At 71.8% G+C, this 57,245-nt stretch carries 50 protein-coding genes (2 of these 50 running past the window's edge); 29 read left to right on the top strand and 21 right to left on the bottom strand.

What is annotated here, in order from left to right:
- Positions 1 to 94 carry the 3' end of a hypothetical protein gene (locus tag QIY60_RS20795; RefSeq protein WP_283143777.1) on the top strand. 323 nt of this gene lie to the left of the window's left edge, so the window shows 94 of its 417 coding nt (coding positions 324-417); its start codon lies beyond the left edge, outside the window; the stop codon is at positions 92 to 94.
- Positions 95 to 109: 15 nt separating this feature from the next.
- Here the strand turns inward: QIY60_RS20795 and QIY60_RS20790 are convergent, their stop codons facing one another.
- The 4 genes from QIY60_RS20790 to coxB all read right to left on the bottom strand — a co-directional run bounded on the left by QIY60_RS20790 (position 110) and on the right by coxB (position 4,625).
- Complete coding sequence (locus QIY60_RS20790; RefSeq protein WP_283143776.1) at positions 110 to 1,363, bottom strand: Ig-like domain-containing protein; 1,254 nt, start codon at positions 1,361 to 1,363, stop codon at positions 110 to 112.
- A gap of 162 nt (positions 1,364 to 1,525) precedes the next feature.
- Positions 1,526 to 1,924, bottom strand: a complete 399-nt coding sequence (locus QIY60_RS20785) for a cytochrome c oxidase subunit 4 (protein ID WP_101387988.1) — start codon at positions 1,922 to 1,924, stop codon at positions 1,526 to 1,528.
- The gene (gene ctaD, locus QIY60_RS20780; protein ID WP_283143775.1) at positions 1,921 to 3,657 is read right to left on the bottom strand and encodes a cytochrome c oxidase subunit I; all 1,737 of its coding nucleotides are present in this window, start codon (positions 3,655 to 3,657) and stop codon (positions 1,921 to 1,923) included. Before ctaD ends, QIY60_RS20785 begins: the two co-directional genes overlap by 4 nt.
- Positions 3,654 to 4,625 carry a cytochrome c oxidase subunit II gene (coxB, locus tag QIY60_RS20775; RefSeq protein WP_101387990.1) on the bottom strand — a complete coding sequence of 324 codons (972 nt, stop codon included), beginning with the start codon at positions 4,623 to 4,625 and terminating at the stop codon, positions 3,654 to 3,656. The genes ctaD and coxB overlap by 4 nt, the downstream gene beginning before the upstream one ends.
- A 418-nt stretch (positions 4,626 to 5,043) precedes the next feature.
- On the opposite strand from coxB, the gene QIY60_RS20770 reads away from it, so the two are divergent.
- Positions 5,044 to 6,426, top strand: a complete 1,383-nt coding sequence (locus QIY60_RS20770) for a cysteine desulfurase/sulfurtransferase TusA family protein (RefSeq protein ID WP_283143774.1) — start codon at positions 5,044 to 5,046, stop codon at positions 6,424 to 6,426.
- Positions 6,427 to 7,045: 619 nt separating this feature from the next.
- Here QIY60_RS20770 and QIY60_RS20765 read toward each other — a convergent pair.
- Entirely contained in the window at positions 7,046 to 8,020 is a 975-nt protein-coding gene (locus QIY60_RS20765; RefSeq protein WP_283143773.1) for a carbohydrate kinase family protein, read from the bottom strand.
- Positions 8,021 to 8,151: 131 nt separating this feature from the next.
- Between QIY60_RS20765 and QIY60_RS20760 the strand changes: the two genes are divergently transcribed.
- Complete coding sequence (locus QIY60_RS20760; protein WP_283143772.1) at positions 8,152 to 8,358, top strand: hypothetical protein; 207 nt, start codon at positions 8,152 to 8,154, stop codon at positions 8,356 to 8,358.
- 139 nt (positions 8,359 to 8,497) lie between these two features.
- Positions 8,498 to 10,051 (top strand): hypothetical protein, encoded by a 1,554-nt coding sequence (locus tag QIY60_RS20755; protein ID WP_283143771.1) that lies wholly within the window; start codon positions 8,498 to 8,500, stop codon positions 10,049 to 10,051.
- Positions 10,052 to 10,129: 78 nt separating this feature from the next.
- Here QIY60_RS20755 and QIY60_RS20750 read toward each other — a convergent pair whose 3' ends face one another.
- The gene (locus QIY60_RS20750) at positions 10,130 to 10,486 is read right to left on the bottom strand and encodes an iron-sulfur cluster assembly accessory protein (RefSeq protein ID WP_101387995.1); all 357 of its coding nucleotides are present in this window, start codon (positions 10,484 to 10,486) and stop codon (positions 10,130 to 10,132) included.
- 298 nt (positions 10,487 to 10,784) lie between these two features.
- Here QIY60_RS20750 and nadA point away from each other — a divergent pair, with 298 nt between their 5' ends.
- Positions 10,785 to 11,972: a quinolinate synthase NadA gene (gene nadA, locus QIY60_RS20745; RefSeq protein ID WP_283143770.1), complete on the top strand. Its 1,188-nt coding sequence runs from the start codon at positions 10,785 to 10,787 to the stop codon at positions 11,970 to 11,972.
- A gap of 310 nt (positions 11,973 to 12,282) precedes the next feature.
- Here the strand turns inward: nadA and QIY60_RS20740 are convergent, their stop codons facing one another.
- The 4 genes from QIY60_RS20740 to QIY60_RS20725 all read right to left on the bottom strand — a co-directional run bounded on the left by QIY60_RS20740 (position 12,283) and on the right by QIY60_RS20725 (position 15,541).
- Positions 12,283 to 12,972, bottom strand: coding sequence for a response regulator transcription factor (locus tag QIY60_RS20740; protein WP_283143769.1), 690 nt, complete (start codon positions 12,970 to 12,972; stop codon positions 12,283 to 12,285).
- Positions 12,969 to 14,249, bottom strand: a complete 1,281-nt coding sequence (locus QIY60_RS20735) for a histidine kinase (protein ID WP_283143768.1) — start codon at positions 14,247 to 14,249, stop codon at positions 12,969 to 12,971. Before QIY60_RS20735 ends, QIY60_RS20740 begins: the two co-directional genes overlap by 4 nt.
- A gap of 125 nt (positions 14,250 to 14,374) precedes the next feature.
- On the bottom strand, positions 14,375 to 14,653 hold the full coding sequence (locus tag QIY60_RS20730; RefSeq protein ID WP_283143767.1) for a hypothetical protein: 279 nt from the start codon (positions 14,651 to 14,653) through the stop codon (positions 14,375 to 14,377).
- An 18-nt stretch (positions 14,654 to 14,671) separates the two neighbouring features.
- On the bottom strand, positions 14,672 to 15,541 hold the full coding sequence (locus QIY60_RS20725; protein WP_283143766.1) for a PspA/IM30 family protein: 870 nt from the start codon (positions 15,539 to 15,541) through the stop codon (positions 14,672 to 14,674).
- Positions 15,542 to 15,747: 206 nt separating this feature from the next.
- Here QIY60_RS20725 and QIY60_RS20720 point away from each other — a divergent pair, with 206 nt between their 5' ends.
- The 4 genes from QIY60_RS20720 (at position 15,748) to QIY60_RS20705 (ending at position 20,235) form a co-directional block, all read left to right on the top strand.
- Complete coding sequence (locus QIY60_RS20720; protein WP_283143765.1) at positions 15,748 to 16,347, top strand: DUF3043 domain-containing protein; 600 nt, start codon at positions 15,748 to 15,750, stop codon at positions 16,345 to 16,347.
- A gap of 86 nt (positions 16,348 to 16,433) precedes the next feature.
- Complete coding sequence (locus QIY60_RS20715) at positions 16,434 to 17,141, top strand: methyltransferase domain-containing protein (protein ID WP_283143764.1); 708 nt, start codon at positions 16,434 to 16,436, stop codon at positions 17,139 to 17,141.
- 159 nt (positions 17,142 to 17,300) lie between these two features.
- A complete protein-coding gene (locus QIY60_RS20710; protein WP_283143763.1) occupies positions 17,301 to 19,034 on the top strand; it encodes an ABC transporter ATP-binding protein in 1,734 nt (577 codons plus the stop codon).
- A 91-nt stretch (positions 19,035 to 19,125) separates the two neighbouring features.
- Positions 19,126 to 20,235 (top strand): trypsin-like peptidase domain-containing protein, encoded by a 1,110-nt coding sequence (locus QIY60_RS20705; protein ID WP_283143762.1) that lies wholly within the window; start codon positions 19,126 to 19,128, stop codon positions 20,233 to 20,235.
- Positions 20,236 to 20,319: 84 nt separating this feature from the next.
- Here the strand turns inward: QIY60_RS20705 and QIY60_RS20700 are convergent, their stop codons facing one another.
- Positions 20,320 to 20,529: a hypothetical protein gene (locus tag QIY60_RS20700; RefSeq protein WP_283146018.1), complete on the bottom strand. Its 210-nt coding sequence runs from the start codon at positions 20,527 to 20,529 to the stop codon at positions 20,320 to 20,322.
- Positions 20,530 to 20,608: 79 nt separating this feature from the next.
- Here QIY60_RS20700 and QIY60_RS20695 point away from each other — a divergent pair, with 79 nt between their 5' ends.
- The 4 genes from QIY60_RS20695 (at position 20,609) to QIY60_RS20680 (ending at position 25,524) form a co-directional block, all read left to right on the top strand.
- On the top strand, positions 20,609 to 21,796 hold the full coding sequence (locus tag QIY60_RS20695) for a bifunctional adenosylcobinamide kinase/adenosylcobinamide-phosphate guanylyltransferase (RefSeq protein WP_283143761.1): 1,188 nt from the start codon (positions 20,609 to 20,611) through the stop codon (positions 21,794 to 21,796).
- 64 nt (positions 21,797 to 21,860) lie between these two features.
- The gene (cobT, locus tag QIY60_RS20690; protein ID WP_283143760.1) at positions 21,861 to 22,934 is read left to right on the top strand and encodes a nicotinate-nucleotide--dimethylbenzimidazole phosphoribosyltransferase; all 1,074 of its coding nucleotides are present in this window, start codon (positions 21,861 to 21,863) and stop codon (positions 22,932 to 22,934) included.
- A gap of 83 nt (positions 22,935 to 23,017) precedes the next feature.
- Complete coding sequence (locus tag QIY60_RS20685; RefSeq protein WP_283146017.1) at positions 23,018 to 24,784, top strand: phosphatidylglycerol lysyltransferase domain-containing protein; 1,767 nt, start codon at positions 23,018 to 23,020, stop codon at positions 24,782 to 24,784.
- On the top strand, positions 24,781 to 25,524 hold the full coding sequence (locus QIY60_RS20680; protein WP_283143759.1) for a hypothetical protein: 744 nt from the start codon (positions 24,781 to 24,783) through the stop codon (positions 25,522 to 25,524). Before QIY60_RS20685 ends, QIY60_RS20680 begins: the two co-directional genes overlap by 4 nt.
- On the opposite strand, the gene QIY60_RS20675 is transcribed toward QIY60_RS20680, so the two are convergent.
- Positions 25,473 to 26,225 carry a hypothetical protein gene (locus tag QIY60_RS20675; RefSeq protein ID WP_283143758.1) on the bottom strand — a complete coding sequence of 251 codons (753 nt, stop codon included), beginning with the start codon at positions 26,223 to 26,225 and terminating at the stop codon, positions 25,473 to 25,475. The genes QIY60_RS20680 and QIY60_RS20675 overlap by 52 nt on opposite strands.
- Before the next feature lie 90 nt (positions 26,226 to 26,315).
- Here QIY60_RS20675 and QIY60_RS20670 point away from each other — a divergent pair, with 90 nt between their 5' ends.
- Complete coding sequence (locus tag QIY60_RS20670; protein WP_283143757.1) at positions 26,316 to 27,098, top strand: adenosylcobinamide-GDP ribazoletransferase; 783 nt, start codon at positions 26,316 to 26,318, stop codon at positions 27,096 to 27,098.
- Between the two features lie 321 nt (positions 27,099 to 27,419).
- Here the strand turns inward: QIY60_RS20670 and QIY60_RS20665 are convergent, their stop codons facing one another.
- From QIY60_RS20665 to QIY60_RS20645, 5 genes are all read right to left on the bottom strand, one after another.
- A complete protein-coding gene (locus QIY60_RS20665; RefSeq protein WP_283143756.1) occupies positions 27,420 to 28,286 on the bottom strand; it encodes an endo alpha-1,4 polygalactosaminidase in 867 nt (288 codons plus the stop codon).
- Positions 28,283 to 28,945, bottom strand: coding sequence for a spherulation-specific family 4 protein (locus tag QIY60_RS20660; protein ID WP_283143755.1), 663 nt, complete (start codon positions 28,943 to 28,945; stop codon positions 28,283 to 28,285). The genes QIY60_RS20665 and QIY60_RS20660 overlap by 4 nt, the downstream gene beginning before the upstream one ends.
- An 89-nt stretch (positions 28,946 to 29,034) precedes the next feature.
- On the bottom strand, positions 29,035 to 30,486 hold the full coding sequence (locus QIY60_RS20655) for a hypothetical protein (RefSeq protein WP_283143754.1): 1,452 nt from the start codon (positions 30,484 to 30,486) through the stop codon (positions 29,035 to 29,037).
- Entirely contained in the window at positions 30,483 to 32,033 is a 1,551-nt protein-coding gene (pelF, locus tag QIY60_RS20650; protein ID WP_283143753.1) for a GT4 family glycosyltransferase PelF, read from the bottom strand. The genes QIY60_RS20655 and pelF overlap by 4 nt, the downstream gene beginning before the upstream one ends.
- A 37-nt stretch (positions 32,034 to 32,070) precedes the next feature.
- Complete coding sequence (locus tag QIY60_RS20645; RefSeq protein WP_283143752.1) at positions 32,071 to 34,101, bottom strand: hypothetical protein; 2,031 nt, start codon at positions 34,099 to 34,101, stop codon at positions 32,071 to 32,073.
- Positions 34,102 to 34,533: 432 nt separating this feature from the next.
- Between QIY60_RS20645 and QIY60_RS20640 the strand changes: the two genes are divergently transcribed.
- The 7 genes from QIY60_RS20640 to QIY60_RS20610 all read left to right on the top strand — a co-directional run bounded on the left by QIY60_RS20640 (position 34,534) and on the right by QIY60_RS20610 (position 45,474).
- On the top strand, positions 34,534 to 36,054 hold the full coding sequence (locus QIY60_RS20640; protein ID WP_283143751.1) for a leucyl aminopeptidase: 1,521 nt from the start codon (positions 34,534 to 34,536) through the stop codon (positions 36,052 to 36,054).
- 309 nt (positions 36,055 to 36,363) lie between these two features.
- Positions 36,364 to 37,752 (top strand): dihydrolipoyl dehydrogenase, encoded by a 1,389-nt coding sequence (gene lpdA / locus QIY60_RS20635; RefSeq protein WP_190088689.1) that lies wholly within the window; start codon positions 36,364 to 36,366, stop codon positions 37,750 to 37,752.
- Positions 37,753 to 37,806: 54 nt separating this feature from the next.
- Positions 37,807 to 39,552: a 2-oxoglutarate dehydrogenase, E2 component, dihydrolipoamide succinyltransferase gene (sucB, locus tag QIY60_RS20630; protein ID WP_283143750.1), complete on the top strand. Its 1,746-nt coding sequence runs from the start codon at positions 37,807 to 37,809 to the stop codon at positions 39,550 to 39,552.
- Between the two features lie 107 nt (positions 39,553 to 39,659).
- Complete coding sequence (locus tag QIY60_RS20625) at positions 39,660 to 40,283, top strand: GntR family transcriptional regulator (protein ID WP_101388017.1); 624 nt, start codon at positions 39,660 to 39,662, stop codon at positions 40,281 to 40,283.
- A 481-nt stretch (positions 40,284 to 40,764) separates the two neighbouring features.
- Positions 40,765 to 43,464, top strand: a complete 2,700-nt coding sequence (gene aceE / locus QIY60_RS20620) for a pyruvate dehydrogenase (acetyl-transferring), homodimeric type (RefSeq protein ID WP_283143749.1) — start codon at positions 40,765 to 40,767, stop codon at positions 43,462 to 43,464.
- 406 nt (positions 43,465 to 43,870) lie between these two features.
- Positions 43,871 to 44,869 carry a WYL domain-containing protein gene (locus QIY60_RS20615; RefSeq protein WP_283143748.1) on the top strand — a complete coding sequence of 333 codons (999 nt, stop codon included), beginning with the start codon at positions 43,871 to 43,873 and terminating at the stop codon, positions 44,867 to 44,869.
- An 80-nt stretch (positions 44,870 to 44,949) separates the two neighbouring features.
- A complete protein-coding gene (locus tag QIY60_RS20610; protein ID WP_283143747.1) occupies positions 44,950 to 45,474 on the top strand; it encodes a DUF4240 domain-containing protein in 525 nt (174 codons plus the stop codon).
- 14 nt (positions 45,475 to 45,488) lie between these two features.
- On the opposite strand, the gene QIY60_RS20605 is transcribed toward QIY60_RS20610, so the two are convergent.
- Entirely contained in the window at positions 45,489 to 46,577 is a 1,089-nt protein-coding gene (locus QIY60_RS20605) for a PP2C family protein-serine/threonine phosphatase (protein WP_283143746.1), read from the bottom strand.
- Between the two features lie 49 nt (positions 46,578 to 46,626).
- A complete protein-coding gene (locus QIY60_RS20600) occupies positions 46,627 to 47,121 on the bottom strand; it encodes a GNAT family N-acetyltransferase (RefSeq protein WP_283143745.1) in 495 nt (164 codons plus the stop codon).
- A gap of 86 nt (positions 47,122 to 47,207) precedes the next feature.
- Between QIY60_RS20600 and QIY60_RS20595 the strand changes: the two genes are divergently transcribed.
- Together QIY60_RS20595 and QIY60_RS20590 are read left to right on the top strand one after the other, a co-directional pair.
- Positions 47,208 to 48,101: a TIGR01777 family oxidoreductase gene (locus QIY60_RS20595; protein ID WP_283143744.1), complete on the top strand. Its 894-nt coding sequence runs from the start codon at positions 47,208 to 47,210 to the stop codon at positions 48,099 to 48,101.
- 194 nt (positions 48,102 to 48,295) lie between these two features.
- Positions 48,296 to 49,660, top strand: coding sequence for an NAD(P)/FAD-dependent oxidoreductase (locus QIY60_RS20590; RefSeq protein ID WP_283143743.1), 1,365 nt, complete (start codon positions 48,296 to 48,298; stop codon positions 49,658 to 49,660).
- Positions 49,661 to 49,820: 160 nt separating this feature from the next.
- Here the strand turns inward: QIY60_RS20590 and QIY60_RS20585 are convergent, their stop codons facing one another.
- Positions 49,821 to 51,290 (bottom strand): regulator, encoded by a 1,470-nt coding sequence (locus QIY60_RS20585; RefSeq protein WP_283143742.1) that lies wholly within the window; start codon positions 51,288 to 51,290, stop codon positions 49,821 to 49,823.
- 208 nt (positions 51,291 to 51,498) lie between these two features.
- Here QIY60_RS20585 and lipB point away from each other — a divergent pair, with 208 nt between their 5' ends.
- From lipB to QIY60_RS20565, 4 genes are all read left to right on the top strand, one after another.
- Complete coding sequence (gene lipB / locus QIY60_RS20580) at positions 51,499 to 52,296, top strand: lipoyl(octanoyl) transferase LipB (protein WP_283143741.1); 798 nt, start codon at positions 51,499 to 51,501, stop codon at positions 52,294 to 52,296.
- Positions 52,297 to 52,421: 125 nt separating this feature from the next.
- Positions 52,422 to 53,411, top strand: a complete 990-nt coding sequence (gene lipA / locus QIY60_RS20575) for a lipoyl synthase (RefSeq protein ID WP_283143740.1) — start codon at positions 52,422 to 52,424, stop codon at positions 53,409 to 53,411.
- Between the two features lie 262 nt (positions 53,412 to 53,673).
- A complete protein-coding gene (locus tag QIY60_RS20570; protein WP_190088677.1) occupies positions 53,674 to 53,877 on the top strand; it encodes a hypothetical protein in 204 nt (67 codons plus the stop codon).
- Between the two features lie 19 nt (positions 53,878 to 53,896).
- Entirely contained in the window at positions 53,897 to 54,595 is a 699-nt protein-coding gene (locus QIY60_RS20565; protein WP_283143739.1) for a DUF4191 domain-containing protein, read from the top strand.
- 197 nt (positions 54,596 to 54,792) lie between these two features.
- Here the strand turns inward: QIY60_RS20565 and QIY60_RS20560 are convergent, their stop codons facing one another.
- The gene (locus QIY60_RS20560) at positions 54,793 to 55,260 is read right to left on the bottom strand and encodes an RDD family protein (RefSeq protein WP_283143738.1); all 468 of its coding nucleotides are present in this window, start codon (positions 55,258 to 55,260) and stop codon (positions 54,793 to 54,795) included.
- 242 nt (positions 55,261 to 55,502) lie between these two features.
- Here QIY60_RS20560 and glnA point away from each other — a divergent pair, with 242 nt between their 5' ends.
- Positions 55,503 to 56,912 carry a type I glutamate--ammonia ligase gene (gene glnA, locus QIY60_RS20555; RefSeq protein WP_283143737.1) on the top strand — a complete coding sequence of 470 codons (1,410 nt, stop codon included), beginning with the start codon at positions 55,503 to 55,505 and terminating at the stop codon, positions 56,910 to 56,912.
- Between the two features lie 211 nt (positions 56,913 to 57,123).
- On the top strand, positions 57,124 to 57,245 hold the start of the coding sequence (locus tag QIY60_RS20550) for a phospholipase D-like domain-containing protein (RefSeq protein ID WP_283143736.1). It continues 1,153 nt past the right edge of the window; the window shows 122 of its 1,275 coding nt (coding positions 1-122); its start codon is at positions 57,124 to 57,126; its stop codon lies off the right edge, out of view.

The raw sequence follows: 57,245 nt of genomic DNA, 5'->3' as shown, positions 1-57,245 counted from the left end.
GACCCTCCCGGTCGAGCCGGTCGAGTTCGCGGCCGCACTGGCCGCCCTGATCCGTTCGCGGCGCTCCAATGGCGCCCTGGCCGCTCAGGCCTGATCCCCCCACCGGGTCTCAGACCTGCGGCCGCAGCCGGGCGGAGTTCAGCTTGCTCTGCCCGGCCTTCAGGTCGGCCTGGAGCACGCTGCCCTTGCGCCACTTGTCCCAGTCCACGTTCCAGTCGCCGAAGCCGTTGTCGAAGGGCGTCATGTCCTCGCCGATGCTGTTGACGACCTTGACGATGTCGCCCTCGGTCACGTTCTCGTAGAACCACGCGGCGTTCCCGGTGGACATGCCCGTACAGCCGTGGCTGACGTTCTCGGAGCCCTGCGAGCCCACCGACCAGGGCGCGGCGTGCACGTACTCGCCGCTCCAGGTGACCCGGGTCGCGTAGTAGACCGGCAGGTCGTACGCGTCGGCGCTGCTGGACGAGATGCCGACCGTCTCCCCGCGCATCCGTACGAAGTACTGCTTGCCCAGCACCACCTTGACGCCGTTTCGGGTGGAAAAGCCCGGCTTTCCGGTGGTCACCGGGATGGTATTGATCACTTCTCCGTTGCGTTTGACCGTCATGTAGTGCGAGGACGCGTCCGTGATGGCCTCGATGCGGTCGCCGGTGGTGATCTTCAGGGGGTGCGCGGGGCCGCCGTACAGCTTGTCCGCGATCTTGACGCCCTCCAGGCGCGAGGTGGCCTTGATGGTCGCGTCGGTGGGCCAGTACTCCTTGGGCCGGTAGTGCAGGGTCTTGTCGTCGACCCAGTACCAGGCGCCCTCCACCGAGGGCGTGGACTCGACCTTCAGGGCGCGCTCGACGACCGCCCGGGCCGCCTTGTCCTTGACCGGCTTGCTCAGCTCCGCGGTGATGGGCTGTCCGACGCCGTACTTGCCCGCGTCCGGGCCGAATTCGACCTTCACGACGTCTTTGGGCGCGGTCGTGTCGAACGTCAGCGTACGGCGCCCAGGAGCCCCGTCCGAGTCCTCCGTGGAGACCACCACCGTGTAGTGGGTGCCCGCGACCAGCGGGGCCGTGGAGTGCCAGCGGTTCCCGTCGCCGTCCAGCTCGCCCGCCAAGTAGTGCCCCGACGCGTCCGTGGCCATCACGTCCGTGATGCGCCCGCGGCCGCCCTTGGCGGTGATCTCCAGAGGCCTGTCCGGATCCGCCTTCGCGCTGCCCGCCGGACCGTTGTACGCGATCTGGCCCGCCGCGTCGTACGGCTTGGCCGAGAGCGGGTTGCTGTCGGAGCGGCCACACGCGCCGGCGCCCGCCCCGAGGGCAATGACCAGCAGCGTGCAGCTCAGGACGGTACGGGTACGCGGTGCGTGACTCATGACCACACGTTATGAAGCGCAGTCAAGTTCGGCGCGCCGGAGGACTGCAAACGGGCGGCACTCCCCCAACGGCCCAACAGAGCCCACACGGGCCCCGGGTACGCGAAAGGGCCCCGCGGCTCGGTTGAGCCGCGGGGCCCTTTCACAGGTGCGTACGAGGACCTACTGGTTCTGGTTCTCGCCGCGGTAGTACTCGAACACCCAGCCGTAGATGCCGATCAGGATCAGCGGCGCCGAGAAGTACAGCAGCCACCAGCCCATCGCGATGGCCAGGAACGCGAGCGCGCCACCGACCGCCAGCGAGAGCGGCTGCCAGCTGTGCGGGGAGAAGAATCCCAGCTCACCGGCGTCGTCCGCGACATCGGCCTCCTTGTCGTCCTGCGCGCCCGCGTCGACCCGCCGGGCCGTGAAGGCCAGGTAGAAGCCGATCATCACGCTCAGGCCGAAGGCCATCACGAGAGCGGTCGCACCGGCCGGCTCCTTCGACCACACGCCGTACACGACGGCCATGATCAGGATGAAGACGGAGAGCCAGAGGAACATCTTGCCCTGGATCTTCACTTGCCCGCCTCCTTGCCGCCGGCGAGGGCCTTGCCACCGTGACCGTGGTTCTCGAGCTGGTCGAGGGCCGCGATCTCAGGGTGGTGCAGATCGAACGCCGGGGATTCGGAGCGAATACGCGGCAGGGTGAGGAAGTTGTGCCGCGGCGGCGGGCACGACGTCGCCCATTCGAGCGAACGGCCGTAGCCCCACGGGTCGTCGACCTCGATCTTCTTGCCGTACTTCGCCGTCTTCCAGACGTTGTACATGAACGGCAGTATCGACAGACCGAGCAGGAACGAGCTGATGGTCGAGATCGTGTTCAGCGCGGTGAAGCCGTCGGCCGCGAGGTAGTCCGCGTAACGACGCGGCATGCCCTCGGCACCGAGCCAGTGCTGCACCAGGAACGTGCCGTGGAAGCCCACGAACAGCGTCCAGAAGGTGATCTTGCCCAGGCGCTCGTCCAGCATCTTGCCGGTGAACTTCGGCCACCAGAAGTGGAAGCCGGAGAACATCGCGAAGACCACGGTGCCGAAGATGACGTAGTGGAAGTGCGCGACGACGAAGTACGAGTCGGAGACGTGGAAGTCCATCGGCGGCGAGGCCAGGATGACGCCGGTCAGACCACCGAAGGTGAAGGTGATCAGGAAGCCGACGGCCCAGAGCATCGGTGTCTCGAAGGACAGCGAGCCCTTCCACATCGTGCCGATCCAGTTGAAGAACTTCACACCGGTTGGCACCGCGATGAGGAACGTCATGAACGAGAAGAACGGGAGCAGTACGCCGCCGGTGACGTACATGTGGTGGGCCCACACGGTCACGGACAGACCGGCGATGGCGATCGTCGCGCCCACCAGGCCCATGTAGCCGAACATCGGCTTTCTGGAGAACACTGGGATGACTTCGGAAATGATGCCGAAGAAGGGCAAGGCGATGATGTACACCTCTGGATGGCCGAAGAACCAGAAGAGGTGTTGCCACAGCAGTGCGCCGCCGTTTTGGGCGTCGAAGATATGGGCACCGAACTTGCGGTCCGCCTCCAGGGCGAACAGCGCGGCGGCCAGCACCGGGAAGGCCAGCAGGACCAGCACACCGGTCAGCAGGACGTTCCACACGAAGATCGGCATACGGAACATCGTCATGCCCGGAGCGCGCATGCAGATGATCGTGGTGATGAAGTTGACCGAGCCGAGGATCGTGCCGAAGCCGGAGAAGGCCAGACCCATGATCCACATGTCGGCGCCGACGCCCGGCGAGCGGACCGCGTCCGACAGCGGGGAGTAGGCGAACCAGCCGAAGTCGGCCGCGCCCTGCGGGGTGAGGAAACCACCGACCGCGATGAGCGAGCCGAACAGGTAGAGCCAGTAGGCGAACATGTTCAGCCGCGGGAACGCCACGTCGGGCGCGCCGATCTGCAGCGGCATGATCCAGTTCGCGAATCCGGCGAACAGCGGCGTCGCGAACATCAGCAGCATGATCGTGCCGTGCATCGTGAACGCCTGGTTGAACTGCTCGTTCGACATGATCTGCGTGCCGGGACGGGCCAGCTCGGCGCGCATGAAGAGCGCCATCAGGCCGCCGATGCAGAAGAACGCGAACGACGTGACCAGATACATCGTGCCGATCGTCTTGTGGTCAGTGGTGGTCAACCACTTCACGACGACGTTCCCCGGCTGCTTGCGCCGGACCGGCAGCTCGTTCTCGTACGAGTCGTCTGCTGCCGCGGCACCCTGAGATTCGTTGAGGATGCTCACAGTTTGTTCGTCTCCGCGTTCTTGGCGGGGTCGGTCTGAGCGATGCCCGCCGGCACGTAGCCGGTGTTGCCCTTCGCCGCCAGCTCCTTGAGGTGCTGCTGGTAGCGCTCCGGGGAGACGACCTTCACGTTGAAGAGCATCCGGGAGTGGTCGACACCGCACAGCTCGGCGCACTTGCCGAGGAAGGTGCCCTCCTGGGTCGGGGTCACCTCGAAGGAGTTGGTGTGCCCCGGGATGACGTCCTGCTTCATCAGGAAGGGGACCACCCAGAAGGAGTGGATGACGTCACGGGACGTCAGCACGAAGCGGACCTTCTCGCCCTTGGGCAGCCACAGCGTGGGCCCGGGGTTTCCGGTCTGCGGGTTCCGCGTGCCGGGGATGCCGACGTCGTAGACGCCGTCGGCGCCGGCCGGGAAGTCCTTGGTGAAGCGGTCCGGAATGGCGGACAGCTCCTTGGACTTCACGGCGTCGCCCGTGGCCGGGTTGCCGTCCACGTCCTCGACGTAGTTGAAGCCCCAGCTCCACTGGTAGCCGACCACGTTGACGGTGTGGGCCGGCTTCGGGGAGAGCTCGAGGAGCTTCGACTCATCGCGCGCGGTGAAGTAGAAGAGCACCGAGACGATGATGAGGGGGACGACCGTGTACAGCGCCTCGATGGGCATGTTGTACCGGGTCTGCGGAGGTACCTCGACCTTGGTGCGGCTGCGCCGGTGGAAGATGACGCTCCACAGGATCAGGCCCCAGACCAGCACGCCCGTGGCGAGCGCGGCCGCCCACGAACCCTGCCAGAGGGAGAGGATCCGCGGAGCCTCTTCCGTCACCGGGGTGGGCATACCGAGGCGAGGGAAGTCTTTCCAGTTGTACGAGCAACCGGAGGCGGTAGCCAGGACCAGGCCCGCGGTCAGCACCTGCAGCAGCTTCCGCCGCATCGGGCGCCGCGACGAGCGGTCGGAGCCGTTGGGACTCACGTAGCGCCTTCCCGAGAGTCTCGCCCGCGCCGGCCGGCTACGGCCGTCCGTCTCGCTGGTCGGTCGCCGCCCTGGCCGCGGGCAGGGGTTTGGATGTTTATGCGGACCAAACCCTACTGGACGCTATTTGGGGTCGCGCGGGGAGGGTGCCCAACGCGCCGCCCGAGCCCCCAAAGGGATGGAATCCCCGCTTCCGGGGGGTATCTGACGGGGCTTCCTGTAGGTGTACGGGGAGAGCGGTTCGGCATGGGGCGCGCCCTGGGGGGCGCGGGGAACTGCGCGACCAGCCCGAGACGACCCGCAGACGGCGGACGGCACCGCTTTGAGGGGCGCGGGGAACTGCGCGACCAGCCACGCACGGCCCGCAGCCGAAGAACCGCACCTCCAACAGGGCCCCCCACCGCGTTAGCGTGGCGCCGTGCCCTACTTCGACGCCGCCTCCTCCGCCCCCCTGCACCCCGTGGCCCGCCAGGCCCTCCAGGCCTCGCTCGACGAGGGCTGGGCCGACCCGGCCCGGCTCTACCGCGAGGGCCGGCGGGCCCGGCTGCTGCTCGACGCGGCCCGGGAGGCCGCGGCCGAGGCCGTCGGCTGCCGTCCGGACGAGCTCGTGTTCACCTCTTCGGGGACGCGGGCGGTGCACTCCGGGATTTACGGTTCGCTCTCCGGGCGTCGGCGTGTCGGCCGCCATCTGGTGGTGTCGGCCGTGGAGCACTCCTCCGTGCTGCACGCGGGCGCGGCCCTGGAGGCGGACGGCGGCACGGTGACGGAGGTCCCGGTCGACCGGACCGGGGCGGTCTCCCCCGCCGCGTACGCCGCCGCGCTGCGCCCCGACACGGCGCTGGCCTGCCTCCAGTCCGCCAACCACGAGGTCGGCACGGTGCAGCCGGTGGGCGAGGTGGCCGAGGCGTGCCGGGCGGCCGGGGTGCCGCTCCTTGTGGACGCGGCCCAGTCGCTGGCGTGGGGCCCGGTCGAGGGCGGCTGGTCGCTGCTGGCCGCGAGCGCGCACAAATGGGGCGGCCCGGCGGGTGTGGGCCTGCTCGCGGTCCGCAAGGGCGTCCGCTTCGCCCCGCAAGGCCCCGCCGACGAGCGGGAGTCGGGCCGGGCCCCCGGCTTCGAGAACATCCCGGCGATCGTGGCGGCGGCCGCGTCGCTGCGGGCGGTACGGGCGGAGGCGGAGGCCGAGGCGGAGCGGCTGCGGGTCCTGGTCGACCGGGTGCGGGTGCGGGTGGCGGAGCTGGTGCCGGACGTGGAGGTGGTCGGCGACCCGGTGCGGCGGCTCCCCCACCTGGTCACGTTCTCCTGTCTCTATGTCGACGGAGAGACGCTCCTCCACGAGCTGGACCGCGAAGGCTTCTCCGTCTCGTCGGGCTCCTCCTGCACGAGCAGCACGCTCACGCCGAGCCATGTGCTGCGGGCGATGGGTGTCCTGAGCGAGGGCAACGTCCGGGTGTCGCTGCCGGTGGGCACGGCGGCGTCCGACGTCGACCGCTTCCTGACGGTGCTCCCCGGGGTCGTCTCCTCGGTCCGCGAGAAACTCGGCGCGCCGGTGTCGCCCCCCGCCCCCGCCTCCGGTGGCGGCGACCTGACGATCGACGCCCTCGGCAAGCGGTGCCCCATCCCGGTGATCGAACTCGCGAAGGTGATCGCGGACGTTCCGGTGGGCGGGACGGTGACGGTGCTGGCCGATGACGAGGCGGCGCGGCTCGATATCCCGGCGTGGTGTGAGATGCGGGGGCAGGAGTACGTGGGGGAGACGCGGCGGGAGCGGGGGTCGGCGTATGTGGTGCGGCGGGTGGGGTGAGGCGGTGGCCCGGGGTGCGGCTCCGGCGGGGTGCAGAGCCCGGCGGCGTGCGGGCGCGGGCAGGGGGGTGCGCAGCCCGGCGGAACGGGGGTGCCGTGTGCCCACCCTCCCCCAAGCTCTTAAGGAGCAGGGGGACCCCCAGCCCTTAGCGGCACGATTGCCCACAGCGGCGGGGGGTAGCGGCACGCATGCCCGCGGCGGCGCGAGGTAGCGGCGCGCGGGCCCACGGCGGCAGCGAGATAAGGGGCGCGGGGAACTGCGCGACCAGCCCACGACGGCCCGCAGGCGCACAACGGTGGCGGGGGTTTAGGGGCGCGGGGAACTGCGCGAGCAACCCCCACCGGCCTGTAGTCGCGTAACGAGCCGCAAGGGCCCGGGCGGAGCGCTGCCCGCCGCGGAGCGGCTGGGCGAAGGTGCCCCCACCGCGCAGCGGGCCTCGGGCGGCACGCAGCCCCGCCGCGGAGCGGTCGGGGCTACGGGTGTGGGGGGGTACGAAGTACCCCCCCACACCTGTGAGGGCGGGCCGGGTGGGGCAAAGGTGCAGGCCCGCCGCGCAGCGGTGGGGCTACCGGAGTGGGGGGTACGGAGTACCCCCCACCGGAAGGGCGGGCGGGTGGGGCTAAGCCAGGTACGCCCGCACCTCGGCTGCCGCTTCGTCCCCGTACGCCTTCGTGAACCGATCCATGAAGTGCGCACGCCGCAACTGGTACTCCTGCGTACCCAGCGTCTCGATCACCAGCGTCGCCAGCATGCAGCCCACCTGCGCGGCGCGCTCGTGGCCGACGCCCCACGACAGGCCGGACAGGAAGCCGGCGCGGAACGCGTCGCCGACGCCGGTCGGGTCGACCTTCGCCTCCTCCTCCGCGCAGCCGACCTCGATCGGGTCCTCGCCGACCCTCTCGATGCGCACGCCGCGCGAGCCGAGGGTGGTGACCCGGTAGTCGACCTTCCCCAGGATCTCCGCGTCGCTCCAGCCGGTCTTGGACTCGATGAGCCCCTTCTCGTACTCGTTGGAGAAGAGGTACTTCGCGCCCTCCAGCAACGTACGGATGTCGTCGCCGGACATCCGCGCGATCTGCTGCGAGAAGTCCGCCGCGAACGGGATCCCGCGCGTCTTGCACTCCTCGGTGTGGCGGAGCATCGCCTCGGGGTCGTCGGCGCCGATCAGGACGAGGTCGAGGCCGCCCACCCGCTCGGCCACCGACTGGAGCTCGATCTGGCGGGCCTCGCTCATCGCGCCCGTGTAGAACGAGCCGATCTGGTTGTGGTCGGCGTCGGTGGTGCACACGAAGCGGGCGGTGTGCAGGACCTCGGAGATGCGGACCGAGTCCGTGTCCACCCCGTGCCGGTCCAGCCAGGCCCGGTACTCGTCGAAGTCGGAGCCGGCGGCCCCGACGAGGATCGGCCGGGTGCCGAGCTGCCCCATTCCGAAGCAGATGTTCGCGCCGACACCTCCCCGGCGCACGTCGAGGTTGTCGACGAGGAAGGAGAGGGAGACCGTGTGCAGCTGATCGGCGACCAGCTGGTCGGCGAATCGGCCGGGGAAGGTCATGAGGTGGTCGGTGGCGATGGAGCCGGTGACTGCGATACGCACGGCTAGGACACTCCTGCGTGGAGGACTGTTGACAGTTAACGCTACCGGGTCGCAGGGGCTCCCCTGAAGGGCGGAAACTACCCAATAGTAGGCCTTTTTTCGCATGGTTCCTGATGCGTACGGTGCGGAATATGGAAACCATGGAGCAAACCGGGAACGTACTGGCGTCCGAACCGGGCCTCGCGAAGCTGCGCGGCGACTGCGCGCGGATGGCACCCCACTGGGTGGTACCGGCGGAGGCCGGGCCCGCGCCCGTCCCACCGTCCCGCATCCACGGCGTGTCCGTGCCGCCCGACTCGGTCCGGCTGATCGCCACGATGTCCGAGTACGGCGACTGAGCCGAACCGGAGCGACCGGCCCGAGCCACCGGCCCGAGCGACAGGGCAGCGCGCGGAGGGAACCGTGCGCTCCCCCGCTCCGTCCAAGGCGTGTCCCCCGTAAAGGGGATGCGGGATACGACTGGACAGGAGCGATGCGGTGAGCAGCGAGCACACGCAGGAAGAGTCGCCACAGCGGCGGACGCGACGATCCCCGTTCGTCCTCGCCTCGGTCGCGGCCGCGGTGCTGGTCGCGGGCGGCGGCGGGGCGTACTGGGCATCCACCGCCTCGGGCGGCTCGCCCGCCGTCGACGGGAAGGCCGGGGCGGGTGCGGACCCCACTCCGCCGCCGCTCGGCCTGGACAGCGGCAGGGAGGGCGTCGCCCCCGGCGAACCGGACCCGAACGGAGTGGTCTACCGCGCCGGGGGGAAGCTGCCCGACGGCCCGGCGAAGGCGGCGGTGTACCGCCCGGGCGGCACGGTCGGCGAGGCCGAGGTGGCGAAGCTGGCGAAGGCCCTGGGGATCGACGGCCCCCCGCGCCTGGAAGGGACGCTCTGGAAGGCCGGGATCACCAAGGACGGCGGCGGCCCGGTACTGACGGTCAATCAGAAGGCGCCGGGCAGCTGGACGTTCGCCCGGTACGGCACCGGCGGCACCGACAACTGCCCCATGGGCAGCAAGTGCCCGATGCACACCACGGGAACGGACACCTCCACGAGCCCGGCCCAGGGCATCGCGCCCGGCGAGCACGATCCCACGGGAGCCGGCTCCCCGGTGAGCGAGCAGGCCGCGAAGGCCGCGGCCGCCCCCGTACTGAAGGCACTGGGCCAGGACGACGCCAAGCTGAACGCGTCCCAGCTGATGGGCGCGGTCCGGGTGGTGAACGCGGACCCGGTGATCGGCGGTCTGCCCACGTACGGCTGGACGACCGGCGTCCAGGTCGGCCCCGACGGCCAAGTGGTCGGCGGCAGCGGCCAGTTGAAGGCTCCGGAGAAGGGCGACACGTACCCCGTACTGAGCGCCGACGAGACGCTGAAGCAGCTGAACGGATCGGGCGGCGGGCACCCGGCGAGCAAGGACTGCACGGGCCCGGTGCCGCTGGAGGACCAGCCGCAGGGCGAGCCCACCAGGGGCAAACTGCCGAGCGACCCGCAGCGCAAGCTGCCCAGTGACCCGCAGGGCAACATCCCTCACCAGCCCTGCAAGCAGGGCACGCCCTCGACGGTGACCATCGACAAGGCGGTGTTCGGGCTCTCCGCGCAGTACGTGGACGGGCGGCAGGCGCTCGTACCGTCGTGGCTGTTCGAGGTGAAGCCGACCGGCGCCGCGCAGCCGGTCACCATCACCGCCCCGGCGCTGGCCCCGCAGTACCTGGCGAAGCCGCCCGCGCCGCCGTCCGGGCCGGGCACTCCCCTGCCGACGCCGTCCGGGGCGTCGCCTGTCGGACACCAGGCGCTGGTCTCGTACGCGATCGGCCAGGACGGCCGGACGCTGACGGTGACCTTCTGGGGCGGGATCTGCGACACCTACGCGGCGACGGCGGAAGAGAGCGGCACGGAGGTGCGGGTCGCGGTGGGCGTCGCGCACCACGACCCCAAGAAGATCTGCGCCATGATCGCCAAGAAGCAGACGGTCTCGGTGGCGCTGCACCAGACGCTGGGGGCGCGCAAGGTGGTGGACGCGGGCACCGGGCAGGCGCTGCCCAAGAGCTGAGCCGGTGGACATGCGAGGAGGGCGGGCACCCCATCGGGTGCCCGCCCTCCTCGTACGCACGACGTGTTTCAGCAGTGCTTAGCTGAAGGAGTCGCCGCAGGCGCAGGAGCCCGTCGCGTTCGGGTTGTCGATCGTGAAGCCCTGCTTCTCGATGGTGTCCACGAAGTCGATGGAGGCGCCGCCCAGGTACGGGGCGCTCATGCGGTCGGTGACGACCTTCACGCCGCCGAAGTCCTTCACGACGTCGCCGTCGAGCGAGCGCTCGTCGAAGAAGAGCTGGTAGCGCAGGCCGGAGCAGCCGCCGGGCTGGACGGCGACGCGCAGCGCCAGGTCCTCCCGGCCTTCCTGGTCAAGGAGGGCCTTGACCTTGGCCGCGGCGGCGTCGGACAGGAGGATGCCGTCGCTCACAGTGGTGGTCTCGTCCGATACGGACATCTGCTTCTCTCCCGGGTTGTACGGAGACTGCTTGCCGACGGTGGAAACCGGCGGGGCCCCGGATTCATTCCGGGCCGTGCGTCTGCCTTGGCCGTGCTTTGGCTCACCTTCATGCTCGCACACCCCGGCGCGGGCCGGAAAAGACCTGTGGACAACCGCGGGACAGCCGCGGGCGAGGGGGCGCAGCGCGAGCGAAGGGGATGTGTCACATCGACGCTATGGCCATCGTCAAACTGACGTGAAGCAGTTATGATAGATAGCGTCATTTAGACGAAAACTCGTCTGCAGAAGAGAAAGGGTGCGTGACGTGACCACCGCCCAGCCCCTGGATGTCCAGCCGACGCCGCTCGCCCTGCTGCTGCTCGGCCGCGAGGCCGACCCGAAGAGCGAGCGCGGCGTGGAGTGCCCCGGCGACCTGCCGTCCCCGTCCGACCCGGACCTGGTGGCGCGCGCCCGCGCGGCCAAGGAGAAGCTCGGGGACAAGGTCTTCGTGCTCGGCCACCACTACCAGCGCGACGAGGTCATCCAGTTCGCCGACGTCACCGGGGACTCCTTCAAGCTGGCCCGGGACGCCGCCGCGAAGCCGGAGGCCGAGTACATCGTCTTCTGCGGTGTGCACTTCATGGCCGAGTCCGCGGACATCCTGACCTCGGACGACCAGAAGGTCGTACTGCCCGACCTGGCCGCCGGCTGCTCGATGGCCGACATGGCCACGGCCGAGCAGGTCGCCGAGTGCTGGGACGTGCTGACCGAGGCGGGGATCGCCGAGCAGGTCGTGCCCGTCTCGTACATGAACTCCTCCGCCGACATCAAGGCCTTCACGGGCAAGCACGGCGGCACGATCTGCACCTCGTCCAACGCCAAGAAGGCGCTGGAGTGGGCGTTCGAGCAGGGCGAGAAGGTGCTCTTCCTGCCGGACCAGCACCTGGGCCGCAACACCGCCGTCCGCGACATGGGGATGTCGCTGGAGGACTGCGTGCTCTACAACCCGCACAAGCCGAACGGCGGCCTGACCGCCGAGGAGCTCCGGGGCGCCAAGATGATCCTGTGGCGCGGGCACTGCTCGGTGCACGGCCGCTTCTCGCTGGACTCGGTCAACGACGTACGGGAGCGGATCCCGGGCGTGAACGTGCTGGTGCACCCCGAGTGCAAGCACGAGGTCGTGGCCGCGGCGGACTACGTGGGCTCGACGGAGTACATCATCAAGGCCCTTGAGGCGGCGCCGCGCGGGTCGAAGTGGGCCATCGGCACGGAGCTGAACCTGGTGCGCCGTCTGGCGAATCGATTCGCCGAGGAGGACAAGGAGATCGTCTTCCTCGACAAGACGGTCTGCTTCTGCTCGACGATGAACCGGATCGACCTGCCGCACCTGGTGTGGACGCTTGAGTCCCTCGCGGACGGCAAGCTGATCAACCAGATCCAGGTGGACCCGGAGACGGAGAGCTTCGCGAAGCTGGCGCTGGAGCGGATGCTGGCGCTGCCGTAGCGGGTCGCCCACCCGCCCGCCCTTTCGGACGGGGGTACTCCGTACCCCCGTCTCCTGGGGCCCGGGGCTCCACCCCGACCCCTCGGGGCTCCGCCCCGGACCCCGAGCGGGGCTGCGCCCCTGCGCCCCCCTTATTTTCGTCTGCGGGCCGTGTGTGGTTGCTCGCGCAGTTCCCCGCGCCCCTGAAGTGCCCCTCCGGGGCACCCCGGGGATTGCCGCGCAGCGGCATTTGAGGGGCGCGGGGAACTGCGCGACAAGCCCCCACCGGCCCGCAGACGAAAAGGGAGCCCGCCGGGCCGCCCAGCCCCGGCTATTCGACTCTCGGGCGCACCAGGCCCGACTCGTACGCGATCACGACCAGCTGCGCCCGGTCCCGCGCCCCCAGTTTGGCCATCGCTCGGTTGACGTGGGTCTTCACCGTGAGGGGGCTGACCACCAGGCGTTCGGCGATCTCGTCGTTGGAGAGGCCGCCGGCGACCTGGACCAGGACTTCGCGTTCGCGGCCGGTGAGGGCGGCCAGGCGTTCGGCGTGGGCGCCGGGCGGCTCGCCCGAGCCGTCCCAGCTGCCGCCCTGGGCGAGGAAGCTGGCGATCAGGCCCTTGGTCGCGGCGGGCGAGAGCAGGGCCTCGCCGGCCGCCGCGATCCGGATGGCGTTCAGGAGCTCCTCCGGCTCGGCGCCCTTGCCCAGGAAGCCGGAGGCGCCCGCACGCAGGGACTGCACCACGTACTCGTCGACCTCGAAGGTCGTGAGCATGACCACGTGGACATCGGCGAGATCCGGGTCCGCGCTGATCATGCGGGTCGCGGCGAGCCCGTCCGTGCCGGGCATCCGGATGTCCATCAGGACGACGTCGGCCCGCGTCGAGCGGGCCAGGGCGACCGCCTCGGCCCCGTCCGACGCCTCGCCCACCACGTGCATGCCCGGCTCGGAGTCGACGAGGACGCGGAACGCGGAGCGCAGCAGCGCCTGGTCGTCCGCGAGTACCACCCTGATCGTCATGCGCAGCCTTCCCCCGGTCCCTCGGCCACCCGGACGGCGGCCGCGTCGCGGGTCAGCGCCGTACGGGCCGTGTCGGCCGTCTTGACCGGCAGTATCGCCTGCACCCGGAAGCCGCCGCCGTAGCGGGGTCCCGCCGTGCAGGTGCCGCCGAGCGCGCTGACGCGCTCGCGCATCCCGAGCAGACCGTGGCCCCCGCCGCCGCCCCCGGCGGCGCCGTCGCCGTTCCCGGTGCCGTTGTCGAGGACCGTGACCTCCGTGTTCGGACCCACCCGCACCACGCTGACCTCGGCCTTCGCGTCCGGACCCGCGTGTTTGCGTACGTTGGTGAGCGCCTCCTGGATCACCCGGTACGCGGCGAGGTCCACGGCCGCCGGGAGCCCGGCGCGGACGGCCGGGTCGAGGGGGGCGAGCTCGACCGGGAGCCCGGCGCGGCGGAATCCGGCCAGCAGGTCGTCCAGGAGCGCGAGGCCCGGGGCCGGTTCGGTGGGGGCCTCCGGGTCGCCGGACTGGCGCAGCAGGCCGACGGTGGCGCGGAGTTCGTTGAGCGCCGAGCGGCTGGCCTCGCGTACGTGCGCGAGGGCCTCCTTGGCCTGGTCGGGGCGCTTGTCCATGACGTGCGCGGCGACCCCGGCCTGGACGTTGACCAGCGCGATGTGGTGGGCGACGACGTCGTGCAGATCGCGGGCGATGCGCAGGCGCTCCTCGGCGACCCGGCGGCGGGCCTCCTCCTCGCGGGTGCGCTCGGCCCGCTCGGCGCGCTCGCGGATGGACTCGACGATGGCCCGGCGGCTGCGGACGGCGTCGCCGGCGGTCGCGGCGAGGCCGGTCCAGGCGAGCACGGCGACGTTCTCCTGCGCGTACCAGGGCGCGTCCCCGAAGCACATCGCGGTCGCGGTGAGGACGCCCATGGTGGTGATGCCGACGCGGTAGGTGGTGGCGCGGTCGGTGTGCGCGGCGACCGTGTACAGCGCGACGACCGGGGCGATCGCGATCGGGGCGGGCGAGTTCCCCGCGAGCAGGTCGGCGACGGTGACGCCGCCGCTCAGACCGAGGACCGCGAGGGGGTTGCGGCGGCGCAGCACCAGGGAGACGGCGCCGAGCACGGCGAGGACGAGGGCGGTCACGCTGGGCGTTCTGGTCCCGAAGACGGGGCCGTTGGAGCCGTGGGGGTCGGCGAAGGAGCCGACGACCATGCAGACGAGGACGACCCCGGCGAGGGCGGCGTCCCCGGCGAGGGGGTGGGCGCGGAGCCATCCGTGGATGCGGGCGAACGTCACGCCTCCTTACGGTACGGGGCGCGCCTTGCGTACGGGGGCGCACAGCGCCCCTTAAGGGGCGCGGGGAACTGCGCGACCAGCCACAGACGGCCCGCAGCCGAGTCACCGCACTCCCAGCGGAGCGCTCAGCCCGGGATCAGCCCGTCGTCGCTGAGCATCTGCTTGACCTCGTCGAGCGTCGCGTCCTCGGCCGGGAGGATGAGCTCCGACGGCTCCAGGGCGTCGTCCGGAAGGGGCTCGCCCAAGCGGCGCACCGCATCCAGGAGCGCCCCCAGCGTGCGGCGGAAGCCCTCCTCGTCGCCCGCCTCCATCTCCTCCAGCAGCTCGTCGTCCAGCTTGTTGAGCTCGGTGAAGTGGCTGTCCGCCAGCTCCACCTGGCCCTCCCCCATGATCCGTACGATCATGGCGACTCCTCCTTGGCCCTACTGCTTGTCGAAGCGGGGGGTCTGCTGCTGCGGACGGTCCTGCGGGCCGGCGGTGCCGCCCTCGATGGCCTGCTTCCCCGACGTGCCGCCGGTGAGCTCGGCCTTCATCCGCTGCAGTTCCAGCTCTACATCCGTACCACCGGAGATGCGGTCGAGCTCGGCCTGGAGGTCGTCCTTCTGGAGGCCGGACTGGTCGTCGAGGGCGCCGGAGGCCAGCAGCTCGTCGATCGCGCCCGCCCGCGCCTGGAGCTGCGCGGTCTTGTCCTCGGCCCGCTGGATGGCCATGCCGACGTCGCTCATCTCCTCGGAGATGCCCGAGAAGGACTCGGCGATCCGGGTCTGCGCCTGGGCCGCCGTGTACGTCGCCTTGATCGTCTCCTTCTTGGTGCGGAAGGCGTCGACCTTGGCCTGGAGCCGCTGGGCCGCGAGGGTGAGCTTCTCCTCCTCGCCCTGCAGGGTCTGGTGCTGCGTCTCCAGGTCGGTGACCTGCTGCTGGAGGGAGGCGCGGCGGGTCAGCGCCTCGCGCGCCAGGTCCTCGCGGCCGAGCGCCAGCGCCTTGCGGCCCTGCTCCTCCAGCTTGGTGGACTGGCTCTGGAGCTGGTTCAGCTGCAGTTCGAGCCGCTTGCGCGAGGTCGCCACGTCGGCGACGCCGCGGCGCACCTTCTGGAGCAGCTCAAGCTGCTTCTGGTACGAGTAGTCGAGGGTCTCGCGCGGGTCCTCGGCCCGGTCAAGGGCCTTGTTCGCCTTCGCGCGGAAGATCATCCCCATACGCTTCATGACACCGCTCATGGGCTTCGCGCGCCCCCTTCTGACGGACTCCAGCTCCAGCTGCTGCAACAGAACCCACAGTACGGGCCCTGCATCCATTACCGCACTGTTCGGGCGCGGATGCGGTCATCCGCAAGGACGACTGCGTCCCCGCCCGCTCCGGCGCAAGGAGTAGGTGACGCTCGGGGACCGCGCCCTCACTTCCCGCGAACGCGCCCGCCCACACCCCTGGTGACGCAAGGCGTTGCCGGATCGTTCCCCACCGGCCTGTGGTCCATGCCCGCGACCCCGTACCCTTGGGTTTTGTGTTCCGTAGCCGTTCCAAGGAAGAGAAGGCCCCGGCCACCGACAAGGTGACGGCTGACCTCTCCAAGCAGCCCCGCGACCCCGAGGCCCCCAAGGGCCGGCCCACGCCCAAGCGCAGTGAGGCCCAGACCCAGCGCCGTCGGGCGTCGACCGTGCCGAGCGACCGCAAGGAGGCCGCCAAGCGTCAGCGCGAGGTCCGCCGGATCGAGCTGGCCAAGCAGCGCGAGGCGCTCGCCAACGGCGACCAGCGCTATCTGCCGGCCCGCGACAAGGGTCCCGTGCGCAAGTTCGTGCGCGACTACGTCGACTCGCGGTTCTGCATCGCCGAGTTCTTCCTGCCGCTCGCCGTGATCATCCTGGTCCTCTCGATGGTCCGGATCGGGAGCCTGCAGAACGTCGCGCTACTGCTGTGGCTCGCCGTGATCGTGCTGATCGTGGTCGACTCCATCGGTCTGGCGTTCCGTCTCAAGAGGCAGCTCAAGGAGCGCTTCCAGGACGAGCCCACCAAGGGCGCGGTGGCGTACGGCCTGATGCGTACGCTCCAGATGCGCCGACTGCGTCTGCCGAAGCCGGCCGTCAAGCGCGGGGAACGACCCTGAGCACGGACGTCGCCGCCTTCAGCGGCGCCTCCGGCAACTGGCTGAAGGGTCTGGGCGGGCTGCGCAACACCGTGCGCCAGGAGCTCGTGGCCCGTCAGCTCGACGAGCAGATAGCGGCCCGCTTCCCGGTCGGCCAGCGCCTTCGCGTCCTCGACGTCGGTACGGGCCAGGGCACCCAGGCCCTGCGCCTGGCCCGGGCCGGGCACACGGTGACCGGCCTGGAGTCCGACCCCGAGATGCTCAAGGTGGCGCGCGAGGCGCTGTCCACCGAGCCGGAGGGCATCCGCGAGCGGGTCCGCCTCATCGAGGGCGACGGCAACGAGACCGGGGTGCACTTCCTGCCCGGCTCCTTCGACGTGGTGCTCTGCCACGGCGTGCTGATGTACGTCCAGGAGCCGGACGCCATGCTGGCGGGCCTGGCCCGGATGCTGGCCCCCGGCGGCCTGCTCTCGCTGCTCGTACGGAACGCGGACGCGCTCGCGATGCGGCCGGGGTTGGCGGGGGATTGGGCCGCGGCGCTGTCCTCGTTCGATACGGACGCGTATACGAATCGGCTCGGGCTGTCCGTTCGGGCCGATCGGCTCGACACGTTGACGCGGACGCTGGACGGGATCGCGGCGCCCCTGCACGCCTGGTACGGCGTGCGGGTCTTCACGGACAACGTGCCGAATGAGGTGCAGCTGCCTGCGGCCGATGAGCTTGACCGGTTGCTCGCCGCTGAGGACAAGGCGGGGCGTACCGAGCCCTATCGGCGGGTTGCGGCTCTGCTTCACCTGTGTGGGGTGCGGGGGTAATCCTGTTGAGTGCGGGTTGAGTTGGGCTTGTCGCGCAGTTCCCCGCGCCACTGGTGGGCGGCCCGGAAGTAAGGCGCCCCTCCAAGGCATCGCCAGAGTCAGGTCAGCCGGGGTCTTTCGCGTCCTTCCTGTGTGACCACTGACGACACTCGCTCCAAAATGCCCGCCCGGGAGACCTGGCGGGCCCTTTACCGGCACTTTCGGCCGCACCGGGCCACCGTCGCCCTCGGGGCGCTGCTGACTCTGGCGGGCGCGGCCACCGGGCTCGCTCAGCCGCTGGCCGCCAAGGCCCTGGTGGACCGGCTCGGCGGGGACGAGCCGATCGCGGGGGTGCTCGTCCTGCTCACCGCGCTCGTGGTGGTGGGCACGGTGGTCGAGTCCTTCGGGGCGTACGTCCTGGAGCGCACCGCCGAGTCCGTGGTCCTCGCCGCCCGGCGCACCCTCATCGGCCGGCTGCTGCGGCTGCGGCTGCCCGAGGTCGAGCGGCTGCCCCCGGGCGACCTGATGTCCCGGGTGACCTCCGACACCACCCTGCTGCGGGCGGTCACCACCCAGTCCGTGGTCTCGGCCGCCACCGGCGGGCTCACCTTCCTGGCGACGATCGCGATGATGGCGTACATGGACGCGGTGCTGCTCGGCGTCACGCTCGGTGTGATCGTCCTGATCGGCTCGGCGGTGGCGATGGTGATGCCGCAGATCTCCCGGGCGACCGCGCGGGCGCAGGAGTCGGTGGCCGAGATATCCACCGTCCTGGAGCGGGCGTTCGGCGCCTTCCGCACGGTCAAGGCCTCCGGCGCCGAGGAGCGCGAGACGGCGGTGGTGGACGCGGCGGCCGAGGAGGCCTGGCGGCACGGGGTGCGCTCGGCCAAGTGGCAGTCGGTGGCCGGGACTTCGGTCGGCCTGGCGGTGCAGGTGTCGTTCCTGGCGGTGCTCGGCATCGGGGGCGCGCGGGTCGCCTCGGGCGCGATCTCCGTCTCGACGCTCGTCGCGTTCCTGCTGTTCCTGTTCTATCTGATCGACCCGGTCTCCAAGCTGGTGCAGGCGGCCACGCAGTACCAGGTGGGCTCGGCCGCGATCGCCCGGATCGAGGAGGCCGAGCGCCTGGAGACCGAGGAGCACGCGGCGGGGGCCGCCGCGCCCGCGCCGCGCACCGGGCCCGCCTCGGTGGTGTTCGACGAGGTGACCTTCCGCTACCGGGACGACCTTCCGTACGTCCACCACGGGGTCTCCTTCGAGGTGCCGGGCGCCGGGATGACCGCGTTCGTGGGGCCCTCGGGCGCGGGCAAGACGACCGTCTTCGGGCTGGTCGAGCGGTTCTACGAGGCGACCGGCGGGCGGATCCTGATCGACGGCCGGGACGTGCGCGACTGGCCGCTGGCCGAGCTGCGCGCCACCATCGGCTACGTCGAGCAGGACTCCCCCGTGCTGGCCGGGACCGTCCGCGAGAACCTGGTCTTCGGTGCCCCGGACGCCACGGACGCGGAGATCGCCGACGTCCTCGTACGGGCGAAGCTGGACGCGCTGGTGGAGCGGCTGCCGGACGGTCTGGACACCGTGGTGGGGCACCGGGGTTCGAAGCTGTCGGGCGGCGAGCGGCAGCGGGTGGCGATCGCGCGGGCGCTGCTGCGCAGGCCCCGGCTGCTGCTCCTGGACGAGGCGACCTCGCAGCTGGACGCGGTCAACGAGCTGGCGCTGCGGGACGTGGTGGCCGAGGCCGCCCGGGAGACGACGGTCCTGGTGGTGGCGCACCGGCTGTCCACGGTGACGCTGGCGGACCGGATCGTGGTCATGGAGGCGGGGAAGGTACGGGCGGTGGGCACCCATGCCGAGCTGGTGGCCGGGGACCCGCTGTACGGGGAGCTGGCGGCGACGCAGTTCCTGGCGACGGCGTGACCCGGCGGTTTACCGGGCGGGCCTGACCGGCCCGACCTGATCGGACCGTCGTGGGAGGCCGTGCGCCGGGGCCGGGGCAATACTGCGGAACATGGATGGATCCGTGACCCGCGGCCGGGTTCGCCGGCTGCTGCTCCCCGTGACGGCGGCCTTCGCCACGGCCGCCCTGCTGGCCGGCTGCTCCGGCTCCGGCTCCGGCTCCGGCTCGTCGCACTCCTCCCCGGCCGAGGCCAACGCGGCCGCGCCGAAGAAGGCCGAGGCGCCCCGCAGGGCGGACGGCAGCGGACTGCAGGCCGACTACGAGCGGGTGATCAAGGACGTGCTGCCGTCGGTCGTCCAGATCGACGCGGCCAACAGCCTGGGCTCCGGGATCGTCTACGACGCCCAGGGGCACATCGTCACCAACGCCCATGTGGTGGGCGGCGCGAACACCTTCAAGGTGTCCACCGCCACCGGCGGCGGCGCGATCGTCGCCAAGCTGGTCGCGGCCTACCCCGAGCAGGACCTCGCGGTGATCAAGCTGGACTCGGTGCCGAGCGGGCTGAAGCCCGCCAGGTTCGGCGACTCCACGAAGGTCGCGATGGGCCAGATCGTGCTGGCCATGGGATCGCCGCTCGGCCTGTCCAGCAGCGTCACCCAGGGCATCGTCTCGGCGACCGGCCGGACGGTGACCGAGAGCAGCGCGGGCGGCGGCACCGGCGCCACCATCGGCAACATGGTGCAGACCTCGGCGGCGATCAACCCGGGCAACAGCGGCGGCGCGCTGGTCAACCTGGACAGCGAGATCATCGGCATCCCGACGCTGGCGGCGACCGACCCGGACATGGGCGGCAGCGCGGCCCCGGGCATCGGCTTCGCCATCCCCGTCTCGATGGTGAAGACGGTCGCGGACCAGATCGTCAAGAGCGGCAAGGTCACCGACTCGGGCCGGGCGGCCCTGGGCGTGACCGGGCGTACCGTCGTCGACTCCGACTACCGGCCCGCGGGCGTCGCGATCGTCGAGGTGAAGGGCGGCGGGGCGGCCGACAAGGCGGGACTGCGGGCCGGGGACGTCCTCACCCGGCTCGGGGACACCGACATCAGCACGATCACCTCGCTGTCGGAGGCGCTGGCCGCCGACAAGCCCGGCCAGACCGTCCAGGTGACCTATACGCGCGGCGGCTCGACCAAGACCGCCCAGGTCACCCTCGGCGAGATCTGAGCGCACCCCGCGGGGAGCGCACGGCGGCGCCCGCGGACCGCAGGGGTCCGCGGGCGCCGTCCCGTGCCACCGTGCGTCCGCGCGTCAGGACGCGTCGGCCTGCAGGCTCATCGGGCCGTAGATCTTCTTGCCGTCGTCGAAGAGGTGCACCTGGTCGGCCCCGCCCTCCAGCAGGTCCTTCCAGACCTCACCGATCCAGGACTCCGCGTCGCCCTGGGTCGTGAACTCCTCCGGCGCCACCGCCGGCTCGACCTCCGTCCCGTCGGACTTCTCGAATCGCCACGTCCACGCCATGTCCGCCTCCCGGGTCACGTTGCTGCCCGCAGCGTAGCCGGGCGCGCACCGGCTGCGGTGACGCGGGAGGATCGTCTTCGTGGAACTGACTCTCCTCGGCACCGGAGCCCCCGACGGGCTGCCGCGCCCCGACTGCCCCTGCGCCGCGTGCGCCTCGGCCCACGGCGACCAGGCGCGCGCCGCGACCGCCCTGCTCGTCGACGGCGCCCTGCTGCTCGATCTGACCCCCGGGGCGGCCCTCGCCGCCGCCCGGGCCGGGCACTCGCTCACGGGCGTGCGGCAGGTCCTGCTCACCCATCCGCACGACGGGCCCGCCGTGGAGCTGCCCCCCGGGCTCCCGTCGGCCGGGCGGGTGCCGGACGGCCGGGTCCTGACACTGATCAGCGGCCACCGGGTGCGGGCCGTGCCGATGGACGCGCCGGGCACGGGGTACGAGGTGACCTCGCCGGAGGGCGAGCGGCTGCTGTATCTGCCGCCGGGCGGCGCGCCGTCGGGGATGGCCGGGGCGTCGCACCCGTACGACATGGTGGTCTGCGACGTCCTGGGGCGGCCGGACGCGCTGGCGCGGCTGCGGGCGGCGGGCGCGGTGGGGCCCGCCACCGACGTGGTGGCCGCGCACGTCGACCACGGCGTGCCGCCCGGCCGGGAGCTGTCCAGGAGGCTGGCGGCGGCCGGGGCGCGGGCGGTGCCGGACGGGACGACGCTGATCGTCGGGGAGTACCACGCGGTGCCCGACCTGCCGCGCCGCACGCTGGTCCTCGGCGGGGCCCGCTCGGGCAAGTCGGTGGAGGCCGAGCGCCGTCTGGAGGCCTTCCCGGAGGTCGTGTACGTGGCGACGGGCGGCACCCGGGAAGGCGATCCGGAGTGGGCGGCGCGGGTCGGGCTGCACCGCGAGCGGCGGCCCGGCGCCTGGCGCACGGAGGAGACCTGCGACCTGGTGCCGCTGCTCGCCTCTCCAGGGCCCGCGCTGCTCGTCGACTGTCTGTCGCTGTGGCTGACCGACGCGATGGACCGGGCCGGGGCGTGGGAGGAGGAGAAGCTGCCGGAGGCGGTGCGGGAGCGGGTGGCCGAGCTGGTCGCGGCGGTCCGGGCGACCTCCAGGACCGTGGTGTTCGTCAGCAACGAGGTGGGCTCCGGGGTGGTGCCCGCGACGCGCGCCGGACGGATGTTCCGGGACGAGCTCGGCCGGCTCAACACGGCGGTCGCGAACGAGTGCGAGCACGTGCTTCTGGTGGTCGCCGGGCAGGCTCTGGTACTTCGCGGCTGAGCCCGGGCCTGATCTTGCCGCACCACCCGTGGAGCGGCCCCGCACTGCCGGTACTGTTCAGCGAATGAGCAGGCTGAATCTCGACGACTTCTCCGATCTGATCGAACGCCCCGACAGCGGCGTGCGGCGTGACGCCGAGGAACGCCGGGAGCGGCTGACCGTGCCGTCCGGCGCGCTCGGCCGGCTCGACGAGCTGGGCGAGTGGCTGTCCGCCGCGCAGGGCACGGTTCCGGTCAAACCCATCGAGCACCCGCGCGTGATCCTCTTCGCGGGCGACCACGGCGTCGCCGAGCTGGGCGTCTCGGCCCGCCCCGCGGGCTCCGCGCACACCCTGGTGCGGTCCGTCCTGGACGGCGCGGGCCCCGTCTCCGTACTGGCCCGCCGCCTCAACGCCCCTGTACGGATCGTCGACGCGGGTCTGGACTGCGACCCGGAACTGCTGCCCGAGGACGTCGTACGGCACCGGGTGCGGCGCGGCAGCGGGCGGATCGACGTCGAGGACGCGCTGACCGTGGAGGAGGCCGAGGCGGCCGTACGCCTCGGGATGCGCATCGCCGACGAGGAGGCCGACTCCGGCACCGACCTGGTCGTCCTCGGCGACCTCAGCGTCGGCGGCACCACCGCCGCGGCCACCCTGATCGCGGCGCTCTGCGGCACCGACGCCTCCGTGGTCACGGGGCGTGGCGGGGCCACGATCGACGACCTGGCGTGGATGCGCAAGTGCGCGGCGATCCGGGACGCGCTGCGCCGCGCGCGGCCGGTTCTGGGCGACCAGCTGGAGCTGCTGGCGGCCGTCGGCGGCGCCGACCTTGCCGCGACCACCGGTTTTCTGCTTCAGTGCGCGGTGCGCCGAATGCCGGTCATCCTCGACGGGGTGGTCTCCTCGGCCTGCGCGCTCGTTGCCCAGCGGGCCGCCTTCCGGGCTCCGGACTGGTGGCTGGCCGGTCAGCTGAGCGGTGAACCGGCCCAGTCCAAGGCACTGGACCGGATGGCACTCAACCCTCTGCTCGATCACGGCGTCACTGTCGGTGAAGGAACCGGGGCCCTGCTCGCGCTCCCCCTCGTGCAGGCCGCCGCCGCCCTTGCCGCGGAGCTGCCCGAGCGCGCGGAGACCGAGGGGGATCGCGCCGAAGACTGAGCCGCGGCGCGGCCGGGCACCGCCCCGGCCGCGGCCGTGACCGCCATGAGGCGCGATGTCCATGCCCCATATGATCGCGTTTCATTGGAGAAGTCCGCTTGACCACCGAAGGATTGAACCGGAGCACCGTCCGGTCGCGACGCAGTGCGGCATTCGCCGTCTGGTACCTGCGCGCCGTGACGTTCATCAACTTCCTGAGCGCCGTATGGGTTTCGCTGGGCCAGGACCTTCGGCGTCACAACACGGACGAGTACTTCACGCCGTATCTGCTCGACGCCGGTTTCGCCTCGGGCGTGCTCACGCTCTTCCTCGCGGTCACCATGCGCCGCCGCAAGCGGGCCGCCTGGATCCTGAACATGGTGCTCAGCGGCCTGGTCCTACTGCTGTACGCGTTCGTCATGGTCTTCCCGGAGTTCCGGCAGTACGCGCAGAACTGGGTGTCCCTGGTCCTGACCGCCGCCTTCGTGCTCGCGCTGCTGCTCAGCCGGCGCGAGTTCTACGCGAAGGGCGACCGCTCCAACCCCAGGCTCGCGGCGGCCGTCGCGGGCATCGGGCTGCTGGTCACCTCGCTGATGGCCACGCTCCTGGTCACCGTCACCAACACGTACGAGGGCGCCCAGCACTCCACGTTCCTGGGCCGCTGGCGGTACGGCGTGATGCGGCTCGTCTCGCTGGTGCCGGACGACAACGACATCACCGGGATCGACACCCCGGGCTGGGTCGACGTCACCATCAACGTCCTGTCCACGCTGCTGCTCATCGCCGTGATCTACGCGGCCTTCCGCAACCGCAAGGCCGTCGACCCGATCACCGTCGAGGACGAGGACAAGCTGCGCGCGCTCCTGGACAAGCAGGGCGAGCGCGACTCCCTCGGCTACTTCGCGCTGCGCCGCGAGAAGAGCGTCATCTGGTCCCCCACCGGCAAGGCCGCCGTGGCCTACCGGGTGGTGGGCGGCGTCTCGCTGGCCTCCGGCGACCCGATCGGCGACCCCGAAGCGTGGCCCGGCGCGATCGAGCCGTGGCTGGCCGAGGCGCGCGAGCACGGCTGGACCCCGGCGGTGATGGGCGCAAGCGAGGAGGCGGGCACCATCTACGCCCGGCATGGCCTGGACGCCCTCGAACTCGGCGACGAGGCGCTCGTGGAGACTGCCGACTTCACCCTCGACGGCCGCGCCATGCGGACCGTCCGCCAGGCGTACAACCGGGTGAAGCGTGCCGGATACGAGGTGAGGATCCGCCGTCACGCGGACATCCCTTCCGATGAGATGAGTGAACTGCTGCGCAAGGCCGACGACTGGCGCGACGGCGCCACCGAGCGCGGCTTCTCCATGGCCCTGGGCCGTCTGGGCGACCCGGCGGACGGTCAGTGCGTGATGCTGGAGTGCACCGACGGCAACGGCGACCTGCGGGCCGTCCTGAGCTTCGTGCCGTGGGGACCCAACGGGCTCTCCCTCGACCTGATGCGCCGCGACCGGGACTCCGAGAACGGCCTGATGGAGTTCATGGTCATCGAGCTCCTCCAGCGCGCCAAGGAGATCCGGACCACCCAGGTCTCGCTGAACTTCGCGATGTTCCGCTCCGTCTTCGAACGCGGCTCGAAGCTCGGCGCGGGACCCGTGCTGAGGCTGTGGCGCTCGCTGCTCAGCTTCTTCTCCCGCTGGTGGCAGATCGAGTCGCTGTACCGCGCCAACGCCAAGTACCGCCCGATCTGGGAACCCCGCTTCATGCTCTTCGAGAAGTCCGCCGACCTGCCGCGCATCGGTATCGCGGCCGCGCGCGCGGAAGGCTTCCTGGAGGCCCCCGGGCTGCCCAAGTGGCTGCACCGCAAGCACCTGGAGTCCCAGAGGTGAGGGTCCCCCGCTCCCTGATCGGCAACGGACCAGTACGTCGGTTCGCCCGGCGGGAGTGGGGTCCGCTTTACCTGGCCGTCCGCTACGCGCTCCGCACCCAGCGCTGGCGGGCGGTCCCCATGACGCTCGGCGCGGTCGCGCTGACATCGTTGTTCCAAGTCGTCCAGAACCAGTCCTGGGGCTTCCGCCCGGTCCAGGTGATCGGCTCGGTCAAGGCCGAGGACGCGCTGTGGATCTCGCTGCTTCGCACCCCGCTCTCCCTCTTCGTCCCGGCCCTCGACCTGCCGGTCTGGGGCGCGCTCGCCCAGCTGCTGCTGGTCTTCGGGATCGCGGAGATCTGCATCGGCCGCCGCCACACCCTGCTCATCGCCTACGCGGCGACCCTGGCCGGGACGATGTACGCGCGCGTGGGCATCGCCCTCGGCCCCGACAGCGTCCTGGGGCTGCCCGCCTCGGACGCCAAGATGGTCGACACCGGCCCCTCGGCCGCGGTGGTGGGGCTCGCGGTGTACGTGTGCTGGCGCTACCGGGCGTACTGGACGGCCGGGGTGGTGGCCGCCTCGATGGTCGGCGAGGTGCTGCTCAAGGACAACCTCGCGGGCAAGGAGCACATCGCGGCGCTCGTCGCGGTGGGCGTGCTGTGCTGGATCACCTCGGTCCGCCAGAAGCGCCGCCGCGACCGCGCCGCTCAGGGGCGGCGCACCGGCAGCCTGTCCGGGGCACCGCCGATAAAGTCCTGAACCCGGCGCCGCAGCCGCGTCCAGCGCCGGTCGTGCCGGTAGACCCGCATCGCCGAGCGGGCGCGGGCCCTGGGCCGCTTGCGGTAGAAGCGGCGGGCCCACGGCGAGCCGGGCCGGGCGAGCCGGATGGCGCCGATCAGCGCCACGAACGGGACGAGCGTGCCCATGATGGCGAGCCGGAACTTGCCCTTGAACAGCGCGATCAGCACGAAGCAGAAGTTGATCCAGAGGGTGAGGACGAACGACGCCCGGTCGTGCTGCTCCTGCGCGGTCATGTCGTTGACGCCGAGCGGCGAGAACCCGCCCAGGGTGAGCAGCACCAGGGCGGCGGTCAGCACCACCACCTCGACGCTCTTGCGGCCCTGCTCGGTCCAGTAGACGTCGTCCAGGTGCAGGATCAGCGCGAACTCGTCGAGGACCAGGCCCGCGCCGATCCCGAAGACCACCGCGAAGACACCGGCGCCGATCCCGTTCCGCCCGCTGCCGACCGCCCCGAACCCGCCCACCACCGTGAGGATCACCCCGGGCACCACGTGGTGGATGTGCAGCCCGCCCGGCCTGATGTTGCGGAACGGGCCGCGCCCGGCGCGGATGAGCCGGGTGATCGTACGGGTGACGAGGAAGGTCAGCACGAACGACGCCAGGGCGAGCAGCATCGGAAGCTTGCCCGGCTCGACGAAGTTCCGGTTGAACCAGCTCATCCCCGTCCGCCCTGAATCGGAGGAGTGCATGCAATACGCGCAATTTACCCCGGTGGGGCCGGGAGCGACGCGCGGGATACCCTGCGGCCGATGAATCCCATGGACGGCATACGGTTCGCCTTCGGCACGCTCACCGCGCTCCCGGTACGGGTCACCCGCTGGGACCGCGAGGCGGCCCGGTCCGGGATGCTCTGGGCGCCCCTGGCGGGCCTGGTGCTCGGCCTCTGCGCGGCGGCCGCAGGAGGCCTCCTCCTGCTCCTCGACTCGGGCCCGCTGCTCGCCGCCGTCGCCACGGCCGCGGTCCCGGCCGCGCTCACCCGGGGGCTGCACCTGGACGGCCTGGCGGACGTGGCGGACGGCCTGGGCAGCGCCAAGCCCGCGGAGGACGCGCTGCGGATCATGAAGCAGTCGGACATCGGCCCGTTCGGCGTGCTCACGCTGGTCTTCGTGCTCCTGGGCCAGGTGGCCGTACTCGCCGAGCTGTACGCGGCGAGCTGGACGCGGGGCGCGGTGGCGACGGCGGTGGCGGCCGCCGCGTCCCGGCTGGCCCTCACCCTGTCGTGCCGCCCGGGCGTCCCCCCGGCCCGCCCGGACGGTTTGGGGGCGGCCGTGGCGGGCGCGGTGCCCCTGCGGGCGGCGGTGGGGGTGGCGGTGCTGGTCGCGGCCGGGTGCGCGGCCGGGGCCGGGGTGACGCTGGGTCTTGGCGCGGCCCTCCACCACGCCCTGGCGGTCGCGGCGGGCCTGCTGGCGGCCCAACTGCTCCTGACGCACTGCGTACGCCGCTTCGGCGGGGTCACGGGGGACGTGTTCGGCGCGGTGGCCGAGACGGCGACGACCACGGCCCTGATCGTGTCGGCGCTGGGGGCGGTCTAGGGACTGCGGGCCGTCTTGGACTGAGCGCGCAGTTCCCCGCGCCCCTTCTTGGCCCGGTCTTTGTCCGCGGGCCGGTGGGGGCTGGTCGCGCAGTTCCCCGCGCCCCTGAAAGCCTGTGGCTGAGCTGGGTTTTCTGGCTGCGGCGGACCACCTAAGGGGCGCGGGGAACTGCGCGCTCAGCCCAGCACGGCCCGCGGACAAACGAGGGTTTTGCGGCTCCGCCGCGCGGGCGCGACCAGCAAGGGATGCCGCGTAGCGGCATTTCAGGGGCGCGGGGAACTGCGCGACCAGCCCCCACCGGCCCGCAGCCGAAAGCGATCCTCAACAGGCCTGACGCCACGTCCCCAGATCCAACTCCTTCCGCATGGCGCTCAGCCGCAACCCCCGCGCCGCATCACAGAACTTCCCCGGCGCCAGCTTGTACTCCACGTTGAAGACGGCCTTCCCCGCCTTCACGAACGGCGCCAACTGATCGCACTCGCCGAACTCCGCACACTGCTCGTTCACCGCGAAGTCGAAGTCCCCCACCAGCTCCGGGATCTGGTCGAGGTCGTTCTTCAGCCCGACCGCCAGCCCCCGGTCATGGGCGAGCCGCGCGATCAGCCGGTTGTACGCGAGCTGCTGGGCCGCCGTGAGCGGGAACCCGGTCTCGTTGTCGTAGCCGTCCATGTTGTCCGGCTCGACCGCGTCGAACCCCTTCTCCCGGCACATGTCGAACCGCTCGGCCATCAGCGGTCCCAGTACGTCCGTGCGGCGGACGTCGAGCCAGCGCTCGCCCTTCCAGCCGTTGCTCTTGCCGAGCACCGACTTGGGGAACCGGTCGGCGTCCGGGCGGAAGTCCTCCCAGGCGCCCGTCGACACGTAACAGATGACCTTGCGTCCGCGCCGGTGCAGATCGTCGACCTGCGCCTTGGAGACGTTGAAGCCGTCGACGTCGTACACCGGCACGTCCACCGTCGGGTCGAGCTTCCCGGTGAGCTGCCACTGCCAGGCGAGGCCGGGCCGCGGCTGCCAGCGCGCACCGCCGGGCTTCGGCGAGGGGCTGGACGGGCCCGGGCGGGACGCGGACGGGCTCGGCGCGGCGCTCGACTCGTCCGGCCCAGGCCTGTCGTCCTCGTCCGAGGACGACGAGGAGCACCCCGCCACCAGGAGCAGCAGCAGGACCAGCGCGAGCGGGAGGCGTCTCATCGGGCGGCCTCCAGGAGGTGCGGCAGGGTGCCCCAGGGGTGCGGGGCGTCGCCCGGCACCGCGCAGTGCACGGACGTGGTGGGCCGGGCGCCGGGCGGGGCCGCGTACACCAGGTGGCAGAAGCGCTCGGGCGGGTGGTCCAGGGTCCACTCCGGGGCGCGCACCTCGGGATAGGCCGCCCAGGTGCCCTCGAACGTGACCAGCAGGTCCGCGAGGTCGGCGTAGCCGGGGTCGGGGTGGGCGCCGTGGTTGAGGACCAGGGCGCGGGCCCCGGCCGCGCGGGCGGCGACCGAGAGCCGCCGGTAGTGCGGCAGCAGCGCCGGGTCGGTGGCCGCCTGGTCGAGGAAGGCGCCGTCGGCCCCGTACCAGTCGCGGTGGCGCAGCAGGTCGCGTACGACGTCGGCGTGCGGGCGGCGGCCGTAGTCCGTGTCCGCGTAGCCGAGGACGGGGACACCGGCCTCCCGCAGCCGGGCCGCGGCCTCGGCGAACGCCGGGTCCGGGGCCTCCCCCGCGCCGCTGGCCGGGTTGAGCACCACCCCGTACAGCAGGGCGGCCGCAGCGATCAGCGTCTCCCAGGCGTCGGGCCGGTCGGCCGGGTGGTCGTAGAACGGGACGAGGAGGTTCCTCCCGGTGTCCCGCGCGGTGCGCGTGGCGTGCATGGTGTGCGTGACTTCCGTCCTGATGCGCGCGGCCGCCGCGGGCCCCGCTCCGTATGCGGTCGTGCCTGATCCGGTCGTACCCGATGCAGTCATACCCGGTGGGCCGTCGCCCTTCCCAGCAGCGCGCCCACGAGCCCGGCGAGCACCACCGCGGCCACGCCCGCCACCACCGGCCCGACCGTGTGCGGGTGGCCCGCCCCGGTCGCCAGGGCGAGGACCTGCACCCCGCCCGCCGTGCAGCAGACGGCGGCGGCGCTGCGGACCGCCCCGAACGACTGGAGCAGCAGCGCGGTCCACAGGACCATGCCGGTGAGCAGCAGCCCGGTGAGGCGGAGCGCGCCCAGTTCGGGGGCGCCCGGCCACAAGAGCGTGCCGACGACCGTGAGGGCGAAGAGGATGGCGAGATAGCCGCTCAGACAGACCGCGATGGTGATCACGGTCGCCTTGCGGAAGCCGTACGCGGTGGTGCTGGCCCGCAGCCCGGCCAGGCTCTCGCTGCGGAAGCGGTACAGCAGCCACTCGGCGGGTCCCATGCTCAGGGTGAGCGCCACGGCCGAGGGCGCGGCCACGGCGGCCCCGGCCCCGTCGGCGAACACGTCCCCGACGGCCGCGTAGAGCACCAGGACGCCGGTGCCCAGGCCGAACAGGGCGTACGGGACGGACGCGGCGAGCCGTGGGCCCGGCCGGTCGTCGTCCGCTCCCCCGGCGGCGGCCGCGCCGGCCAGGGCCCGCCAGGCGAAGCCGGCCGCGGCGGCGAGCGAGAGCAGCAGCAGCCCGGTGCGCAGCACCTCGGGCGGGTCGACGGCGACGGTCCCCGCCGCGCCCGCCGCCATCGGCAGCAGCGCGACCAGCAGGTCCCGCTCGCGCCCCATGGCGAGCAGCACGGTCGCCGCCGCCAGATAGACGGCCTGCCCGGCGGCGAAGGAGGCGGCGGACAGTTCGCCGGGCCCGCTCGCCGCCAGCGCCACCAGGGCGCTCAGGACGGCCCCCAGTGGCGCCCCGGTGCGCAGGGCGGCGGCCGCGGCGGGCCGGTCGCCGAGGCCCAGCCAGGCGTACGCGCGGTGCGAGAGGCCCTGGTTCCACACCCAGCCGGTGACGGCCCCGGCGAGCAGCGGGACCGTGCCGGCGGGCAGACCGAAGCCGTCCGGGGGCCCGGTGAGCAGCGGCGCCCCCAGGACGTACGCGAGGCCGGGCAGCGCGAAGACCAGGCCGCGCAGCAGACAGGCGGGCAGGGTGGCGTGCCAGGGGTCGGCGGCCGGGCCCGCGGCGGGCGGGTAGCGGCGCTCCACGCGCGCGTAGAGGTCCTCGGCGAGCTCGAAGGAGTCGTGGCGGCCGTAGGTCGTACGGATGTGGGCGTCGGTCATGCCGTCGGATTCGAGGATGGCCGCGACCTCGTCCGGGTGGACGGCGGCGGCGATCAACTCCTCCAGGCGGTCGGCCAGTTCGTCGATGGGGTCGGCGGCGACGGCGTGCGGACGCTGGCGCGGGATGAACGGCAGGGTGTCCTGTCCCTCCTTGCCCAGCCAGAGCGAGCCGCTCACCAGACGGATCCGTCCGACGCCAGCTCCCGGTACCAGGGGTCGGTGAGTTCGAGCGTCCAGTCGTCCGACTCCTGCGGCACCTCGACGCGCGGCTCGGCGACCGGCGCGTACCGCGGTACGGGCTCCGGGCCGCCGGCGAGCTCCAGATAGATCCGGCGGAACCCGTCCACGGACCGGTGGAGCGTGAACTGGTCGACGACCCGGCTGCGGGCCCGCGCCCCCAGCTCGGTTCGGTACGCGTCGTCGCGCAGCAGCGCGAGCGCGGCCTCGGCCATCAGCGCGGGCTCGCGCGGCGGCACCACCAGACCGGCGTCCCCGACGGCCTCGCGCACCCCGCCCACGTCCGTGGAGACCGTGGCGCGGCCGCAGGACATCGCCTCTATCAACGAGAAAGGGAACCCCTCACTGATGCTGGAGAGCATCACCACGCTCCCCGCCGCGTACGCGCTGGCGACGTCGCTGATGCGGCCCTCGTAGCTGATGCCGTCGGTCACGCCGAGTTCGGCGGCGAGCTTCTCCAGACGGGTGCGGTAGTCCGCGTTGCCCGCCGGGACGGGGCCGAACAGCCGCAGCCGCACCTCGGGCAGCTCCGCCCTGACCATGGCGTACGCCCGGATCAGGGTCTCCAGGTCCTTGATGGGGTCGACGCGGCCGCACCAGCTGAGGGTGGGCACCGCGGGGTCGGGTCCGGCGTGCGGGAAGAGGTTGGGGTCGACGCCGTTGTAGACCGTCCTGATGCGGTCCACCGGCGCCCCGCCGCGCTCCTCCCAGCGGCGGTTGTACTGGTTGCACGGGGTGATGAGGTCGGCCTGGCGGTAGCCCATCGAGTTGAGCTCGCGGTAGAAGCTGAGGATCACCGACTTCACCGGCCAGGTCTGCTCGCCGGTGCGGTAGCCGAGGTAGCGCTCGCGCAGATAGATGCCGTGTTCGGTGAGGAGAAAGGGCACGCCGTCGAAGTGCTGGGCGGCGAGCGCGGGCAGGGTGGCGAGCCCGCTGCTGACCGCGTGCGCCACGCAGTCCTCCGGGAGCCGGGCGGCCAGCGGGCGCAGCGCGTGTTCGAGGAGGTCGGTGGCGGTCAGGGCGTCGTGCACGGTGGGCCGTGCGGCGGCTATCTGGAGGTGCGGCATGGTCCAGATCCACATCAGCGACCGCAGCGCGGCCTCCGAGCGCAGCGCCGCCGAGAGCCGCCCGGCCCGGGCCAGCCGCGCCAGGGCGTACAGCCCCTGGGTGAAGTCGCAGCCGGACTCCGGGTCGAGCATCGAGAGCAGGAACCGCTCATAGACGTCTATGAAACGGCGCCGCTCCTTGCCGAGGAGTGGCCGCCGCGCCGGCACCGTCCCCCACAGGGGGAACGCCGTGTGCCGGTACACGTTCGGCGGCAGCTCCCAGGTGACCGGCTCGCGGCCGCTGCCGGTGAGGGCCAGGACGTTGAAGTCGACCTCCGGCATACCGCGGACGAGCTGGTCGCACCAGGTGCTCACACCTCCGTGGATGTGCGGATAGGTGCCTTCCGTGAGCATGGTGACATGACGGCCACTGCTCGGCATTGGTGTCCCCCCTGGACAGCGAATGTCAGTCGGCTGGTCAGGCCGGAAGCTTCAGCGTGATCGCCGCCTGGAGCGGTCCGGGTGAGGACCAGGCGGAGCGCTGACCCGCGTACGGCGTGCCGAACACGGTGGTACCGAGGAGCTGTTGCTGCCGGGTGCCCTCGGGAGCGGTGACGGGTGCCACCACGCCCGACGGCGCCTGGACGGTCACGGTCGTACCGATGCGGTACGCGGTGACCTTGCCGTCCGCGACCGCCTGGGCCCACGTGGACTGGCGGCCGAGTTCGGTGCCGATGTCCCGCTGGCGCAGGTTGACGACGGGCGCGCTGTCGGCGAAGAGACCACGATAGTCGCCGAGGACCTTGTCCAGGACCGGGTAGAGGATCCGCTCCTCGGCGAGGTTGGACTGGTGGACGTAGTGCGGCCGCGGGTCGTTGCCGAGCACGTGGCGCAGCGCGGTGCCGGCCTCCTGGGGAACGATGTGGGACTGGTAGCCGGTGGCGGTGTCCAGCGGCGCGGGCAGGCAGGTGGACGTCGGGTTGTCCTCGCAGATCCCGCTGCCGCCGTCCGCCTTCGAGGTGTAGATCCAGTTGTACTCGTCGGTCATCTCGGCCGCCTTGCCGACGTTGTAGTACACGTTCATCGGGTAGCGCGGCACCGTGAGGGCCTTGCCGACCGGGCGCTGCTGCGGCTCGCGCGAGTTGTCGCTCCCCGTCCACTTGACCCCGGCGTCGGCCAGGCCGCCGGCCAGGTTGGGGTTGTCCTGGGGCTGCTGCGGCAGGGTCTTCAGGCCGGAGTGCTCACCGGTGACCAGTTCGGTGCGGTCGACCGGAAGGCCCTTCTGCACGCCCCAGTTGTAGTTGTTGTTGATCTGGCCGGAAATATCGCTCCGGCTCACCCACTTGGTGCTGCCGTCCGCGTTCTTCGCGCAGGTCCAGGGGACGGTGGTGGTGTCCTGGACGCAGCCGAGGAACTCGTGCGTGTAGGTGTGGTTCTCCCAGCGGAACTTGGCCTTGTCGGCGAGGAGCTGGGCGGTGAGCGCGTCGGTGCCGCCGTTCTCCGCCTTCCACTCCTCCCCCGAACCCGCGTTGTACAGCATGTCGAGGGTGAAACCGCTGGTCTGCTCCCACTGGGCGGCGTACTGCGCGTCGGCCGCCGTCATCCGGATGTCGCTGGTCCGACCGCTCCCGTCGGCGCAGTCGAAGTCGCCCGGCGTGCAGTTGGCCGTGGTGTCCCAGCGGGCGTCCGGCGCGAAGACATCGTCGACATGCACGGCAAAATAGTTGCGGCTCTGCCCGAGGTGTACGCCTTGAGTCAGCCATTCCACCATGCCGCGGGCAAGTACCTTGAACTGCTCCTGGTACTGGTTGTACGCGAAGGTGACGACCAGTTCGCTGCGCCCGTCGCGGGTGTAGGACCCGACCAGAGAACCGCCGGCGGGCGCGGTGAGGTAGCTGGTGTAGCCCTCCCGGGGATGGCCCGCGTACCCGTAGCTCTCCGAGACCAGGGCGGAGTTGTCCTCGAAGGGAACCGTTCCGTCAAGGTAGTTGAACGGCCCGGCCTTGCCGTCCGCGGTGACCTGGGTCTTGGCGCCGTCCAGGACGCCCGCCCAACCGCCGTTCTGGTCGGTGTAGTCGAGCCCGACCTCGGGGTGGGCCCAGGTGTAGGCGTCGATCTGGCGGATGCCGAAGGTCTTCTCGTACGCCGCGAGCGCGGTCTGCTCGGGGGCGTCGGCGGAGCCGAACGGGATCTCGTTGGGCGCGACGACGCCCTGGAACTTGGCGCGGGGCCGCCCGCTCACCGTGTCGCTCAGGAACGCCGCGTCGATCGTCTGGCGCCCGGCGTCGTTCAGTCTCACCGTCTGGTACGGCAGTCCGATGCTCTTCAGCTGGGCCACCAGCGCGTCCACCGCGCTGCCCCCGTCGTCCAGGACGAGCACCTTGAGGTCGATGCGCGCAGGTGTCGCCGTCGTGTCGGCACTCGCCGCGGGTATGCCCGCCGCCAGCACGCCGGCGGTCAACAGCGCCACCGTGGTTCTGCCCGCCTTCAGGCGGTTCGCCTTCTTCAATGTTTCCCCCCTCAATGGGGGCCCTTCCGCATGCGTGCGCACATGGCAGGACCTGTGGAGATGATGCAAAGGAGCCCTGTGCGCCCTTGCCCGAACGGGCCGAGTGTGACCGAGCAGTCACAGTCTGGCGGGGAAACATTGAAGAGACACCACGGATGAGTGAATTGCCGCCACCGTGATCGAAGCGCGTCTTTGCGCGTACGCTCAGATCCACGCCCAAGTCGGCCGATTTACGGTGTGTCGGGGCACAGCCGACCCACCCGGCGGCCCGGAAAATCAGCCACGGATGAGTGAATTGCCGCTGCTGTGAGCGAAACGTATGAGCGCGCGTACGCTCGTATCCGCGCCCAACTCGGCCGATTTACGATGCGCCGGGGCACAGCCGACCCATCCCTCGGCTCGGAAACTCAACGGAAGAGAGACTTCACCACCGTGACTGCTCTGACTCTCAGCACTGCCGGTGCCGCGACGCTGCGCGCCGACGCCGTGGTCGTCGGCATCGCCAAGGGCACCGGGCCCAAGGCCGGTCCGGTCGTGGCGCCGGGCGCCGAGGCCGTGGACAAGGCGTTCGGCGGCAAGCTCGCCGGCGTCCTGGAGACCCTGGGTGCCTCCGGTGCCGAGGGCGAGGTGACCAAGCTGCCGTCGCCGTCCGGCCTGAAGGCGCCGGTCGTGCTGGCGGTCGGACTCGGCACGGCCCCCGAGAAGGACGAGGCGTTCGCCGCCGAGGTACTGCGGTCCGCCGCCGGCGCCGCGGCCCGCGCGCTCACCGGCACCAAGAAGGCCGCGTTCGCGCTGCCCGTGGAGGCGGCCGAGGACGTGGCGGCCATCGCGGAGGGCGCGCTGCTCGGTGCGTACGCCTTCACCGCGTACCAGGACGGCGGCAAGGGCGCGAAGGCGCCACTGGCCGAAATCGCCCTGATCGGCGCCAAGCCGCGTGACAAGGCTCACAAGGCCGCCGCCGAGCGCGCCATCACGCTGGCCGAGGAGATCAACCGCGCCCGCGACCTGGTGAACACCCCGCCGAACGACCTCTACCCCGAATCCTTCGCCGCAGTCGCCACCGCGGCCGCCAAGGAGCACGGCGTCAAGGTCCAGGTGCTCGACGAGAAGGCGCTCACCAAGGGCGGCTACGGCGGCATCCTCGGCGTCGGCACCGGCTCCGCCAACGGGCCCCGCCTGGTGCGCATCGCCTACACCCACCCGGCCGCGGCCAAGTCGCTCGCCTTCGTCGGCAAGGGCATCACCTACGACTCGGGCGGCATCTCGCTGAAGCCGGCCGGCCACAACGAGACGATGAAGTGCGACATGGCCGGCGCCGCCGCCGTCTTCGCCGCCGTCGTCTCGGCCGCCCGCCTCGGCCTGAAGGTGAACGTCACCGGCTGGCTGGCGCTCGCCGAGAACATGCCGTCCGGCACCGCCACCCGCCCGGGCGACGTCCTGCGCATGTACAGCGGCAAGACCGTCGAGGTCCTCAACACCGACGCCGAGGGCCGGCTCGTGCTCGCCGACGCCCTGGCCAAGGCCTCCGAGGAGAACCCGGACGCGATCGTCGACGTGGCGACCCTGACCGGCGCCATGATGATGGCGCTCGGCAGCCGCACGTTCGGCGTCATGGCCAACGACGACGCCTTCCGCACCGCCGTCCACGAGACGGCCGAGGAGGCCGGCGAGCCGTCCTGGCCGATGCCGCTCCCCGCCGACCTGCGCAAGGGCATGGACTCCCCGACCGCCGACATCGCCAACATGGGCGAGCGGATGGGCGGCGGCCTGGTGGCCGGTCTGTTCCTGAAGGAGTTCGTGGGCGAGGGCATCACCTGGGCCCACCTGGACATCGCGGGCCCGGCCTACAACGAGGGCGCCCCCTTCGGCTACACCCCCAAGGGCGGCACCGGCTCCGCGGTCCGCACCCTGGTCCGCCTCGCCGAGCGCACCGCCGACGGCGAGCTGGGCTGACGCAGCCCGGCACCGATGGCCTCGGGCATATGCCCGAGGCCGTTCGTGTTCACCCCCCGGATGCGTCCGGATTCCGCTCTGGACGAAATCCTGCCGTATACGGGGGGCCGTACACGGCGATCGCCCTCCCGAGAGGACGATCGCCGTCCCGGAGCCCGGCCCCGCGTCCCGCCTTCCGGCAACAAGTGCGAAGATGGGTTCTCGGCAGGACAGGGCCCCCACCACAGGGCCGACGAAGACAGCGGCCGAACACCAGCCGCCGCCCGGTCACGGGACCGGCGCCCGGCGCACATGCATGGAGGACGTGACGTGGCGAACGACGCCAGCACCGTTTTCGACCTAGTGATCCTCGGCGGTGGCAGTGGCGGCTACGCCGCGGCCCTGCGCGGAGCGCAGCTGGGCCTGGACGTCGCACTGATCGAGAAGAACAAGCTCGGCGGCACCTGCCTGCACAACGGCTGCATCCCCACCAAGGCCCTGCTGCACGCCGGCGAGATCGCCGACCAGGCGCGCGAGGCCGAGCAGTTCGGTGTCAAGGCCACCTTCGAGGGCATCGACATCGCGGCCGTCCACAAGTACAAGGACGACGTGATCTCGGGCCTCTACAAGGGCCTCCAGGGCCTGGTCGCCTCCCGCAAGGTGACGTACATCGAGGGTGAGGGCCGCCTGTCGTCGCCCACCTCGGTCGACGTCAACGGGCAGCGCGTCCAGGGCCGCCACGTCCTCCTGGCGACCGGCTCCGTGCCGAAGTCGCTGCCGGGCCTGGAGATCGACGGCAACCGCATCATCTCCTCGGACCACGCGCTGACCCTGGACCGGGTCCCGCAGTCCGCGATCATCCTGGGCGGCGGCGTCATCGGCGTCGAGTTCGCCTCGGCGTGGAAGTCCTTCGGCACCGACGTCACCGTCGTCGAGGGCCTCAAGCACCTCGTCCCGGCCGAGGACGAGAACTCCTCGAAGCTCCTCGAGCGCGCGTTCCGCAAGCGCGGCATCAAGTTCAACCTGGGCACCTTCTTCCAGAAGGCCGAGTACACCCAGAACGGTGTCAAGGTCACGCTGGCCGACGGCAAGGAGTTCGAGGCCGAGGTCCTCCTCGTCGCCATCGGCCGCGGCCCGGTCTCGCAGGGCCTCGGTTACGAGGAGCAGGGCGTCGCGATGGACCGCGGCTACGTCCTCGTCGACGAGTACATGCGCACCAACGTGCCGACCATCTCGGCCGTCGGTGACCTCGTCCCGACCCTCCAGCTCGCGCACGTCGGCTTCGCCGAGGGCATCCTGGTGGCGGAGCGTCTGGCCGGTCTCAAGACCGTCCCGATCGACTACGACGGTGTGCCGCGCGTGACGTACTGCCACCCCGAGGTCGCCTCCGTCGGCATCTCCGAGGCCAAGGCCAAGGAGATCTACGGTGCGGACAAGGTCGTCGCTCTGAAGTACAACCTCGCGGGCAACGGCAAGAGCAAGATCCTCAAGACCGCGGGCGAGATCAAGCTCGTCCAGGTCAAGGACGGTGCCGTGGTCGGCGTCCACATGGTCGGTGACCGTATGGGCGAGCAGGTCGGCGAAGCCCAGCTGATCTACAACTGGGAGGCTCTGCCGGCCGAGGTCGCGCAGCTCATCCACGCGCACCCGACGCAGAACGAGGCCCTCGGCGAGGCGCACCTGGCGCTGGCCGGCAAGCCGCTGCACTCCCACGACTGATTGCCCTCGGGCGCGACGACCACTTCCGCAAATCTGTAAGGAGAAACTGAAACCATGTCGGTTTCCGTAACCCTTCCGGCGCTCGGCGAGAGCGTCACCGAGGGCACCGTCACCCGCTGGCTGAAGGCCGAGGGCGAGCGCGTCGAGGCCGACGAGCCGTTGCTCGAGGTCTCGACCGACAAGGTCGACACCGAGATCCCGGCCCCCGCCTCCGGCATCCTGGCCTCCATCAAGGTGGCCGAGGACGAGACCGTCGAGGTCGGCGCCGAGCTGGCGATCATCGACGACGGCTCGGGCGCTCCGGCCGCCGCCGCGGCTCCGGCCGCCGAGCCCGCCGCCGCTCCCGCCCCGGCCCCCGTGGCCGAGGCTCCGGCCGCCCCGGCGCCGGTCGCCGAGGCCCCGGCCCCGGCTGCCGCTCCGGCCGGCGCCGCCGGCACCGACGTGACGCTGCCCGCCCTCGGCGAGTCCGTCACCGAGGGCACCGTCACCCGCTGGCTGAAGCAGGTCGGCGAAGAGGTGGCCGAGGACGAGCCGCTCCTCGAGGTCTCCACCGACAAGGTCGACACCGAGATCCCCGCCCCGGTCGCCGGTGTGCTCCTGGAGATCGTGGTCGGCGAGGACGAGACCGCCGAGGTCGGCGCCAAGCTGGCCGTCATCGGCGCCGCGGGTGCCGCGCCCGCCGCCGCTGCCGCCCCGGCCGCCCCGGCTCCGGTCGCGGCTCCGGCCCCGGTGGCCGCTCCGGCGCCCGCCCCGGCTCCGGCTCCGGCCGCCCCCGTGGCCGCCCCGGCCGCGCCCGCCGCCCCGGCGCCCGCGCCGGTCGCCGCCCCGGCCCCGGTGACCCCGGCCCCGGCCCCGGTCGCCACCTCCGGCGACGACGGCGCGTACGTCACGCCGCTGGTCCGCAAGCTCGCCTCCGAGTCCGGTGTGGACCTGGGCGCGGTCAAGGGCACCGGCGTCGGCGGCCGCATCCGCAAGCAGGACGTCATCGCCGCGGCCGAGGCCGCGAAGGCCGCCGCTGTGGCGCCGGTCGCCGCCGCCGCGCCCGCCGCGAAGGCCGCCCCCTCCCTGGAGGCGTCCCCGCTGCGCGGCCAGACGGTCAAGATGACCCGGATGCGCAAGGTCATCGGCGACAACATGATGAAGGCCCTGCACTCGCAGGCGCAGCTCACCACCGTCGTCGAGGTGGACATCACCAAGCTGATGAAGCTGCGTGCTGCCGCCAAGGACTCCTTCGCCGCCCGTGAGGGCGTCAAGCTGTCCCCGATGCCGTTCTTCGTGAAGGCGGCGGCCCAGGCGCTGAAGGCCCACCCGGTCATCAACGCCCGGATCAACGAGGACGAGGGCACCATCACGTACTTCGACTCGGAGAACATCGGCATCGCCGTGGACTCCGAGAAGGGTCTGATGACGCCGGTCATCAAGGGTGCGGGCGGTCTGAACCTCGCCGGCATCTCCAAGGCGACCGCCGAGCTGGCCGGCAAGGTCCGCGCCAACAAGATCACCCCGGACGAGCTGTCCGGCGCGACCTTCACGATCAGCAACACCGGCTCGCGCGGTGCGCTGTTCGACACGGTCATCGTGCCGCCGAACCAGGTCGCGATCCTGGGCATCGGCGCCACCGTCAAGCGCCCGGCGGTCATCGAGACCGCCGAGGGCACGGTCATCGGCATCCGCGACATGACCTACCTGGCGCTCTCCTACGACCACCGTCTGGTGGACGGCGCCGACGCGGCCCGCTACCTGACGGCCGTCAAGGCGATCCTGGAGGCCGGCGAGTTCGAGGTCGAGCTCGGCCTGTAGGACCGCGGCCGTACGGTCTGTGACGAAGGCGCCCCCGCCCGGAGTGATTCCAGGTGGGGGCGCCGCCGTATTGTCTAGAGGTCACCGCTCGCGCGAAGGAGCTCTTCATGACCCCGCCCGTCGTCCACTCGCTGCGCGAGCAGATCCGCGAGCACATCGTGGAGGGGATCGTCAGCGGCCGCTGGAAGCCGGGTGAGCGGATCGTGGAGCGCCGCATCGCGGTCGAGCTCCAGGTGAGCCAGACGCCCGTCCGGGAGGCCCTGCGCGAGCTGGAGTCCCTCCGGCTGATCGAGTCGGCCCCCAACAAGGGCGTACGCGTACGGAACCTGACGGCGGCCGACCTGGAGGAGAGCTACCCCGTCCGGGCGGGCCTGGAGCAGATCGCGGCCGAGCTGGCCGCGGACCGCCTCGCCGCCGACTGCTCGGCGCTCGAACCGCATGTGGCGGCGCTGTACGAGGCGGATGCGGCGGCGGACGGGACGGCGCAGGTCCGGCACACGGTGGGGTTCCATCGGGAGCTGGTGCGGGCGGCGCACAACAGCGTGCTGCTGCACACGTGGGAGGGGCTCGGCATCGAGGTCTTCACGGCCCTGTCCATCCGCTGGCTGGGCACGGTCCAGAAGTCGTACGCGGAGGAGCACCAGGAGCTGGTGGAGGCCTTCCGACGCCACGATCCGCGGATCGGCACGCTGGTGAAGTCCCACGTCCTGGGCTGCGCGCCCCGGGCTTAGCCCCCGCCCCGCCCCTTCCCGAAAGCCCTCCGGCGGGCGGCCTGGTGGTGGGCTGCGCCCCCGGACCCCCTGTTTACCTGCGGACCGTGCTGGGCTGGTCGCGCAGTTCCCCGCGCCCCTTAAATGCCGCTGCGCGGCATCCTCGGGGGCGCCCCGGAGCGGCGCATCTTAGGGGCACGGGGAACTGCGCGAGCAACCCCCACCGGCCCGCAGACAACCCCCGGGCCAACCAACCGCCCGCTCATACTCCGGCACCCCCGCTCATCCGTACCCCGCCCCACCTGCGAAAACAAGGCACCCCGTGCCCCCATCCGCGGCACCCTGTGCCGACTTTTTCGATATCAAGAAGTTTTTCGCTCAACGCTTTGATCGATCATCGATCGTCGGCTTACAGTCGACGGCGGACTTACCCGGTCCACCGCCCTGTCCTGCCAGACAAGGCCTCTTTCTCCACCCCCCTCCTGTCCGGAAGGCGGCGATCATGATCGACCCCACGCCCAAGTCTCCGAGCGAGCTCGACCAGCTCCCGGACCGTGACACCGAGGAGACCGCCGAGTGGGCGGCCTCCCTCGATGCCGTCGCCAAGGCCGCCGGCCCGCACCGGGCCGCGTATCTGATGCGCCGCACGCTCCAGCACGCCGAGGGCGCGGGCCTGGCCCTGCCCAAGCTGCTGGAGACGGACTACGTCAACACCATCCCCAGCTCCGCCGAACCCGTCATCGACGGCGACGAGGAGATGGAGCGCCGGATCACGGCGTGGAACCGGTGGAACGCCGCCGCGATGGTCACCCGCGGCTCCAAGCACGGCGTCGGCGGCCACATCGCCACCTTCGCCTCCGCCGCCTGGCTGTACGAGACCGGCTTCAACCACTTCTTCAAGGGGAAGGAGGCCGACGGATCCGGCGACCAGCTGTACATCCAGGGCCACGCCTCCCCCGGCATCTACGCCCGCGCCTTCCTCGACGGCCGTCTGGGCGAGACGCACCTCGACAACTTCCGGCAGGAGTCCGGCGGCAACGGCCTGCCCTCCTACCCGCACCCGCGCCGACTGCCCTGGCTGTGGGAGTTCCCGACGGTCTCGATGGGCCTCGGCCCGCTGTCGGCGATCTACCAGGCGCGCTTCAACCGGTACCTCACCAACCGCAACATCAAGGACGTCTCGGCCTCCCACGTGTGGGCCTTCCTCGGTGACGGCGAGATGGACGAGCCCGAGTCGACCGCCGCACTCGCGCTCGCCGCGCGTGAGGGCCTCGACAACCTCACCTTCGTCATCAACTGCAACCTGCAGCGCCTCGACGGCCCCGTCCGCGCCAACTTCAAGATCGTGCAGGAGCTGGAGGCCCAGTTCCGCGGCGCCGGCTGGAACGTCGTGAAGTCGCTGTGGGGCGGCGCCTGGGACGAGCTGTTCGCGCTCGACACCACCGGCGCCCTGGTCCGCCGGCTGCGCGAGGTCCCGGACGCGCAGGTGCAGACGTACCAGACGCGTGACGCGGCCTACATCCGCGAGGACTTCTTCGGCAAGGACCCGGCCCTCGTCGAGATGGCCAAGCTGCTCACCGACGACAAGATCCTCGAGTGCTTCCACCTCTCCCGCGGTGGTCACGAGCCCCGCAAGGTGTACGCCGCGTACAAGGCCGCCCTGGAGTTCAAGGGCGCGCCGACCGTCATCCTGGCGCAGACCGTCAAGGGCTTCACCCTCGGTGAGGGCTTCGCGTCCAAGAACGCGAACCACCAGATGAAGAAGCTCTCGAACGACGAGTTCAAGAACATGCGGGATCTGCTGGACCTGCCGATCTCGGACGCGCAGTTCGTCGACGGGGTCGTGCCGTACGGCCACCCCGGCGCCGACTCTCCCGAGGTCCGCTACCTCCAGGAGCGGCGCGCCGCCCTCGGCGGTCCCGCCCCGGCCCGCCGTACGCACGCGCTCGCCCCGCTGCCCGCCCCGGCCGACAAGGCGTTCGCCGCGTTCGACAAGGGCTCCGGCAGCCAGTCCATGGCCACCACCATGGCGTTCGTCCGGCTCGTCAAGGACCTCATCCGCGACAAGGAGACCGGCAAGCGCTGGGTCCCGATCGTCCCGGACGAGGCCCGTACCTTCGGTATGGAGTCGCTGTTCCCCTCCCTCGGCATCTACTCGCCGAAGGGGCAGACGTACGAGCCGGTCGACCGCGACCAGCTGATGTACTACCGCGAGGCGAAGGACGGCCAGATCCTCAACGAGGGGATCACCGAGGCCGGTTCGATGGCCGACTTCATCGCCGCGTCGTCCGCGTACGCGACGCACGGCGAAGCGATGATCCCGTTCTACATCTTCTACTCGATGTTCGGCTGGCAGCGCACCGCCGACCAGATGTGGCAGCTCGGCGACCAGCTCGGCCGCGGCTTCCTGGTGGGCGCCACCGCCGGTCGTACGACGCTGACCGGTGAGGGCCTGCAGCACGCCGACGGCCACTCGCCGGTGATCGCCGCGACCAACCCGGCGGCGCTCACCTACGACCCGGCGTTCGCGTACGAGATCGGCACGATCGTCAAGGACGGTCTGCGCCGGATGTACGGCGAGGCGGCTCCGGGCGAGGACCAGAACGTCTTCTACTACCTCACCGTCTACAACGAGCCCATGCCGCAGCCCGCCAAGCCGGCCGGGATCGACGAGGGCATCATCAAGGGCCTCTACCGCTTCAACACGGCCGAGTCGGCCGGGCTGAACGTGGCGGCCGCCAACCCCGCGCGCATCCAGCTGCTCGGCTCGGGCACCGCGATCCACTGGACCCTCCAGGCCCAGAAGCTGCTCGCCGAGGAGTGGGGCGTGGCCGCCGACGTGTGGTCCGCGACCTCCTGGACCGAGCTGCGCCGGGACGCCCTGGAGGCGGACGCCGCGCTGCTGCGCGGCGAGGAGCGCGTGCCGTACGTACGCCGGGCGCTGGCCGGTGCCGAGGGCCCGGTCCTCGCGGTCAGCGACTACATGCGCCAGGTCCCGGACCAGATCGCGCAGTGGGTCGAGCAGGACTACTCCTCGCTCGGCGCCGACGGGTTCGGCCTCTCCGACACCCGTGACGCGGCCCGCCGCCACTTCGGCGTCGACGCCCAGTCGATCGTCGTCGCGGCCCTGGCCCAGCTGGCCCGCCGCGGCGAGGTCAAGGCGTCGGCGGTCAAGGAAGCGCGCGAGCGGTACGGCCTGTAAGGCCGTTGGAACGCGGTATACGCCCCCGGGCGCGGCTCTGTGCCGTGCGCCCGGGGGCGTTTCCGTTCATCTGCGGGCCGGTGGGGGCTGGTCGCGCAGTTCCCCGCGCCCCTAGGTGGTTCGTTGTCTGCGGACCGTGGACGGCTGAGCGCGCAGTTCCCCGCGCCCCTAAAGGACTATGGCTGAGCTGAATTCCCCGGCTGCGGCCAACTACCCAAGGGGCGCGAGGAACTGCGCGAGCAACCGGCCACAGCCCGCAGACGACCGACGCTTTTAGGGGCGCGGGGAACTGCGCGACCAGTTGGGGACGGCCCGCAGACAAAGACCGGGCCGATAAGGGGCGCGGGGAACTGCGCGACCAGCCCGCCACCGGCCCGCAGACGAAGGCCGGGCCATCATGGGGTGCATGCGTGCCGCTCGGCTCATCAAGATGGTCCTGCTCCTGCAAGGTCGCGTCTCCATGTCCGCCTCCGACCTCGCCCGCGAGCTGGACGTCTCCGAGCGGACCGTCACCCGGGACGCCCAGGCGCTCGCCGAGGCCGGGGTGCCGGTGTACGCCGAGCGGGGGCGGGCCGGCGGGTACCGGCTGATCGGGGGGTACCGCACCCGGCTCACCGGGCTCGACAGGGACGAGGCCGCCGCGCTGTTCCTGTCCGGGGTGCCGGGCGCGCTGCGGGAGATGGGCCTGGAGGACGCCGCCTCGGCCGCCCGCCTCAAGGTGTCGGCGGCCCTGCTCCCCTCGCTGCGGGACGCGCCCGCGAGCGCCGGGCGGCGCTTCCACCTGGACGCGCCCGGCTGGTGGCAGGAGCCCGAAACGCCCGAGCACCTGCCCGCCGTGGCCCGAGCCGTGTGGGCGGACCTGGTCGTGCGGGTGGTCTACCGGCGCCGCGACGGGGAGTCGGTGGCGCGGCGCCTGGAGCCGTACGGGCTCGTCCTGAAGGCCGGGGTCTGGTACGTGTGCGCCCGCGCCGACGGGGAGCACCCGGGCTTTCGGGTGTATCGAATCGACCGCTTCGGCGAGGTGGCCGACGGCGAGGAGGGCTTCGTACGGGACGAGTCCTTCGATCTGCCCGGGTTCTGGGCCGAGCGGGCGGCCGGGTTCGCCCGGGCGATGCTCCGCGAGACGGTGCTCGTACGGGTGTCGGCGGCCGGGGCCGCCCGGCTGCCGTACGTCACGGACGACCGGGAGTCGGTCCTGGCGGCCCTGGAGGCGGCCGGGGAGGCCGACGAGCGGGGCCGGGTGACCGTCGCGCTGGCCGTGGAGTCGTATGACGTGGCGTTCGGCCAGCTCATGCCGCTCGGCCAGGAGGTGGAGGTACTCGAACCCGCCGGGCTGAGGGAACGGTTCGCCGACGCGGCCCGGGCGATGGGCGTGCTCTACGGCCGGGACCACCAGGGCGAGTGATTCGATCCGGCCGCCCGAAGGGCTGATTTGCGCGGCTCCGCGTGCGCGGCCACCCGCCAGCCACGATGCTGGATCCCGTGATGGACGAGACGGAATTCTGGGAGCTGATCGACAGCACCCGCGAGGACGCCGAAGGCGACCCCGAGGACCATGCGGAGCTGTTGGTGGAGCGCTTGCTGCAGCTCGACCCGGAATCCGTCCTGGACTTCGCCAGGCACTTCGAGGCCCGCTACAACCGCGCGTACGCCTGGGAACTGTGGGGCGCGGCGGCCGTGCTGCTCGGCGGCGCCAGCGACGACGCGTTCGACTACTTCCGCTGCTGGCTCATCGGCCAGGGCCGGGAGGTGTTCGAGGGCGCCCTGCACGACCCGGACCACCTCGCCGAGCTCCTGGACGACTTCGACGAGGAGATCGACGGCGACGGCGAGGACCTCGGCTACGCGGCGGACGAGGCGTACGAGCAGCTCACCGGGGCCGTCGCGCCCGATCTGGGGATCTCGCCCCAGCCCTCGGAACCGCTGGGCACCCCGATCGACTTCGAGGACGACCGCGCGCTGGCGGAACGGTTCCCCCGGCTGTGGGAACGATTCGGCACGTCGGTCTGATTCGGCACGTCGGTCTAAGGAGCGCGGTGGCCGTTCGCGGGTGCCAGGGCGAGGAGCGCCACGTCGTCCTTGGCCCGGCCCGCGTACCGGACGAGGTCGTCGCGTACCGCCTCGGTGAGCGCGGCGAGGCCGTCGCGCGGGGCCAGGGCCGCCAGGCGCTCCCCCAGCGGATAGAAGACCCCCGCCCCGTCGCGCGCCTCGGTCACCCCGTCCGTGTACGCGAGGATCCTGTCCCCCTCGGCGAGCTCCACCCGTAGCTCCCTCGGCGGCGCGAGGCCCGCGAGGCCGAGGCCGAGGGGCGGTGCGGGCTCGGCGGCCAGTTCGGCGGCGGTGCGGCCGCGCAGCAGGAACGGCCGGGGGTGGCCGCAGCTCACCACCCGTACGAGGGGCTCGTGCGGCGGGAACTCCAGGAGCAGCGCGGTCGCGAACAGCTCGCCGTGGCCGTCCGGGCTCGCGTCGACCACCAGGCGGCGGTCGAGGCGGGCGGCGACGGCCGACAGCGTGGGCTCGTCCAGGACCGCCTCGCGGAAGGCGCCGAGCAGCGCGGCCACCGTGCCGACCGCCGTGAGGCCGTGGCCCTGGACGTCCGCGATCACCGCCCGTACGCCGTGCGGGCCCTCGCGCACGTCGTAGAAGTCGCCGCCGACCAGGGTGCCGCGCTGGGCGGCCTGGTAGAGCCCGGCGCAGCGCACGGGCCCCACCGCGTCCGGCAGCGGCGGCAGCACCGCGAGCTGGGCGGCCTCGGCGACGGTGCGGACGGTCACCAGCTGGTGGTCGCGGCGCTGGCGCACCCAGGCCACGACGATGCTGAAGACCACGACGACCGCGAGGGTGAGGATGTCGCCGGGGTGCGGGTACCAGTCGCGGGTGTGCGGCAGCAGGACGCCGACGAAGGTGACGCTGGCCAGGACGACGGTGCCGATCGGGCCGTAGGCGAAGGCGGCGAGCGGCGGCACGGCGGCGAGGAAGTACCCGAGCTCGACCCCGTTGGGGGTGCCGAGCTGGGCGGCCGTGATCCCGGCGAGGACCGCCACCGGGAGCGCCCGCTGCCACAGCGGCCGGGGGGCGACCGGCAGCAGCCCGGACGCGCCCTCGTCCACCATGGCGAAGCTCCTCGGCCGCCGGTTTTCTGCTGCTCTCTCCTGTTCTACGTCACTCGGTGAGCGAGCGCCCCATCAGCACGTCGTCCACGTACTCCCCGTCCAGCAGGAACTCTTCGGGCAGGACGCCCTCGACGGTGAAGCCCTCCGACTCGTACAGCTTGCGGGCGGGGGTGTTGTGGCCCAGGACGCGCAGGGTCAGCCGGCGCGCGCCCTGGCGCCGGGACTCCTCCATGGCTGCGCGCAGCAGCGCCCGGGCGACGCCCCGGCCCCGGGCGACATCGGCGACGGCGAGGCCCTGGATCTGGCGGACGTGGTTGTTGCAGTCGAGCCGGGTGGGCCGGACCAGGCGCAGATATCCGGCCACCCGGCCGTCGAGCTCGGCCACCAGGTAGTACGAGGGCGGGTTGGCGGGGTCGAAGAACGGCGCGAACGGCGGCTCGGGCCGGGGCTGGACGGCGTGCAGCGGCGACCAGACGTCGCGGTCGAGCTCGGCGAGGGCGGCGTCGTCGGCGGGGCGGGCGGGGCGTATGTGCGGCGAGGACATAGGGCCACTGTGCCATCGGGGTACGCGTGCGGAAGCATGGTTTCCGCCCCGGAGCGGGGCACCCTCCACCATCGGGAGAAGGCGGCATGCGGATCGCGATCACGGGCTCGACCGGGCTCATCGGCACGGCGCTCGCGCAGTCACTGCGGGCGGACGGGCACGACCTCGTCAAGCTGGTGCGGCGCCCGGCGCGGGCCGGCGACGAGGTCGAGTGGGACCCGAAGCGGCAGTACGTGGACACGGCGGGGCTCGCCGGGTGCGAGGCCGTGGTCCATCTGGCCGGGGCCGGGGTCGGCGACCACCGGTGGACCGCCGCGTACAAGAAGGAGATCCGCGACAGCCGGGTGCTCGGCACGGCCGCCCTCGCCGAGGCCCTGGCCTCGCTCGACGTGCCGCCGAAGGTGCTGCTGTGCGGCACGGCGATCGGCTACTACGGCGATACGGGCACGCGCGCGGTGGACGAGGAGGCGCCGCCCGGCGACGGCTTCCTGGCGGGGGTCTGCGGGGAGTGGGAGGAGGCGGCGGCCCCGGCCCAGGAGGCGGGGATCCGTACGGTGTTCGCGCGCACCGGTCTGGTGGTGGCCCGCGGAGGCGGCGCCTGGGGCAGGCTCTTCCCGATCTTCCGGGCGGGTCTTGGCGGACGGCTGGGCAGCGGGCGCCAGTACTGGTCGTTCATCTCCCAGCACGACCACACCGCGGCGCTGCGGCACCTGCTCGACCGCCCCGAGCTGTCCGGCCCGGTGAACCTGACGGCCCCGGAGCCGGTCACCAACCGCGAGGTGACGGCGGCGATGGCCCGCGCCCTGCACCGCCCGGCGCTCTTCCCGGTCCCGGCCCCGGCGATCCGCCTGGTCCTGGGCGAGTTCGCCCAGGACGTCCTGGGCAGCCAACGGGTCCTCCCCCACCGTCTGCTGGACTCGGGCTTCAGGTTCGCGTTTCCGGGGATCGACGGGGCGATCGGGGCGGCGCTGAAGGGGTAGCGGCGGGGCGACGGGCGGAGCCGTCACGAGGAGTACCGGCGCACGGCGTGCGGGCGCGTGCCTCCGTGCTCGGTCGTATGCGCGAGTCGCGGAATCGACCGCGCTTTCTACTCTCTGACCGAACTCCTGCATTTCGCGGGCCCGTTGGGGGCATGAGGCCTCCACCAAGCCGCGCCGACCTCAGGGAGGGGCACGTGCTCAGCACCGCACACCAGGCGGACGTCGTCATCGTGGGGGCCGGGCTCGCCGGCCTGTCAGCGGCTCATCAGCTGACCGGCGCGGGGGTCACGGTCATGGTCCTGGAGGCCGCCGGGGAGGTGGGCGGGCGCATGTCCACCGAGCACATCGACGGCTTCCGCCTCGACCGGATCGGCCAGTTGCTCTCCACCTCGTACCCGGAGCTGATGCGCACGCCCGGCCTGGACGGCCTGGCCCTGAGCGCGTTCGCGCCCGGGGTGCTCGTCCACAGCGCGGGCCGCCACTACCGGGCGGGCGTGCCACGGAGCGCGCGGGGCGCACTCGCCGCAGCGCGCGCCCTTGCGAGCGCCCCCAGGGGAGGCCCCCGGGGCGTGCCCAGAAGCTCCGCGCGGGGCGGCTCCCGCAACGCCCCGACCCCGCTCGGCGGCGCGCTCGACCAGGCCCGGCTCGGCGCGTCGCTCGCCCGGCTCGCCGCGACCCCCGTCGAGCGGCTGCTCGCCCGGCCCGAACTGCCCATCGGGGCCGCCCTGCAGACCCGCGGCCTGCCCGCCCGCACCCTCGACGGGTTCGTGCGCCCCCTGCTGTCCGCACTGCTCTGCGACCCGGACCTCACCACCTCCAGCCGGTGCGCCGACCTGGCCCTGCGCGGCTTCGCGCGCGGCCGGCTGTGCGTGCCGTCGGGGGGCGCCTCGGTGCTGCCGGAGCTGCTCGCGGCCGCGCTGCCGCCCGGCACGGTCCGTACCGGCGTCAAGGTCACCTCGGTCGCCACGACCTCCGTGACCACCGCCGACCACGGCGTCCTGGGCTGCCGTTCGCTGCTGCTCGCCACGGACGCGCGCGCCGCCGCCGAGTTGCTGCCCGGGCTTCGGGTGCCGCCGTTCCACCCGGTGACGGTGGTGCACCACACCGCCCCCGCGCCCCCGCTGACCGAACCCGCGCTGCTGCTCGACGCGGACGGGGGCGGCCCGGTGGCGCACACGGTGGTGATGAGCGAGGTCGACCCGGCGCGCGCGCCGCACGGCCGGGCGCTCGTCAGCTCCACCGTGCTCGGCCCCCCGCCGCCGGACCTGGAGGCCTCGGTCCTGGCCCATCTGGCCCGGCTGTACGGGACGTCGACGGCGGACTGGGACCTGCTCGCCGTCCGGCACACCCCGGAGGCGGTCCCGGCGATGACCGCGCCCCACGACGTACGCCGTCCGGTGCGGCTGCTGGCGGGCCTGTACGTGTGCGGGGACCACCGGGACACCAGCACGGTCCAGGGGGCGCTGTACTCGGGTCGCAGGGCCGCGCACGCGATCCTGGCGGACCTGGGCCTGCGGGCGGCGTCCCCGGAACCCTCAGCCATCAGGCCTGCGGCCTGACCCGCTTCCGCCTGCGGTGGTTCGACTGCGGACCGCCGGTGGCTGGTCGCGCAGTTCCCCGCGCCCCTTAAATGCGCCCCTTCGGGGCGCCCACTAGGGGTGCGGGGAACTGCGCGAGCAACCCAGCACGGCCCGCAGACGAAAGCGTGGTCAGGGGCACCTACCCGAGCGCCGCGACCCGGTCGCGATACGTCCGGACCGCCGCCGCATCCCGGTACGGCTCCAGGCGGCGCTCGAAGTCCCGCACGTACTCCGTCGCCCGAACCGACCGCATCTCACTCGCCTGCTGCGCAGCCTCCGCCGCCAGCGCACAGGCCTGGTCGAGCTCACCGAGGCCGAGCCGGGCGCAGGCCAGGACCACCCGGCAGAAGAGCCGCGAGCGGGCGTACGCCGGGGCGCGCAGCTGCAGGGAGCGCTCGGCGTGCTGCGCGGCCGCCCGGTACTGCTGGAGGTCGCGATGGCAGTGGCCGAACTCGTCCGCGAGCTGCGCGTCGTCGAAGAACCGCGCCCAGTGCGGCACGTCGTCGCCCGGCCGGGCCGCCTCCATCGCCCGTTCCGCCCGCACCAGCGAGGCCGTGCACGCCCGGATCTCGCCGAGCACCCCGTGCCCGCGCGCCTCCACGGAGTGCAGCAGCGCCTGCACCACCGGCGGCGCCGAGGAGCCGACGCCCTGCTGGGCGACCCGCGCCAGCTGCACCGCCTCCCGGCCGTGACCGAGGTAGACGGCCTGGCGGCTCATCGTGACCAGCACGTACGACCCGTACGCCCGGTCGCCCGCCGCCTGCGCGAGCCGCAGCGCCTGGACGAAGTACCGCTGCGCCAGACCGTGCGCCGCGATGTCGTACGAGGTCCAGCCCGCGAGGCGGGTGAGGTCGGCAGCGGCCGCGAAGAGCCTGCGGCCGATGGCCTCGCCGTAGCTGCCGCGCAGCATCGGCTCGGCCTCGTGCTCCAGATAGCGCACCAGGGCCTGGCGCGCGTGGCCGCCGCCGTAGGCGTGGTCCAGGGTGCGGAAGAGCTCCCCGACCGAGCGCAGGGCCGCGATGTCGCCGCTGGTCACGCGCTGTCCGGGGCCCCGGTCCGCGCTGCGCTGCCGGGGCACGCCGGGGCGGCCCTGGCTGGGGATGCGCGGCGGCCCGGCGGCGGCCGCCTCGCCCGCGAAGCGCGGGGACGGGTCGCCGTGGCCGACGCGTTCGTCGGCCCGCCCGATCAGCCAGTCCCGGCTGGGCACCACGAGACCGGCCGGGGTGAACGCGATCTTGCGCAGTTCGACGTGGCTGCCGGAGTCCTTGCGCCACAGACCGCTGACGATGTCGACGGCCTCCTCGGGGGTCGCCGCGAACTCCAGACCGGCGTACACCGGCGCACAGGCGTCGAGCCCCAGGTCCTGGGCCGAGAGTCTGCGCCCCAGGCGCCGGGTGAACACCTCGGCGATCAGCGCGGGCGTGGTGCCGCGCGGCTGCTGCCCGCGCAGCCACCTGGTCACCGACGTCTTGTCGTACCGCAGGTCCAGGCCGTGCTCCAGGCCGAGCTGGTCCACGCGGCGCGCGAGGCCCGCGTTGGAGAACCCGGCCTCCGCGATGAGCGCGGCGAGCTGCCGGTTGGGCGTGCGCTGCGGGGGTCGTTCCGTCATCAGCTGTGCGATCTCCTGCCTTCCGGGCCAAGCGGGCAGCCCTCATGGAACGGGGGGAATTTAGCGGCCAATACCGCCCTGACCGCTGCCTTCGCCCCGCATTCATCCGATCGTGTGAGGAGGTGCCGTTTCTGCCCGCCGCACGCTGCCGTCGAACGCGGTCGTACAGTGGCTGGGGCGCATGTATGCACTGGGTGAGGAGCCGGGCGTGAACGAGCTGCGATTTGTCCGACTGGGTTTCGGCGACGACGCGGTCGAGTACCAAGAGGCCTGGGACGAGCAGCGACGGGTGCACGCGGCCCGGTTCGCCGACGAGATCCCGGACACCTGCCTGCTCCTGGAGCACCCGCCGGTCTACACGGCGGGCCGGCGCACGGACCCCAGCGAGCGCCCCCTGGACGGCACGCCCGTCGTGGACGTGGACCGGGGCGGCAAGATCACCTGGCACGGCCCGGGCCAGCTGGTCGGCTACCCGATCCAGAAGCTGCCGCGCCCGGTGGACGTGGTGGCGCACGTGCGCCGTCTGGAGGAGGCGCTGATCCGCACGGCCGCCGACTTCGGCCTGGAGACCACCCGGGTCGAGGGCCGCAGCGGGGTGTGGGTGCTCGGCGACCCGGTCGAGCAGCGCCCCAAGCCCGCCGGGCTCTCCCTCGACTTCGACCCCCGGCTCACCGACGACGAGTTCGACCCGCGCCTGAACGGCCCGGAGTACGCTCCCTCCAACGCGGGCCAGCGCCGCGAGGACCGCAAGCTCGCCGCGATCGGCATCCGCGTCGCCAAGGGCGTGACGATGCACGGCTTCGCGCTGAACGTGAACCCGGACAACACCTGGTTCGACAAGATCGTGCCGTGCGGCATCCGCGACGCGGGCGTGACCTCGCTCTCGTACGAACTGGGCCGCGAGATCACGATCGCCGACGTCCTGCCGGTGATCGAGAAGCACCTCAAGGACATCCTGGAGAACGCGGACCTGGCGCCCAGGGAGATCGAGCGCGCTACCGCCTAGTACGCCCGGGCGTACCGGGAACGGGAATGCGCCCCCTTGGCCATGGGTTGGCCAGACGTAATGCCACGCAAATAACGGGCGTACCCTGGTGTCCGCCGAAGAATCGAAGTCATAGGGAGCACGTCGTGTCCGCAGTCGCACCCGACGGACGCAAGATGCTGCGCCTGGAGGTCCGGAACAGCCAGACCCCCATCGAGCGCAAGCCCGAGTGGATCAAGACCCGGGCGAAGATGGGCCCCGAGTACACCAAGATGCAGAGCCTGGTGAAGAGCGAGGGGCTGCACACGGTCTGCCAGGAGGCGGGCTGTCCCAACATCTTCGAGTGCTGGGAGGACCGCGAGGCGACCTTCCTCATCGGCGGCGACCAGTGCACCCGGCGCTGCGACTTCTGCCAGATCGACACGGGCAAGCCCGAGGCGCTGGACCGCGACGAGCCCCGCCGCGTGGGCGAGTCCGTGGTCACCATGGACCTGAACTACGCCACGATCACCGGTGTCGCCCGCGACGACCTGGCGGACGGCGGCGCCTGGCTGTACGCGGAGACCGTGCGCCAGATCCACGCGCAGACGGCGGACCGCGCCGACGGCCGCACCAAGGTCGAGCTGCTCGCCCCCGACTTCAACGCGGTGCCGGAGCAGCTGGCCGAGGTCTTCTCGTCCCGCCCCGAGGTCTTCGCGCACAACGTCGAGACGGTGCCCCGGATCTTCAAGCGGATCCGCCCCGGCTTCCGTTACGAGCGCTCGCTCGACGTCATCACCAAGGCCCGCGACTACGGCCTGGTGACCAAGTCGAACCTGATCCTCGGCATGGGCGAGACCCGCGAGGAGGTCAGCGAGGCGCTCCAGCACCTGCACGACGCTGGCTGCGAGCTGATCACCATCACGCAGTACCTGCGGCCGTCGGTGCGCCACCACCCCGTGGAGCGCTGGGTGAAGCCGCAGGAGTTCGTGGAGCTCAAGGAGGAGGCCGACGAGATCGGCTTCTCCGGTGTGATGTCGGGCCCGCTGGTCCGCTCCTCGTACCGCGCGGGCCGGCTCTTCCAGCAGGCGATGGAGCGACGGGGCGCGGCGGTTTCGGCGTCGGCCTCCACGGAGGACACCGCAGTCGGCGTGTGAATTCGCGCACAAAGACTTACCAACCGGTAATGGCTGAATCGACGCGGCCCGTACATCCCCCGCAGGTAGAGGGTGTGTACGGGCCGCGTCAGCGTTTCACCGGGGCGCGTCAAGGTTTCATTGGTGTTTGACCGTTCGGACACGCCCTGGTAACACCTGTCAGTGACGCTGGATTCACGCACCGCGCACGCCCCCGGACGTGAGCCCGCGCGCACGCCCCGTTCGTTCCGTATCCGGTTCCCGTCCTGGGGAGGACCTCACGATGCAGTCCGCGACGACCGTACGCGCCACCGCGCTCCCGTCCGTCACCGACGCACTGCGCGCCATGGAGTCCTTCCTCATGGGCGCGGGCCAGCGCACCGCCCGCCGCAACGCCTGGACCGCGGTCCTGGAGGACCGCCGCCGGGCCAAGGACCGGACCGAGGCGCAGCACGTACTGGAGGCCGTGGCTAGCCGTCGGTCCTAGGCCACGTAAACTTCAGTTCATGGCGAGGAAGGAAAACGCAGACACTACTGCGAACCCCGGGCGACTGAAGCAGATCGCCCTGACGTACAAGATGACCCGCAAGGCCGACTCGAAGGTCGGTCTCGTCGTCGCGGCAGTGGGAATCGTCACCTTCGGTGTCTTCCTCGCGCTCGGGTTCTGGATCGACCACCCCATCTACCTGGGCATTCTCGGCTTCCTGCTGGCCTTCCTCGCCATGGCGATCGTCTTCGGACGCCGTGCCGAGCGCGCTGCCTTCGGGCAGATGGAAGGACAGCCGGGGGCCGCGGCCGCGGTGCTCCAGAACATCGGCCGCGGCTGGACGACGACCCCGGCGGTGGCGATGAACCGCAGCCAGGACGTCGTGCACCGGGCGGTCGGCAAGGCCGGCATCGTGCTGGTGGCCGAGGGCAACCCGAACCGGGTGAAGTCGCTGCTGGCGGCCGAGAAGAAGAAGATGGCGCGGATCGTGGTGGACGTCCCCGTCCACGACGTGATGGTCGGCGACGGAGAGGGCCAGGTGCCCTTGAAGAAGCTCCGCACCACACTGCTGAAGCTCCCGCGCGTCCTGGCGGGGCCGCAGGTCACCGCGGCCAACGACCGGCTGCGCGCGATGGGCGACCTGATGAGCAACATGCCGCTTCCCAAGGGGCCGATGCCCAAGGGGATGCGGATGCCGCGCGGCGGGAAGGCGCGCTGACGCTCCGCTGGGGCGGACGGGGAAGGGGCGGCCGGGACCGAGTGGTCCGGGCCGCCCCTTTTCCGTGCGTACGGGACTGTCCGTTGCATACCGGACTGTGCGCTCCGCGCTGGGAGTGCGTTCGGCTGCGGGCCGTGCGTGGCTGGTCGCGCAGTTCCCCGCGCCCCTTAGGGGCGCTCCTCAAGGCACGTACGAAGCTAGATCCGGACTTGAATCGCTCGCGCCAAGCGGTCGTGGAGGCCTCGGCCGTCTCGGTCCCAGATCAGGGCCGGGACGGCGAGGCAGAGCAGGACGCTGCGCAGGAGCGAGCGCGGGAAGCTCAGGCGGCCGCCGCCCTCGGCGATCAGGCGCAGGCCCAGGAGGCGCTTGCCGGGGGTGAACCCGACCGTGCCGACGGTCAGGATGCTCATCACCAGGAAGACGACGAGCGCCCAGTTGTTGGTGAGGTGGAGACTGCGGTGCGCGAGCAGCCCGTATGCGATCAGGGCGCTCACCGACCAGTCGACGAAGATGGCGCCGAAGCGCCGACCCAGGGGGGCGATGGCGCCCGGCCCCTCCTCCGGCAGCCCGAGCTGTTCGCCGCGGTAACCGAAGTCGACGCCCATCTCCTCGGCCGCCGCCTTGGGCCCGGAGAGCCATGATCCGATTGCTTGCCTGTTGTCCACGCTTCCACGGTACCGGCCGGTGTGCGAAGCCCTGCCGCCGGGATGGCCAAGAGGGCTGTGTTTATCCCATTTATACGGGTCTTGATGCGCCGCCTACCCGGGCCCCGGTTAACTTGGGCGAAACAAACGGGTCACGCTTGAGAAATCCCGCCTGCCTATGGTCAGGCCCAGCGTGTGCCACCGCACTGGCCGCACAACGAGCTACAACCCCGTCTCCCCCGGACGGGAGTAGGAGGAGTTGGATGTTCCAGAACGCCGACGACGCCAAGAAGTTCATCAAGGACAACGACGTCAAGATGGTCGACGTCCGGTTCTGTGACCTTCCCGGCGTGATGCAGCACTTCACGATTCCGGCGACGGCGTTCGACCCGTCCGAGGAGCTGGCCTTCGACGGCTCGTCGATCCGCGGCTTCCAGGCCATCCACGAGTCCGACATGGCGCTGCGCGCCGACCTGTCGACCGCGCGCCTGGACCCCTTCCGCCGTGACAAGACGCTGAACATCAACTTCTTCATCCACGACCCGATCACGGGTGAGCAGTACAGCCGCGACCCGCGCAACATCGCCAAGAAGGCCGAGGCCTACCTCGCGTCGACCGGCATCGCGGACACGGCGTACTTCGGCCCCGAGGCCGAGTTCTACGTCTTCGACAGCGTGCGCTTCGCCACCACCGCGAACGAGGGCTTCTACCACATCGACTCCGAGGCGGGCGCCTGGAACACCGGTGCGGTCGAGGACAACCGCGGCTACAAGGTCCGCTACAAGGGCGGCTACTTCCCGGCCCCGCCGGTCGACCACTTCGCCGACCTGCGTGCCGAGATCTCCCTGGAGCTGGAGAAGTCCGGCCTCCAGGTCGAGCGCCAGCACCACGAGGTGGGCACGGCCGGCCAGGCGGAGATCAACTACAAGTTCAACACGCTGCTGGCCGCGGCCGACGACCTGATGCTCTTCAAGTACATCGTGAAGAACGTCGCGTGGCGCAACGGCAAGACCGCGACCTTCATGCCGAAGCCGATCTTCGGCGACAACGGCTCGGGCATGCACGTCCACCAGTCCCTGTGGACCGGCGGCGAGCCGCTCTTCTACGACGAGCAGGGCTACGCGGGCCTGTCGGACACCGCCCGCTACTACATCGGCGGCATCCTCAAGCACGCCCCCTCGCTGCTCGCCTTCACCAACCCGACGGTGAACTCCTACCACCGCCTGGTCCCCGGCTTCGAGGCCCCGGTCAACCTGGTCTACTCGCAGCGCAACCGCTCGGCCGCGATGCGCATCCCGATCACGGGCTCGAACCCGAAGGCGAAGCGCGTCGAGTTCCGCGCCCCGGACCCGTCCTCGAACCCGTACCTCGCCTTCTCGGCGCTCCTCCTCGCGGGCCTCGACGGCATCAAGAACAAGATCGAGCCGGCCGAGCCGATCGACAAGGACCTCTACGAGCTCGCCCCCGAGGAGCACGCGGGCGTCCCCCAGGTCCCGACCTCCCTCCCGGCGGTACTGGAGGCCCTGGAGGCCGACAACGAGTACCTCCAGGCGGGCGGCGTCTTCACGTCCGACCTGATCGAGACGTGGATCGACTACAAGCGCACCTCGGAAATCGCCCCGATCCAGCTGCGCCCGCACCCGCATGAGTTCGAGCTTTACTTCGACATCTAGGCCGGACCGGATGTCGCGCGCCTGAGCGCGTCTGAGTACGCAAGAGGCCCTGCCGCTCCCTCCCGGGGGAGCGGCAGGGCCTCTTGCGTGTCGGCAATCGGGGGCGGTGTGGGCGTGAACTCGACCTTCCCTGGCTCTTCTTGGCAAGATCGGGCCGCTGCCGATCAAGTGACGACCTGGTCGGATCCGATCACGTCCGAGAGGAACCCCTTTGCGCCCCCGCCCCGCCCTCCGCACCGCCGCCCTGGCCGCCGCCCTGTTCGCGTCAACCCTCACCGCCCAGGCCACCACCGCCTCGGCGGACGTCGCCGCCTCGGCCCCCGTCACCACGCA

Source organism: Streptomyces sp. BPTC-684 (assembly GCF_030028635.1).
Taxonomy (GTDB): Bacteria; Actinomycetota; Actinomycetes; order Streptomycetales; family Streptomycetaceae; genus Streptomyces; species Streptomyces noboritoensis.
The sequence above is the reverse complement of the archived record's forward strand: the minus strand, read 5'-3'. Positions and strand labels throughout refer to the sequence as shown.

Bases quoted from the DNA above. Each gene is read 5' to 3' on its own strand.
- QIY60_RS20790 (WP_283143776.1), bottom strand. From the start codon at position 1,363: ATGAGTCACGCACCGCGTACCCGTACCGTCCTGAGCTGCACGCTGCTG.
- QIY60_RS20760 (WP_283143772.1), top strand. From the start codon at position 8,152: ATGGAAACCATGGAGCAAACCGGGAACGTACTGGCGTCCGAACCGGGC.
- QIY60_RS20750 (WP_101387995.1), bottom strand. From the start codon at position 10,486: ATGTCCGTATCGGACGAGACCACCACTGTGAGCGACGGCATCCTCCTG.
- QIY60_RS20740 (WP_283143769.1), bottom strand. From the start codon at position 12,972: ATGACGATCAGGGTGGTACTCGCGGACGACCAGGCGCTGCTGCGCTCC.
- QIY60_RS20730 (WP_283143767.1), bottom strand. From the start codon at position 14,653: ATGATCGTACGGATCATGGGGGAGGGCCAGGTGGAGCTGGCGGACAGC.
- QIY60_RS20725 (WP_283143766.1), bottom strand. From the start codon at position 15,541: ATGGATGCAGGGCCCGTACTGTGGGTTCTGTTGCAGCAGCTGGAGCTG.
- QIY60_RS20710 (WP_283143763.1), top strand. From the start codon at position 17,301: ATGCCCGCCCGGGAGACCTGGCGGGCCCTTTACCGGCACTTTCGGCCG.
- QIY60_RS20705 (WP_283143762.1), top strand. From the start codon at position 19,126: ATGGATGGATCCGTGACCCGCGGCCGGGTTCGCCGGCTGCTGCTCCCC.
- QIY60_RS20700 (WP_283146018.1), bottom strand. From the start codon at position 20,529: ATGGCGTGGACGTGGCGATTCGAGAAGTCCGACGGGACGGAGGTCGAG.
- cobT (WP_283143760.1), top strand. From the start codon at position 21,861: ATGAGCAGGCTGAATCTCGACGACTTCTCCGATCTGATCGAACGCCCC.
- QIY60_RS20675 (WP_283143758.1), bottom strand. From the start codon at position 26,225: ATGAGCTGGTTCAACCGGAACTTCGTCGAGCCGGGCAAGCTTCCGATG.
- QIY60_RS20670 (WP_283143757.1), top strand. From the start codon at position 26,316: ATGAATCCCATGGACGGCATACGGTTCGCCTTCGGCACGCTCACCGCG.
- QIY60_RS20665 (WP_283143756.1), bottom strand. From the start codon at position 28,286: ATGAGACGCCTCCCGCTCGCGCTGGTCCTGCTGCTGCTCCTGGTGGCG.
- QIY60_RS20660 (WP_283143755.1), bottom strand. From the start codon at position 28,945: ATGCACGCCACGCGCACCGCGCGGGACACCGGGAGGAACCTCCTCGTC.
- pelF (WP_283143753.1), bottom strand. From the start codon at position 32,033: ATGCCGAGCAGTGGCCGTCATGTCACCATGCTCACGGAAGGCACCTAT.
- sucB (WP_283143750.1), top strand. From the start codon at position 37,807: ATGTCGGTTTCCGTAACCCTTCCGGCGCTCGGCGAGAGCGTCACCGAG.
- QIY60_RS20625 (WP_101388017.1), top strand. From the start codon at position 39,660: ATGACCCCGCCCGTCGTCCACTCGCTGCGCGAGCAGATCCGCGAGCAC.
- aceE (WP_283143749.1), top strand. From the start codon at position 40,765: ATGATCGACCCCACGCCCAAGTCTCCGAGCGAGCTCGACCAGCTCCCG.
- QIY60_RS20615 (WP_283143748.1), top strand. From the start codon at position 43,871: ATGCGTGCCGCTCGGCTCATCAAGATGGTCCTGCTCCTGCAAGGTCGC.
- QIY60_RS20610 (WP_283143747.1), top strand. From the start codon at position 44,950: ATGGACGAGACGGAATTCTGGGAGCTGATCGACAGCACCCGCGAGGAC.
- QIY60_RS20605 (WP_283143746.1), bottom strand. From the start codon at position 46,577: ATGGTGGACGAGGGCGCGTCCGGGCTGCTGCCGGTCGCCCCCCGGCCG.
- QIY60_RS20600 (WP_283143745.1), bottom strand. From the start codon at position 47,121: ATGTCCTCGCCGCACATACGCCCCGCCCGCCCCGCCGACGACGCCGCC.
- QIY60_RS20595 (WP_283143744.1), top strand. From the start codon at position 47,208: ATGCGGATCGCGATCACGGGCTCGACCGGGCTCATCGGCACGGCGCTC.
- QIY60_RS20585 (WP_283143742.1), bottom strand. From the start codon at position 51,290: ATGACGGAACGACCCCCGCAGCGCACGCCCAACCGGCAGCTCGCCGCG.
- QIY60_RS20570 (WP_190088677.1), top strand. From the start codon at position 53,674: ATGCAGTCCGCGACGACCGTACGCGCCACCGCGCTCCCGTCCGTCACC.
- QIY60_RS20565 (WP_283143739.1), top strand. From the start codon at position 53,897: ATGGCGAGGAAGGAAAACGCAGACACTACTGCGAACCCCGGGCGACTG.
- glnA (WP_283143737.1), top strand. From the start codon at position 55,503: ATGTTCCAGAACGCCGACGACGCCAAGAAGTTCATCAAGGACAACGAC.